44 protein-coding genes and 1 tRNA gene are annotated in these 50,722 nt (G+C 62.2%); 28 read left to right on the plus strand and 17 right to left on the minus strand.

The genetic code is table 11. The features are described from left to right. Nucleotides 1-19 precede the first annotated feature (19 nt). Nucleotides 20-3,196 (plus strand): efflux RND transporter permease subunit, encoded by a 3,177-nt coding sequence (locus tag WA904_RS04520; protein ID WP_425195933.1) that lies wholly within the window; start codon nt 20-22, stop codon nt 3,194-3,196. Next, on the plus strand, nt 3,174-4,652 hold the full coding sequence (locus WA904_RS04525; RefSeq protein ID WP_425195934.1) for an efflux transporter outer membrane subunit: 1,479 nt from the start codon (nt 3,174-3,176) through the stop codon (nt 4,650-4,652). The genes WA904_RS04520 and WA904_RS04525 overlap by 23 nt, the downstream gene beginning before the upstream one ends. A 110-nt stretch (nt 4,653-4,762) precedes the next feature. Here WA904_RS04525 and WA904_RS04530 read toward each other — a convergent pair whose 3' ends face one another. The 5 genes from WA904_RS04530 to WA904_RS04550 are packed head-to-tail and all read right to left on the minus strand — an operon-like array spanning nt 4,763 to nt 10,308. Continuing rightward, a complete protein-coding gene (locus WA904_RS04530) occupies nt 4,763-5,782 on the minus strand; it encodes a YeiH family protein (RefSeq protein WP_425195935.1) in 1,020 nt (339 codons plus the stop codon). 55 nt (nt 5,783-5,837) lie between these two features. Next, nucleotides 5,838-7,031 (minus strand): cystathionine beta-lyase, encoded by a 1,194-nt coding sequence (gene metC, locus WA904_RS04535; RefSeq protein WP_425195936.1) that lies wholly within the window; start codon nt 7,029-7,031, stop codon nt 5,838-5,840. 28 nt (nt 7,032-7,059) lie between these two features. After that, nucleotides 7,060-8,052: a Bug family tripartite tricarboxylate transporter substrate binding protein gene (locus WA904_RS04540; RefSeq protein WP_425195937.1), complete on the minus strand. Its 993-nt coding sequence runs from the start codon at nt 8,050-8,052 to the stop codon at nt 7,060-7,062. 40 nt (nt 8,053-8,092) lie between these two features. After that, on the minus strand, nt 8,093-9,679 hold the full coding sequence (locus tag WA904_RS04545; protein ID WP_425195938.1) for a rhodanese-like domain-containing protein: 1,587 nt from the start codon (nt 9,677-9,679) through the stop codon (nt 8,093-8,095). Nucleotides 9,680-9,720: 41 nt separating this feature from the next. After that, on the minus strand, nt 9,721-10,308 hold the full coding sequence (locus WA904_RS04550; RefSeq protein ID WP_425195939.1) for a hypothetical protein: 588 nt from the start codon (nt 10,306-10,308) through the stop codon (nt 9,721-9,723). 105 nt (nt 10,309-10,413) lie between these two features. Here WA904_RS04550 and WA904_RS04555 point away from each other — a divergent pair, with 105 nt between their 5' ends. The 3 genes from WA904_RS04555 to WA904_RS04565 all read left to right on the plus strand — a co-directional run bounded on the left by WA904_RS04555 (nt 10,414) and on the right by WA904_RS04565 (nt 13,971). Beyond that, complete coding sequence (locus tag WA904_RS04555; RefSeq protein ID WP_425195940.1) at nt 10,414-11,298, plus strand: LysR substrate-binding domain-containing protein; 885 nt, start codon at nt 10,414-10,416, stop codon at nt 11,296-11,298. A 169-nt stretch (nt 11,299-11,467) separates the two neighbouring features. After that, the gene (locus WA904_RS04560; RefSeq protein WP_425195941.1) at nt 11,468-12,781 is read left to right on the plus strand and encodes an MFS transporter; all 1,314 of its coding nucleotides are present in this window, start codon (nt 11,468-11,470) and stop codon (nt 12,779-12,781) included. 41 nt (nt 12,782-12,822) lie between these two features. Continuing rightward, complete coding sequence (locus tag WA904_RS04565) at nt 12,823-13,971, plus strand: lanthionine synthetase C family protein (RefSeq protein WP_425195942.1); 1,149 nt, start codon at nt 12,823-12,825, stop codon at nt 13,969-13,971. Here the strand turns inward: WA904_RS04565 and murI are convergent. Both murI and WA904_RS04575 read right to left on the minus strand, forming a co-directional pair. Then, nucleotides 13,968-14,732, minus strand: coding sequence for a glutamate racemase (gene murI, locus WA904_RS04570; protein WP_425195943.1), 765 nt, complete (start codon nt 14,730-14,732; stop codon nt 13,968-13,970). The two genes, WA904_RS04565 and murI, sit on opposite strands and share 4 nt — an antisense overlap. 99 nt (nt 14,733-14,831) lie before the next feature. Beyond that, complete coding sequence (locus tag WA904_RS04575; RefSeq protein ID WP_425195944.1) at nt 14,832-16,385, minus strand: fumarate hydratase; 1,554 nt, start codon at nt 16,383-16,385, stop codon at nt 14,832-14,834. 162 nt (nt 16,386-16,547) lie between these two features. Between WA904_RS04575 and fumC the strand changes: the two genes are divergently transcribed. Further along, nucleotides 16,548-17,948: a class II fumarate hydratase gene (gene fumC / locus WA904_RS04580; protein WP_425195945.1), complete on the plus strand. Its 1,401-nt coding sequence runs from the start codon at nt 16,548-16,550 to the stop codon at nt 17,946-17,948. Between the two features lie 13 nt (nt 17,949-17,961). Then, nucleotides 17,962-19,146, plus strand: coding sequence for a Na+/H+ antiporter NhaA (nhaA, locus tag WA904_RS04585; protein ID WP_425195946.1), 1,185 nt, complete (start codon nt 17,962-17,964; stop codon nt 19,144-19,146). A 7-nt stretch (nt 19,147-19,153) separates the two neighbouring features. On the opposite strand, the gene WA904_RS04590 is transcribed toward nhaA, so the two are convergent. Beyond that, nucleotides 19,154-19,762: a YqhA family protein gene (locus WA904_RS04590; RefSeq protein ID WP_425195947.1), complete on the minus strand. Its 609-nt coding sequence runs from the start codon at nt 19,760-19,762 to the stop codon at nt 19,154-19,156. Nucleotides 19,763-19,917: 155 nt separating this feature from the next. Here WA904_RS04590 and acs point away from each other — a divergent pair, with 155 nt between their 5' ends. Beyond that, nucleotides 19,918-21,915 carry an acetate--CoA ligase gene (gene acs / locus WA904_RS04595; protein ID WP_425195948.1) on the plus strand — a complete coding sequence of 666 codons (1,998 nt, stop codon included), beginning with the start codon at nt 19,918-19,920 and terminating at the stop codon, nt 21,913-21,915. A gap of 78 nt (nt 21,916-21,993) precedes the next feature. Here the strand turns inward: acs and WA904_RS04600 are convergent, their stop codons facing one another. Next, nucleotides 21,994-22,308 (minus strand): c-type cytochrome, encoded by a 315-nt coding sequence (locus WA904_RS04600; RefSeq protein WP_425195949.1) that lies wholly within the window; start codon nt 22,306-22,308, stop codon nt 21,994-21,996. A gap of 116 nt (nt 22,309-22,424) precedes the next feature. On the opposite strand from WA904_RS04600, the gene WA904_RS04605 reads away from it, so the two are divergent. Then, nucleotides 22,425-22,664, plus strand: coding sequence for a TIGR04438 family Trp-rich protein (locus WA904_RS04605; RefSeq protein WP_425195950.1), 240 nt, complete (start codon nt 22,425-22,427; stop codon nt 22,662-22,664). A gap of 206 nt (nt 22,665-22,870) precedes the next feature. Here the strand turns inward: WA904_RS04605 and ilvD are convergent, their stop codons facing one another. Further along, on the minus strand, nt 22,871-24,580 hold the full coding sequence (ilvD, locus tag WA904_RS04610) for a dihydroxy-acid dehydratase (RefSeq protein WP_425195951.1): 1,710 nt from the start codon (nt 24,578-24,580) through the stop codon (nt 22,871-22,873). A gap of 100 nt (nt 24,581-24,680) precedes the next feature. Between ilvD and WA904_RS04615 the strand changes: the two genes are divergently transcribed. The 7 genes from WA904_RS04615 to WA904_RS04645 all read left to right on the plus strand — a co-directional run bounded on the left by WA904_RS04615 (nt 24,681) and on the right by WA904_RS04645 (nt 32,329). After that, the gene (locus WA904_RS04615) at nt 24,681-25,595 is read left to right on the plus strand and encodes a LysR substrate-binding domain-containing protein (RefSeq protein WP_425195952.1); all 915 of its coding nucleotides are present in this window, start codon (nt 24,681-24,683) and stop codon (nt 25,593-25,595) included. A gap of 45 nt (nt 25,596-25,640) precedes the next feature. After that, nucleotides 25,641-26,447, plus strand: a complete 807-nt coding sequence (gene lgt / locus WA904_RS04620) for a prolipoprotein diacylglyceryl transferase (protein ID WP_425195953.1) — start codon at nt 25,641-25,643, stop codon at nt 26,445-26,447. 329 nt (nt 26,448-26,776) lie between these two features. Beyond that, nucleotides 26,777-27,445 (plus strand): GntR family transcriptional regulator, encoded by a 669-nt coding sequence (locus tag WA904_RS04625; protein WP_425195954.1) that lies wholly within the window; start codon nt 26,777-26,779, stop codon nt 27,443-27,445. Next, entirely contained in the window at nt 27,442-28,932 is a 1,491-nt protein-coding gene (locus tag WA904_RS04630; RefSeq protein ID WP_425195955.1) for a malonyl-CoA decarboxylase, read from the plus strand. The genes WA904_RS04625 and WA904_RS04630 overlap by 4 nt, the downstream gene beginning before the upstream one ends. Nucleotides 28,933-28,974: 42 nt before the next feature. Beyond that, nucleotides 28,975-29,973, plus strand: coding sequence for a Bug family tripartite tricarboxylate transporter substrate binding protein (locus WA904_RS04635; RefSeq protein ID WP_425195956.1), 999 nt, complete (start codon nt 28,975-28,977; stop codon nt 29,971-29,973). A 16-nt stretch (nt 29,974-29,989) separates the two neighbouring features. Next, complete coding sequence (locus WA904_RS04640) at nt 29,990-30,784, plus strand: enoyl-CoA hydratase/isomerase family protein (RefSeq protein WP_425195957.1); 795 nt, start codon at nt 29,990-29,992, stop codon at nt 30,782-30,784. 27 nt (nt 30,785-30,811) lie between these two features. Beyond that, nucleotides 30,812-32,329 carry a malonate--CoA ligase gene (locus WA904_RS04645; protein ID WP_425195958.1) on the plus strand — a complete coding sequence of 506 codons (1,518 nt, stop codon included), beginning with the start codon at nt 30,812-30,814 and terminating at the stop codon, nt 32,327-32,329. Between the two features lie 12 nt (nt 32,330-32,341). Here WA904_RS04645 and WA904_RS04650 read toward each other — a convergent pair whose 3' ends face one another. Continuing rightward, nucleotides 32,342-33,265 (minus strand): DMT family transporter, encoded by a 924-nt coding sequence (locus WA904_RS04650; protein ID WP_425195959.1) that lies wholly within the window; start codon nt 33,263-33,265, stop codon nt 32,342-32,344. A gap of 139 nt (nt 33,266-33,404) precedes the next feature. Between WA904_RS04650 and WA904_RS04655 the strand changes: the two genes are divergently transcribed. From WA904_RS04655 to WA904_RS04710, 12 genes are all read left to right on the plus strand, one after another. Then, nucleotides 33,405-33,839, plus strand: coding sequence for a gamma-glutamylcyclotransferase family protein (locus WA904_RS04655; RefSeq protein WP_425195960.1), 435 nt, complete (start codon nt 33,405-33,407; stop codon nt 33,837-33,839). 340 nt (nt 33,840-34,179) lie between these two features. Next, nucleotides 34,180-35,499 carry an isocitrate lyase gene (gene aceA / locus WA904_RS04660; RefSeq protein ID WP_425195961.1) on the plus strand — a complete coding sequence of 440 codons (1,320 nt, stop codon included), beginning with the start codon at nt 34,180-34,182 and terminating at the stop codon, nt 35,497-35,499. Between the two features lie 143 nt (nt 35,500-35,642). Further along, nucleotides 35,643-35,828 carry a hypothetical protein gene (locus WA904_RS04665; protein ID WP_077595742.1) on the plus strand — a complete coding sequence of 62 codons (186 nt, stop codon included), beginning with the start codon at nt 35,643-35,645 and terminating at the stop codon, nt 35,826-35,828. Between the two features lie 230 nt (nt 35,829-36,058). After that, nucleotides 36,059-37,966: a threonine--tRNA ligase gene (gene thrS, locus WA904_RS04670; RefSeq protein WP_425195962.1), complete on the plus strand. Its 1,908-nt coding sequence runs from the start codon at nt 36,059-36,061 to the stop codon at nt 37,964-37,966. 87 nt (nt 37,967-38,053) lie between these two features. Further along, a complete protein-coding gene (gene infC, locus WA904_RS04675; protein ID WP_425195973.1) occupies nt 38,054-38,671 on the plus strand; it encodes a translation initiation factor IF-3 in 618 nt (205 codons plus the stop codon). Nucleotides 38,672-38,901: 230 nt separating this feature from the next. Beyond that, nucleotides 38,902-39,105, plus strand: coding sequence for a 50S ribosomal protein L35 (gene rpmI, locus WA904_RS04680; RefSeq protein WP_077595745.1), 204 nt, complete (start codon nt 38,902-38,904; stop codon nt 39,103-39,105). A 25-nt stretch (nt 39,106-39,130) separates the two neighbouring features. Further along, the gene (rplT, locus tag WA904_RS04685) at nt 39,131-39,490 is read left to right on the plus strand and encodes a 50S ribosomal protein L20 (protein WP_077595746.1); all 360 of its coding nucleotides are present in this window, start codon (nt 39,131-39,133) and stop codon (nt 39,488-39,490) included. A gap of 143 nt (nt 39,491-39,633) precedes the next feature. Then, complete coding sequence (gene pheS / locus WA904_RS04690; protein WP_425195963.1) at nt 39,634-40,686, plus strand: phenylalanine--tRNA ligase subunit alpha; 1,053 nt, start codon at nt 39,634-39,636, stop codon at nt 40,684-40,686. A gap of 20 nt (nt 40,687-40,706) precedes the next feature. Further along, nucleotides 40,707-43,133 carry a phenylalanine--tRNA ligase subunit beta gene (pheT, locus tag WA904_RS04695; protein ID WP_425195964.1) on the plus strand — a complete coding sequence of 809 codons (2,427 nt, stop codon included), beginning with the start codon at nt 40,707-40,709 and terminating at the stop codon, nt 43,131-43,133. A 20-nt stretch (nt 43,134-43,153) separates the two neighbouring features. Further along, the gene (locus WA904_RS04700) at nt 43,154-43,501 is read left to right on the plus strand and encodes an integration host factor subunit alpha (RefSeq protein WP_425195965.1); all 348 of its coding nucleotides are present in this window, start codon (nt 43,154-43,156) and stop codon (nt 43,499-43,501) included. A 230-nt stretch (nt 43,502-43,731) separates the two neighbouring features. Then, entirely contained in the window at nt 43,732-44,229 is a 498-nt protein-coding gene (locus WA904_RS04705) for a MerR family transcriptional regulator (RefSeq protein WP_425195966.1), read from the plus strand. Nucleotides 44,230-44,266: 37 nt separating this feature from the next. Further along, nucleotides 44,267-44,343, plus strand: a tRNA-Pro gene (locus WA904_RS04710). Between the two features lie 64 nt (nt 44,344-44,407). Here WA904_RS04710 and WA904_RS04715 read toward each other — a convergent pair. The 6 genes from WA904_RS04715 to WA904_RS04740 all read right to left on the minus strand — a co-directional run bounded on the left by WA904_RS04715 (nt 44,408) and on the right by WA904_RS04740 (nt 50,469). Then, nucleotides 44,408-45,391 carry a recombination-associated protein RdgC gene (locus WA904_RS04715; RefSeq protein WP_425195967.1) on the minus strand — a complete coding sequence of 328 codons (984 nt, stop codon included), beginning with the start codon at nt 45,389-45,391 and terminating at the stop codon, nt 44,408-44,410. A gap of 158 nt (nt 45,392-45,549) precedes the next feature. Further along, complete coding sequence (locus WA904_RS04720) at nt 45,550-46,095, minus strand: NUDIX hydrolase (RefSeq protein ID WP_425195968.1); 546 nt, start codon at nt 46,093-46,095, stop codon at nt 45,550-45,552. A gap of 64 nt (nt 46,096-46,159) precedes the next feature. Next, entirely contained in the window at nt 46,160-47,212 is a 1,053-nt protein-coding gene (locus WA904_RS04725) for a TRAP transporter substrate-binding protein (RefSeq protein ID WP_425195969.1), read from the minus strand. A gap of 105 nt (nt 47,213-47,317) precedes the next feature. Beyond that, on the minus strand, nt 47,318-48,013 hold the full coding sequence (locus WA904_RS04730) for a fumarylacetoacetate hydrolase family protein (RefSeq protein WP_425195970.1): 696 nt from the start codon (nt 48,011-48,013) through the stop codon (nt 47,318-47,320). Then, complete coding sequence (gene gtdA / locus WA904_RS04735; RefSeq protein ID WP_425195971.1) at nt 48,010-49,080, minus strand: gentisate 1,2-dioxygenase; 1,071 nt, start codon at nt 49,078-49,080, stop codon at nt 48,010-48,012. Before gtdA ends, WA904_RS04730 begins: the two co-directional genes overlap by 4 nt. A gap of 24 nt (nt 49,081-49,104) precedes the next feature. After that, nucleotides 49,105-50,469 carry an FAD-dependent oxidoreductase gene (locus tag WA904_RS04740; protein WP_425195972.1) on the minus strand — a complete coding sequence of 455 codons (1,365 nt, stop codon included), beginning with the start codon at nt 50,467-50,469 and terminating at the stop codon, nt 49,105-49,107. Between the last annotated feature and the right edge of the window lie 253 nt (nt 50,470-50,722).

Consider the following 50,722-nt stretch of genomic DNA (forward strand, 5'->3'; position numbering starts at 1 on the left):
GAAATAAGGAGCGCACCGCATGGCCAAGTTTTTCATTGATCGGCCGATTTTTGCCTGGGTGATTGCGCTCTTCATCATCGTGATGGGCAGTGTGGCCATCACCCAGTTGCCGATTTCGCAGTACCCGCCGGTGGCACCCCCCGCCATCGTCATCAACGTGGCCTATCCCGGCGCGTCGGCCCAGACGCTGGAAGATAGCGTGCTCTCCGTGATCGAGCGCGAGATGAACGGCTCGCCCGGCCTGATCTACATGGAGTCGGTGGCGCAGGCCAACGGTACCGGCACCATCACCATCAGTTTCGAGCCGGGCACCAACGCCGACCTGGCGCAGGTGGATGTGCAGAACCGCCTTTCACGCGCCTCGCCGCGGCTGCCGCAGGCGGTGACGCAGCAAGGTGTCCGGGTTGACAAGTCGCGCTCGAACTTCCTGCTGTTCACCATGCTGTCCTCAAGCAACCCGGCTATAGACCCCATAGGACTGGGCGACTACGCGTCCCGCACCGTGGTGCCTGAATTGCAGCGCTTGCCCGGCATCGGCCAGGCACAGCTGTTCGGCTCCGAACGGGCCATGCGCGTCTGGATCGATCCGGCGAAGCTGGCCGGCTTCAGCCTGTCGTCCAGCGAGGTCACCGCCGCCATTCGCGCCCAGAACGCGCAGGTGTCGTCGGGCACGATTGGTGACCTGCCGAACGTTGCGGGCCAGGGCACGGCGGCCACGGTGGTGGTGAATGGCCAGCTCGCCAATGTTGAGCAGTTCGGCAATATTGTCCTGCGCGCCAACACCGACGGTTCCGCCGTGCGGCTCAAGGACGTGGCGCGTATCGAACTTGGCGGCCAGGCCTATGCAACTTCGGCGCGGCTCAACGGCCAGCCGGCGGTCGGTATCGGTGTGCAGCTGTCGCCTAGCGGCAATGCACTGGCTTCGGCCAAGGCGGTGCGCCGGAAGATGGCGGAGCTCGAGCGTTATTTCCCGCAGGGTGTGAGCTGGACGATTCCCTACGACAGCTCGCGTTTTGTACAGATATCCATCTCGCAGGTGGCTGTGACGCTGTTCGAGGCCGTCGCGCTGGTGTTTCTCGTGATGTTCCTGTTCCTGCAGAACTGGCGCTACACCGTCATTCCGACCGTCGTGGTGCCAATTGCGCTGCTGGGTACCTTCGGGACGTTGCTGGCGCTCGGTTTTTCGATCAACGTGCTCACCATGTTCGGCATGGTGCTGGTCATCGGCATTGTGGTGGACGACGCCATCGTGGTCGTTGAAAACGTCGAGCGCATCATGAGCGAGGAGGGGCTGCCGCCACTCGAAGCGACACGCAAGGCGATGAAGCAGATTTCGGGCGCCATCATCGGCGTGACCGTGGTGCTGATCTCGGTGTTTGTCCCGCTGGCTTTTTTCGCCGGTTCGACCGGCAACATCTACCGCCAGTTCTCGGCAGTGATGGTGGCGTCCATCGGTTTTTCCGCCTTCATGGCGCTGTCCCTCACTCCGGCCCTGTGCGCCACACTGCTCAAGCCGGTGGAAGCGGGCCACCATCACGAAAAGCGCGGTTTCTTCGGCTGGTTCAACCGCAGTTTTTCGCGCACCGCCAAAGGATATGAAAGCATTGTTGCCCGCGTGCTCAGGCGCGCGGCGCGTTACCTGATCATCTATGTGGCCATCATCGCCGCCGTTGCGGTGGTCTACACCCGTTTGCCCACTTCCTTTCTGCCCGGCGAAGACCAGGGCAACATACTGGTCAATGTGCAGTTGCCGCCCGGCGCCACGCAGGAACGCACCCTGGCGGTCATGCAGCAGGTTGAGGGCTACATCCTCAAGCAGCCCGAAGTGCAGAGCATGGTCGGCGTGCTGGGCTTCAGCTTTTCCGGCCAAGGCCAGAATGCGGCGCTGGCTTTCGTGACGCTCAAGGACTGGTCCGAACGGGAAGGCAAAGGGCAATCCGCCGAAGCCGTGGCCGGCCGGGCCTTTGGTGCGCTGTCCGGTATCCGCGACGCCTTCATCTTTCCGCTCAGCCCGCCGCCGATTCCCGAACTGGGGACGGCCAGCGGCTTTACCTTCCGCCTGCAGGACCGGGGCGGTGCCGGCCACGAGGCGCTGGTCAATGCGCGCAACCAGCTGCTGGGCATGGCGGGCAAGAGCCCGGTGCTCGCGCAGGTGCGGCCGGATGGCCTGGAGGATGGTCCGCAACTGCAGATCGACATTGACCGCGACAAGGCCAATGCGCTGGGTGTGTCTTTCGATGCGATCAACACCACGCTGTCCACGGCGCTGGGCTCCAGCTACGTGAACGACTTCCCCAACCAGGGGCGTCTGCAGCGCGTGGTGGTGCAGGCCGACGCGCCGGCGCGCATGCAGCCCGATGACCTGCTGCAGCTCAATGCAAGCAACAGCCTGGGACGGCCGGTGCCGCTGTCGGCCTTTGCGAGTACACGCTGGGTGACGGGCGCGCAGCAGACCATCCGCTACAACGGTTATCCCGCCATGCGCATTTCGGGTTCGGCAGCGCCGGGCTACAGCTCGGGCGCCGCGATGGCCGAAATGGAAAAGCTGGCAGCGCAGCTGCCCGCCGGTTTTGGCTTCGAGTGGACCGGCCAGTCGCGCGAGGAAAAACTTGCCGGCTCGCAGGCGCTGGTTCTTTACGGCTTTGCCATCCTGGCGGTGTTCCTGTGCCTCGCAGCTCTTTATGAGAGCTGGACCATTCCAATGGCCGTGATCATGGTGGTGCCGCTAGGTGTGCTGGGTGTGCTGCTGGCCACGCTGCTGCGCGCATATTCGAACGACGTGTATTTCCAGGTGGGACTGATCACCATCATCGGCCTGTCGGCAAAAAACGCGATCCTGATCATCGAGTTTGCGAAAGACCTGGAGGCCCAGGGCAAGAGTGCGATCGAATCGGCGCTGGCCGCAGCCCACCTGCGTTTCCGCCCCATCGTGATGACCTCGCTGGCCTTCATGATGGGTGTGCTGCCGCTCGCGCTGGCCACCGGCGCCGGCTCGGCCAGCCAGCGCGCCATCGGCACCGGCGTGATCGGCGGCATGGTCACCGGGACCGCGCTGGCCGTGATTTTTGTGCCTGTGTTTTTTGTGGTGGTGCGCAGCCTGTTCAAGGGCAGCGAGCGGCAAAGAAAAATGTATTCCGACCATGCCAGGGCGGCAGGTTTTGACGGAGACGGAAATGAAGCGAAAACCCATGAGTAAGGCCCGGCTGCTGCGGCTCCTGGCGCTGGGCGCGGCAGCGCTGGCGGCAGGCTGCTCCATGGCACCCAAATATGAACGGCCGGAAGCGCCCGTCGCCACCGACTGGCCGGGCCTGCGCCTGGCGCGCTCGCTGGCAGTTGCCCCGGCAACACCGTCGGCAGCGGTGCAAACCACGGCAGCGGCCGACATCGAGTGGCAAAGTTTTTTCAGCGATCCCAAGCTGCGGCAACTGATCGAGGCGGCGCTGCGCAATAACCGCGACCTGCGCATCGCGGTGCTCAACATCGAGCAGGCCAGGGCGCAGTTCCGGATCCAGCGCGCCGACCAGTTTCCCACCGTGGGCCTGGCGGCCACCGGCTCGCGCCAACCCAATGCCAACGGCAATGGCAGCATCTCCAGTGTCTACACCGCCGGCCTGGCGATGACGTCCTACGAGATCGACTTTTTTGGCCGGGTGGCCAGCCTCAAGGACGCCGCACTGGCGCAATACCTGGCCACCGAGGAAGGGCGCAAGACCACGCAGATCAGCCTGATTGCGGCGGTGGCCACCACTTACCTGAGCCTGCTCGCCGACGAAGAGCTCCTGACGATCACGCAGCAGACCCTGGCCACGCGTGAAGAGTCTTTCAAGCTGAGCCAGCTGCGTTTTGACAACGGGGCCACCTCCGAGCTGGACCTGCGCCAGGCCGAGTCGCTGACAGAAGCTGCGCGCGTGAGCCTGGCGCAACTGCAACGTCAGCGCGCACTTGATGAAAACCTGCTGACCCTCTTGCTGGGCCAGCCGTTGACCGGTGAACTGGCAGCCGCGTTGCCGGCGGGGCAGGCGCTGGCCGATGCGCCGCTGATGGTGGATGTGCCCGCTGGCCTGCCCTCGGACCTGCTCATCAAGCGCCCGGACATCCGCCAGGCCGAGCAGCAACTGCTGGCTGCGAACGCCAACATCGGCGCGGCGCGCGCTGCGTTTTTTCCACGCATCTCGCTGACGGCGTCGGCCGGCAGTGTCAGCAACCACCTGTCGGGCCTGTTCGAAAGCGGCACCTACGGCTGGACCCTGGCGCCGCAGCTGTTTTTGCCGCTGTTCGATGCCGGCCGCAACCGGGCGGGGCTCGACTCGGCCAATGCCGGGCGCGACATTGCCGTGGCGCAGTACGAAAAAGCGATTCAAACCGCGTTCCGCGAAGTGGCCGATGCCCTCGCGGGCCGTGCCACGCTCGGAGAGCAACTGCGTGCACAGCAGGCCCAGGCCAATGCCGAAGCCACCCGCTTCAAGCTGTCGGACCTGCGCTACCAGAACGGCATTGCCAGCCAGCTCGATTTGCTCGACGCACAGCGCTCGCTGTTCACCGCGCGCCAGGCCGTGGTGCAAACCCGGCTGCTGCAGCTGCAGAACCAGATCACGCTGTACAAAACCCTGGGTGGCGGCTGGAAAGAGCCTGCCGCGACGGCCACGCCCTGAAGCACGGCGGCGTGCCATCAGTGTTGGTGCTATTATAAATATAGCTGAGTGCGCCCGTTGGTAAAGGGGTTGCGGCCGATTTCCTTTAAAATTTCGGGCAACAAGCCTGGCTAGCGCGCAAAGACGCACAGGTAGAGCACAAAGGCGGCGGCCAGCCACAGTGTTTCGGCCAGCATCAGCGCCATCGGGCGCCAGCCCAGTTTCACCAGGTCTTCGAACGAGGTCTTGATGCCCAGCGCTGAAATGGCAACCACCAGGCAGACGCGGGACACCTGGCCCAGGCTTTCCGTGAACCCGGGCCGGATGGCTCCCAGGCTGTTGAGCAGCACGAGAACCATGAAAGCGATGAGAAAAAAGGGCAGCAGCGGCGCCTGCCGGCTGGCGCTTGCAGACGCGCTGCTGCTGCGCTGCCGCCAGTACCAGGCCAGCACGGCGACCACGGGCACCAGCAGCATGACGCGAAAGAGTTTGACGATCACGGCGACGTCGCCCGCTTCATGCGAAATCATCAGGCCGGCACCGACAACCTGCGCCACGTCATGGATGGTGCCGCCCAGGAAGATGCCGGCGCCGGTGTCACTGAGCCGCAGAAATTTGACCAGCAGCGGATAGACAAGCATTGCCAGGGTGGACAACCCGGTTACGCCGACCACGGTCAGCAGTGTGTGGCGCTCGGTCTCCTTGCTCTTTGGCATGACGGCGGATACCGCCAGTGCGGCCGATGCGCCGCAAATGGACACGGCTGCGCCGCAAAGCAGGCCGAAGTCGGTCTTCAGGCCCAGGCGCCGCGCCAGCCAGGCGCCCAGCGCGATGGTGCTGACCATGCCCAGCGCCGCCGTGGCCAGCGGGCCGATGCCGAGTTGCCCGATTTGTGCCAGCGTGATGCGCGCGCCCAGCAACGCCACACCGATGCGCAGCAGGGTTTTGGCGCAGAACTCGATGCCAGGCCGGCAGCGTGCATCCTCGTGCAGAAAGTGAAAAGCCAGCCCGAACAGCAGGGCGTAAAGCAGTTGCGGCCCGCCATAGTGTTCGGAAAGGAAGGTTGCGCCCAGCATGATGAGCAGGGGCAGTGCCAGGCCGGGCCATAGGCTGCGGGTGTGGCGTATCCAGGGGCGCGCATGGCTGAGCATGGTTGTGAAAACCTTGAAGGGAAAAGAAGAGGGGAAGGAAGGAAAAGGAAGAAGCTCAGGCGGCCAGCGCGGCAAACCCCTGCGCCAGATCGGCCAGCAGGTCCGCCGGATCTTCCAGGCCGACGTGCAGCCGGATCATCTGGCCCCGGGCCGACCAGTCGGCCACGCTGCGGGCACGGCGCATGTCGGCCAGCGTGACCAGGCTTTCATAACCGCCCCAGGAGGCGCCTATGCCGAACAGCTGCAGGCGGTCGATCAGCCGCTCGGCAGCGTCCTGGTTGAAGCCGGGTTGCAGCTCAAAGGAAACCAGGCCATTGCTTCCCTTGCAGTCTCTTTGCCACAGGGCGTGGCCCGGGTGATCGGGGAGGGCGGGGCAAAACACAGTCGCCACCTCATTGCGCAATTGAAGCCAGTGCGCCACCTGCAGGCCATGGCTCTCGTGCATGGCCAGGCGTGCGGCCAGGCTGCGTGCGCCGCGCAGCACGAGGTAGGCGTCGTCGGGACTGACTGTCATGCCGAAGGCGTCGCTGCGTTCGGCCAGCGCCGGCCAGGCTTCTTTGGTGGTGACGACGGTGCCCATCATCACGTCGGAATGGCCGGACAGGTATTTGGTGGCGGCCATGATGGAGACGTCGGCGCCCAGCGCCAGCGGACGGTACTGGCAGCCGGAGCCCCAGGTGTTGTCGGCCACCAGCAGCAGGCCACGCGCACGGGCCAGTTTGGCCAGGCGCGGCAGGTCGCACATTTCATAGATCAGCGAGCCCGGGCATTCCGCATAAATCAGGCGCGTGCCGGCCTCGATTTTTTCTTCTACGTCGCTGCCATCGGCGGCAAAAAAAGTGCAGCGGATGTTGTAGGGCGCCAGAAACGAATCAGCCAGCTTGCGGGCCGGCTCGTACACGCTGTCCGACATCAGCACATGGTCACCTGGCTTCAGGTAGGACAGCAGGGTCATGGCAATGGCGGCCAGGCCAGTGGGGAACAGCCGCGTGCGGTACCCGCCCTCGAGTTCGCTGACCAGGTCTTCGAGCGCGAAGCTGGTCGGGTTGCCGCGCGCTCCGTAAGTGAACAGACGTTCATCGCCGCGCCTTTCACGCATCTCGCGCTGCTGCGCCACGCTGTCAAACAACACGGTGCTGGCACGCACGACGGGCGGATTGACCGGGCTTCCCCCGTCGAAGGCAGGGTGTTTGCCGGCGTGGACCAGCCGGGTCAATGGCGCAGCGGGTGGAGGCGATGGAGTGGTCATGGTGAGAGCGCTGCGGCGGGGTGGCGCATCAGTCGAGCTTGGCGCCCGAGAGCTTGACCACGCGGGACCAGCGGGCGATGTCTTCCTTGAGCTGGGCGGCAAAGGCGGTGGAGGTATTCCCCACCACTTCACTGCCGCCGTCGGTGATCAGCTTGTTGACTTCCGGCGTCTTCAGCGAACGCACGATGCTGTCATGCAGGTAGGCGACGCGCTCGGGCGGCGTGCCGGCGGGTGCAAAAAATCCGTACCAGTCTTCAAAGGTCGAGTTGCGGTAGCCGAGCTCTTCCAGCGTCGGGACTTTCGCAAACACACCGATGCGGCGCGGGCTGGTGACGGCCAGGGCACGCATCTTGCCGTTCTGGATGAAGCTGGACACCGAGGAAGTGGAGGTGATCAGCAGGTCCACCTGGCCGCCGAGCAGGTCCGTGATGGCGGGCGCGGCGCCTTTGTAGGGCACGTGGGTCATGTTCAGCGCGCTGTCTTTCTCCAGCACCACACCGACCAGATGCGAGAGGGTACCGTTGCCCGGCGTGGCGTAGGTGACGCGGCCCGGTTGGCTCTTGATGCTCGCTGCCAGGTCGGCAAAACTTTTCAGTGCGGAGTTGCCGGCCACGACCAGCACCAGGGGTGCTGCGTTGATCTGGGTGATGGGTATGAAATTCCTGAGCGGATCAAAACCCGGTGACGCATACAACGTGGGGTTGACCGCCATTAGCGAGACCTGTCCGGTCAGTACGGTATAGCCGTCCGGCTTGGCGTCGGCCACCGCCTTGGCGCCAATGTTGCCGCCGGCGCCGCCGCGGTTGTCCACCACGGCGCTCTGGCCCGTGATTTCGGACAGGCGGCTGGTCACCAGGCGCGTGGTGCCGTCATTGCCGCCACCGGCCGGAAAGGGCGAAACGAACTTGATGGTCTGGTTGGGGAAACCGCCGACCTGCGGCATCGGCTGGGCCGAAGCGCCGGGCAGGGCAAACACAGCCCAGCAGAATGAGGCAACAGTGAATTTCAACTTGGCAAACATGGCAACTCCTGGATGAAAAAAAAAGGACGGACGGGCGTGACTAGGGGCTCAAGGGGGACGGCCGGGGCGAAGGCGGCAGGCGGTAGGCGCCCAACTCGCGTTCGTCCAGCTGCGCAATCAGGTTGACTTCCCAGGCCAGGTACTGGCGCGCGGCTTCCTTGTTGCCGTCATGCCGGTCATGCACAAAGAACAGGAAGTCAATGCAGTCCTTGTTCGCGGGCAGCTCGCCCTGGCCCTGCAGCGCCAAGCCGGCGTTGTGCCAGGTGGAAGGGTTTCCTTCCAGCAGGCTGGCCGACAGGCCCAGTTCATGCAGGTCGATGGCGGCGCAGGCGGCCACGGCCGGATCGTCGGCGATCAACACAACCGGGCGGCGTTCGCCCGCGAGCAGGCTGGCCAGGTGTGGCCGGATGGACCAGTGTGCACCCGCGATATGGCCCTGGCGAAATTGCATGCTGGGGCGCAGGTCCAGCGCGACCACGGAGTCGCTGGCCAGGCCGAACGCGAGGACGCTGGCGTTGACGGCAGGCAGTGCAGGCAGGGCCACCGGTTGCGGTTCAGGCAAGGCCAGGCCGCTGTCCAGGCCCCGGTCCAGCACGCTGGCATCGTGGCCCATCTGGCGCAGCCAGCTGGCGACGGTGAGCGCGCGGATGCCGTCGGAATCGAACAGCACCAGCCGGGCCTGGCGCACACCCACGTATTGGTCGTTGGCCTGGATCAGCTGGCCGCCTGGCGTGTGCTGGGCGCCCGGCAGGCTGCCGCGGGCATATTCCTCGGGCGTGCGGACATCGCACAGGAAGAGTGTGCGCTGCGCATCGCTGACCCACTCGCGCACGGTTGCCGCGTTGACCACCGGCACCTCGAAACGCCGGGCCAGCGCCTGCGCTGCGGCGCGCATGCCGGCCGGTTCAGCCGGCTCGCCATAACGGCGCTGGCTGCCGTGTTCGAGTTCCAGGTCGGCCAGGTACCAGCCCTGGGTGCCGTTTTCCAGGGCGAAGACCGGGTTGGGCAAGCCGAGGTTGATCAGCGTCTGCGCGCCCAGGATGCTGCGCGTGCGCCCTGCGCAATTGACCACGATGCGGGTTTGCTCGCCGGGCACCAGCGCGCGGATGCGCAGGGCCAGCTCGCCATTCGGACAACTGGTCGCTGTCGGAATGTTCATCTTCTGGAACTCCGAAAACGGCCTGCCATCCAGCACGACAAGGTCTTCCCGCTTGGCCAGCATGGCTGCCAGTTCGGTCGCACTGACGCGGGGCGTGTGGTAGACCTGTTCGACCAGTTCGCCAAAGGTCTTGGACGGCACGTTGACGCCCGCAAACAGCGGGAAACCGGCAGCTTGCCAGCCGGCCGTGCCGTCCTTCAGCACAAACACGTCGGTGTAACCCAGCGCGGCCAGCCGGCGCGCGGCGCGGGGTGCCACATCCTGGCCATCGTCATAGACCACCAGCCGGACGTGTTTGCGCGGCGCCAGGCGCAGCACGTCCAGCTCAAGCCGGCTGTAGGGCAGGGTGATGCCGTAAAACAAATGCGCCTGGCCGTACTGGCCGTGTTCACGCACATCAAACAGCGCAATTTCCTGGCCGTCATGCAGCCACGATTTCAGCGTGGCCGCTTCTACAAAACGCGTCATGGGAATCCGAAGAGGGGTGGGATGAAGATCAGGCGAAGGCATCAGCGGCGCGTCTGGACGCCGATGGACATGGTTTCGCAGGTGCCTTTTTCCGTGTCGTAGCCGGTGCGCGTGTTCAGGGTTTCCAGAGCGCGGCCATACATGTGCAGGTGGCGGATGACCTGTCCGGCGGGAATCTCGACCGAGTGGATGTCGTCCGGCATCAACGCGATGCCTGTGCCCGGCTCCACCACCACGGCAGCGATTTCCTTGAGCTGCGCCTTGCCCGGCACCGAACCGTCGTCCAGGCGCTCGTACACGCGGTTGAGTTCGGAGCCTTCCACCGCGCTGATGCAGGCCCAGGTGGTGTGGTTGTGCGGCACGATGCGCTTGCCGGGTCGCATCACGTTCAGGTAGAGCGCAAAGCTCTGGTCGGTGTCTTCGGTGATCAGGTAGCGGGCCTGCAGCTCGCCGCCCTCCGGCGCGGCGAAATCGGCGGCACTCCACAACTCCTTCTGTGCAGCCAGCTGGTTCACGACCGCCAGGATGTCGGCCAGTGACCGGCGCGTGAGATCGCCACTTTCAGCTATTTTTTTAATGCGTCTGATGCTGTCGCCTACGGCGTGGCTGCGTGCTGCTGGGATGTCCATGAGATGTTTTCCTGAGTAAAGTCACTGGTATCAGAGCCAATGTAATCAGGCCTGCTTTTTCAAACAACATGGAAACAGAGATAAATACATTAGGATTTGTTATGTATGAATACACTTGATCTTGAGCTGCTGCGGTCCCTGGTGGCCATTCAGGAGCAGGAGAGTTTTGCCGGCGCGGCGGTGCACTTGGGCAAAACGCAATCGGCGGTGACGCAGCAGATGCAGCGCCTGGAAGACCAGATCGGCCACCCGCTGTTCAGCAAGCAGGGGCGCCACAAGCGCCTGACGCCGCACGGCCTGAAGCTGCTGGACTACGCGCGCCACCTGCTGTCCATCAACGACGAGGCCATGCGCAGCCTGCGGCAGGGCAACCTTGAAGGCGTGCTGCGCATAGGCGCGCCACACGATGTGGCCGACACCATGCTGCCGCCCCTGCTGGCGCAGGTGGCGCGTGCCTCACCCTTGCTGCAGCTCGACATTCACGTCGGGCGCAGCCCTTTCCTGATGGAGTCGCTCAAGCGCGGCGAGATCGACATGACCATCTCCAACCGCAATGAATCTGCGCTTGAGGGGGTGGTCCTGCGCACCTCGCCCACGGTATGGTTGTGCTCGGCCAGCTATGTGTTCGACCGGACCAAGCCGGTTCCGCTGGTGCTGGCCGACGGACCCAGCCTGTTTCGCCGGCTGGCGCAGGAAGCCCTCGACGGGGCGGGTATCCCCTGGTCACCCAACTACACCTCATCCAGCCTGATTGGCATCAAGGCGGCATTGCGTGCGGGACTGGGCGTGACGGCGCGCGGCGTCGAGCTGGTGGGTGCCGACCTGCGTGTGCTTGGTGAAAACGACGGCTTGCCGCGCCTGCCCGATGTGGCCTACCACCTGTTCATCCGCAGGAACGTGATCAATCCGCTGACGCGCCAGGTGTTCGACATGCTCAAGGCCAACCTGGGCCTGATTCGCAGCGCCTCGCCACCCGAGGTTCCCGCTTGAGCCCGGCCGTTTTCCAGAAACAGGCATTGCCGCCGGAGATTGAAGGTGTTTTATGGCTTGAGCCCTTATGGATCGGGCGCAGGCAGCTATTAAAAATATAGCTATTTTCTTCGCTCCCATCCTTCCCAGGGCCATGGACTATGCTTGGCTCCTCTTCAGGAGCTCAGCCATGGCCCTTTTCTCCCAGGATGCCCTCAACCCCGGTGTGCGCAAGTGTGAAGTGTTCGGCTGGGCCATGTACGACTTTGCCAATTCGGGCTACACCACCGTTGTGATCACCGCGGTGTTTGCCGCTTATTTCGTGGGCGGCATTGCCCAGAAGGCGGAATGGGCCACGTTTGCATGGACGGCGGCGCTCAGTGTGTCCTATGCGATTGTCATGCTCACCATGCCGAGCATCGGTGCCTATGCCGACCTGCGCGCGGCCAAGAAACGGCTGCTGATGCTGGCCACCATGGGGTGCGTGGTTACGACTGCCGCGCTGGCTCTTGCCGGCCCGGGCAGTCTGGCTTTCGCGGTGCTGCTGATCATTCTTTCGAACACCTTCTTTGCGTATGGCGAATCCCTGACGGCCGCCTTCCTGCCGGAGCTCGCGCGCCCCGCCGCGCTGGGCAAAGTCAGCGGCTGGGGCTGGAGTTTTGGCTATTTCGGCGGCATGCTGGCCTTGGGCATCTGCTTGGGTTACGTGCTCTGGGCCCAGGCCCGCGGTATTCCGGCCGACCAGTTTGTGCCGGTCACCATGCTGATCACCGCGGTGATTTACGGGCTGGCGTCGCTGGTGACCTTTCGTCTTTTGAAGGAAAGGGCTCAACCCAACCTGGCGGCCTTGCAGCAGGGAGGCCTGAAAGCTTCTCTTGCCCAGCTGCACCAGACCTTTCGCCAGGCCAGGCGTTACAAGGACTTCATGTGGCTGCTGGCCTGCGCCGTGTTCTACCAGGGCGGCGTGGCCGTGGCGATTGCGCTGGCTGCCATTTATGCTGAGCAGGTGATCGGCTTTGAGCCGCAGGAAACCATGGTGCTGATTTTTGTCCTCAACTTAGCGGCCGCCGGCGGTGCGTTTGCCTTTGGTTATTTCCAGGACCGCATCGGCCACAAGCTGGCACTGGGCATCACGCTGGTCGGCTGGGTCGCCACCTGTGTGATCGCCGCCATCACCACGACCAAGGGCGGGTTTTGGTATGCGGCTGCCATTGCCGGGGTGTGCATGGGTTCCAGCCAGTCGGCCGGCCGTGCCATGGCCGGCATGTTCTCACCCAGGCGGCAACTTGCCGAGTTTTACGGCCTATGGACTTTCGCGGTTCGCCTGGCCAGCATCATCGGGCCGCTGAGTTATGGCGCCATCACCTGGATGACCGGCGGTGACCAGCGTACCGCCATCCTGTCCACAGCCGTGCTGTTTGCAGTGGGTTTGGTGTTGCTGGTTCCCGTGAATGTGCAGCGGGGGCGGGAAGCTGCGCTGGCAGCTGACGCGCAGGCCGGCTGATGCCGCTTTGGCAGCACGAGCGGCATGAGCCACTGCGCGCGGTGCGATGGGACGAGCAGCGGGCTCGCGACCTGATCGAGCGCATCGCCAGCGCCACCGAGTCCCACGCCGGACCCTGGCCCAACCACCCGCTGGACGGCGCCGACCCGGCACCGCGCCACGAGCTGTATGGCGGCGCTTGCGGCGTGATCTGGGCGTTGCATCACCTGCAGCAGCGGGGAGCCGTGAAGCTGGCCAATGCGCTTCATTCCGCGCAGGTGCTGCGGCTGCTGGAGCCCAACCGTACTGTGATGGGCCACGGCCGGGGGGCTTTCGGCGCTTACCTGATGGGCGACACCAGCCTGCGCATGCTGGCGTTCGCCATCGAGCCTGATGAAACGCAGGCCGCCGCGATCGCGGAACTCGTCGAGGCAACCGTCGATCACCCGGCGCGCGAACTGATGTGGGGCTCACCCGGCACGATGCTGGCGGCGCTGTTCATGCGGCGCCGCACCGGCGAAGCGCGCTGGACAAGCCTGTTCCGCCAGACCGCGGAGAAACTCGCCTCGCAGCTCCTGTGGTCGCAGGAGGAGGGCTGCCACTATTGGGACCAGGACCTGTACGGGCAGACCTCGACCTACCTGGATGGCGTGCATGGCTTCGCGGCTACCGCCTCCGTGCTGCTGCAAGGCCGCGACTTATGGGCCCCGGAGCAATCCCGCGCCTGGGAGGAACGCGTCGCCGCCACCATGAGCCGCGCGGCCGAATGGGAAGACGGCCTTGCCAACTGGCGCAACCAGCTGATGCGCCCGCGCGGCGGCCCCAAGCTGATGCAGTACTGCCATGGCGCACCAGGCTACGTGATCTGCCTGGCCGGCTTTCCCGGCCCCGCGCTTGACGACACCTTGCTCGCAGCTGGAGAGGCGATCTGGCAGGCCGGGCCATTGTGCAAGGGCTCGAATCTGTGCCACGGCACGGGCGGCAACGGATATGCCTTTCTCAAGCTGCACCGGCGCTTTGGTGGGACGCGTTGGCTGGAGCGGGCGCGCGCCTTCGCCATGCATTCGATCGTGCAGGCCGAGGACGCGCTGGCCGAGCACGGCCAGTGGCGCTTTTCCTTGTGGACCGGCGACCTCGGCCTGGCGATCTACCTACTGGATTGCATCGAGGAGCGGGATCGCTTCCCCACGCTCGACTGCTTCTTCGACTAAAGGCCCAGCCAGCGGCGTGCGGCCGTTTCCAGTATCTGTTGAGAGCCCGTGGTGAGCAGCGTGACGCTGCCTTCGCCTTCAGCTTTGAGCAGTCCCGCTGCTTCCAGCAGGCGGCGCGTCTGCCGCGCCACCGGCTCGCCCGTTTCGATCATTTTCACCTTCTCACCGGTGTGGATCGCCAGATGGTCCTGTGCAAACGGGTAATGCGTGCAGCCCAGCACCAGGGTGTCGATCTGGCCCTCTTCGCTGCCAAAACTGCCAAGGGCCTGCATGTACCGGGCACACAGTTGCTTGATCTGCTCCGCATCGTCGTTCTGTATGGCGTCCGCCAGGCCATCGCAAGGTACAAGAATGAACTCAGCCTGGTCTTTCAGTGAGTCATGCAGTGTACGGACTTTGGCACTGGTCAAGGTGCCCCGGGTGCCGATCACGCCAATGCGGCGCGTCTTGCTGAGTGCGACTGCGGGCTTGAGTGCGGGCTCAACCCCTACCAGCGGCAGGTCAGGATATTGCGCCCGTACCAGATGGACGGCGGCAGCGGTTGCCGTGTTGCAGGCAATCACCAGAGCCTTGACCTGATGCTCGCGTAGCAGGCGATCCACCACAACACGCGTGCGTTCGATCACGTAGTCATTACCCCGCTCGCCATACGGCGCGAAGCCCGCGTCGGCCAGATAAACAAAATCCTCGGCTGGAAGGTGGGCGCGCAGCGCTTTGAGAATGCTCAGGCCGCCGACGCCGCTGTCGAATACGCCTATCAAGACTGGCCCCCACGGTCGCTCACTGCGTGTAGCTCCGGGGCCGCTGCGCCTGCGGACTGGCAAAGCCAGATCCGCGGCACCGGCTTGATTGAAGAGCGTTCAGCCTGCAGCAACCGCAATGCCCTTGAATTCGCCCGTGGCGATCTTCTTCTGCCACTCGGCCGGGCCGGTGATGTGGGCGCTGGTGCCACCCGCATCCACCGCCACGGTGACCGGCATGTCCACCACGTCGAACTCGTAGATGGCTTCCATGCCGAGGTCGGCGAAACCAACGACTGTTGCGTGCTTGATGGCCTTGCTGACCAGGTAGGCGGCGCCGCCCACCGCCATCAGATAAGCACTCTGGTGTTTCTTGATGGCTTCGATGGCAACCGGGCCGCGCTCGGCCTTGCCGATCATGGAGATCAGACCGGTTTGCGCCAGCATCATTTCGGTGAAACCATCCATGCGGGTGGCGGTGGTGGGTCCGGCGGGGCCGACGGCCTCGCCGGCCACAGGATCCACCGGGCCCACGTAATAGATCACGCGGTTGGTGAAGTCCACCGGCAGCTTTTCGCCTTTGGCCAGCATGTCGGCAATGCGCTTGTGCGCGGCGTCGCGGCCGGTCAGCATCTTGCCGTTGAGCAGCAACGTGTCACCGGGTTTCCAGCTCGCGACTTCGGCCTTGGTCAGGGTATCGAGGTTGACCTTCTTGCTTTTCACGTAGTCCGGTGTCCAGTTCACGTTGGGCCAGAGGTCCAGCGAAGGCGGGTCGAGGTAAACCGGGCCGCTGCCGTCGAGCACAAAGTGCGCGTGGCGTGTGGCGGCGCAGTTCGGAATCATCGCCACCGGTTTGCTGGCCGCGTGTGTGGGGTACATCTTGATCTTGATGTCCAGCACCGTGGTGAGGCCGCCCAGGCCCTGTGCGCCTATGCCCAGGGCGTTGACCTTGTCGAACAGTTCCAGGCGCAGCTCTTCGGTTTTGGTGAGCTTGGCGCCGGACGAGGACTTCGCCTGCAGTTCGTACATGTCCAGGTCGTCCATCAGGCTTTCCTTGGCCATCAGCACGGCTTTCTCCGCCGTGCCGCCAATGCCTATGCCCAGCATGCCGGGCGGGCACCAGCCGGCGCCCATGGTCGGCACGGTCTTGAGCACCCAGTCCACCACCGAGTCGCTGGGGTTGAGCATGACCATCTTGCTCTTGTTTTCCGAGCCGCCGCCCTTGGCCGCCACCGTCACGTCGACGGTGTTGCCGGGAACGATCTCGGTGAAGATCACTGCCGGTGTGTTGTCCTTGGTGTTCTTTCGGTCGAACTGCGGGTCGGCCACGACGCTGGCGCGCAGGGTGTTGTCGGGGTGGTTGTAGCCGCGCCGCACACCTTCATTGATGGCGTCTTCCAGGCTGCCGGTGAACCCTTCAAGCCGGACATTCATGCCGACTTTCAGGAACACGTTGACGATGCCGGTATCCTGGCAGATCGGGCGGTGGCCGGTGGCGCTCATCTTGCTGTTGGTCAGGATCTGTGCAATCGCGTCCTTGGCTGCCGGGCTTTGCTCGCGCTCATAGGCGCGTGCCAGGTGGGCGATGTAGTCGGCCGGGTGGTAGTAGCTGATGAACTGCAGGGCGGCGGCAACGGATTCGATGAGGTCGGCTTGTCGGATGGTCGTGGTCATGGGGTGATGCGTCGTGGGTACTTTGAAAAGGGTCTTCCCGTCAAAGACGGATGGCCCGGATTTTTTGGGCAACAATACGTCTTCAATGAGAATGACTTTCATTTGCCTGGCCGTCTTTCCCGACCGCCAAAAGCCCCCTATTTTGACAGGTAAGCACACACCATGAAGACACGCAGCGAACGAGACACCTTTGGCCCGATTGACGTGCCCGCCGACCGCCTCTGGGGCGCGCAGACGCAGCGCTCGCTGCAAAACTTCGACATATCCGGCGAACAGCAGCCGCGCGAAATCATCCGGGCGCTGGCGCAGGTCAAGCGGGCTTCGGCCGCCGTGAATCACGCGCTGGGTCTGCAGGACGAAAAGAAGACACAAGCCATCATCGCGGCGGCCGACGAGGTGATCGCCGGCAAACATGCCGACGAGTTCCCGCTGGTGGTCTGGCAGACCGGCTCCGGCACCCAGACCAACATGAATGTCAATGAGGTGCTGGCCAACCGCGCCAGCGAGATTCTGGGCGGTGAACGCGGTGAAGGCCGGCTGGTGCATCCGAACGACGAGGTCAACCGCAGCCAATCGTCCAACGATGTGTTCCCGACCGCCATGCATGTCGCGGCGGTGGATGCGATCACGCACAAGCTGCTGCCGGCGATGGCGAAACTGCGTGGCACGCTGGCCAAAAAGGCGCAGGACTTCGACAGCATCGTCAAGATTGGCCGCACCCATCTGCAGGACGCCACGCCGCTGACACTGGGCCAGGAGTTCTCCGGTTATGTGGCGCAGCTCGAACACGGCGAAAAACATGTGCGCGCCGCCTTGCCCCATCTGTGCGAGCTGGCGCTGGGCGGCACGGCCGTCGGCACCGGGCTCAACGCACCGGCAGGCTACGCGGAGCAGGCGGCCGCGGAACTCGCGCGCCTGACCGGCCTGCCTTTCGTGACGGCGCCGAACAAGTTTGAAGCGCTGGCTTCGTGCGATGCGCTGGTCCATGCCCACGGCGCGCTCAAGACCCTGGCCGGCAGCATGATGAAAATCGCCAACGACGTGCGCTGGCTGGCCAGCGGGCCGCGCAGCGGCATTGGCGAGCTGTCGATTCCGGAGAACGAACCCGGCTCCTCCATCATGCCCGGCAAGGTCAATCCCACGCAAAGCGAGGCGGTCACCATGCTGTGCTGCCAGGTCTTCGGCAATGATGTGGCCATCAATATTGGCGGGGCGTCCGGCAATTTCGAACTCAATGTATTTCGGCCCATGATTGCCCACAACTTCCTGCAAAGCGTGCGCCTGCTGGCCGATGGCATACGCAGCTTCGACGACCACTGCGCCGTGGGCATTGAGCCGAACCGTGACCGCATCGCCGAACTGGTGGACCATTCGCTGATGCTGGTGACTGCGCTTAACCCGCACATCGGTTACGACAAGGCTGCCTTTATTGCGAAGAAGGCGCACAAGGAAGGCAGCAGCCTGCGCGAGGCGGCGGTGGTGTCTGGCCATGTGACGGCAGAGCAGTTTGATGCCTGGGTGGTACCGGGCCAGATGGTGGGTAGCCGGTCCGGCAAGCCATAGGCCCAAGCCGCGCATGTTCAATTTTTTTCGACATACCGTCAGCCGGTTCATCCATTCCGAGTCGTCAGGCGGCGTGGTACTGGCACTCGCAGCCCTGCTGGCGCTGCTGGTCAGCAACTCCCCGTGGTCTGCGGTTTATCAGGGTTTTCTGGCCTGGCCCGGCGAACTGCGCGTGGGCCATGACTGGCTGGTGCTTTCCAAATCGCTGCTGCATTGGGTCAACGACCTGTGGATGGCGGTTTTCTTCTTCCTGGTCGGGCTGGAGATCAAGCGCGAAATGATCGAGGGCGAGCTGGCGTCGCGCAGCCAGGCCCTGCTTCCCGCCGGCGCAGCGCTTGGCGGGATGCTGGTGCCGGCCTTGATTTATGTGGCGATCAATTGGGGCGACGCCACGGCCTTGCGCGGCTGGGCCATTCCTGCCGCGACCGATATCGCATTTGCGCTGGGAATCCTGATCCTGCTGGGCAGCCGGGTGCCTGCGTCACTGAAGATATTCTTGACGGCAGTCGCCATCATTGATGACCTGGGTGCCATCCTGATCATTGCGTTTTTCTACACGGACGGCCTGTCTCTGACCGCGTTGGTGGCCAGCGGGGCGGGGGTGGGGGTGCTCGCGCTGCTGAACCGGGCCCGGGTCGTGGCCATCGCGCCGTATGCCATCGTCGGGCTGGCCATCTGGGTTTTTGTCTACAAGTCAGGCATCCATGCCACGCTGGCAGGTGTGCTCACCGCCTTGGCCATTCCCCTGTCGGACGGCAAAGGCGGTTCGCCCCTGAAAATGGTTGAACACGTGCTCCATCCCTGGGTGGCTTTTGTGGTGCTGCCTATGTTTGCCTTCACCAATGCCGGGGTAGCGCTGCAGGGAGTGACTGTGGCCACTCTGCTGCAGAGCGTGCCGCTGGGCATCGCCGCCGGTCTGTTGCTGGGCAAGGCGGTGGGCGTGTTCGGCGCTTCCTGGCTGCTGATCCGCTTTGCCGGTGCGCGGCTGCCGGCTCAGTCGGACTGGGGCCAGTTCTTTGGTGTGTGCCTGCTGTGCGGCGTGGGATTCACGATGAGCCTGTTCATAGGCGCGCTCGCTTTTGAAGGGCAGGGGCCGGGCCATGAAACGCAGGTCAAGCTCGGCGTGCTCGGTGGTTCGCTTTTGTCCGGGATTTTGGGGACAGTGCTGCTGCTGCTGCGCCGCGCAGTCCGCCGCTGAACCACCTTCAGTGTTTTTGCGCGGCGATGCCCGACATGATCTTGTCGGTGTAGGCGATGGCAATGGCTGAAAGCAGGAAGGTGATGTGGATGGCTGTCTGCGCAATCAACACCCGGTCGGTGTAGTTGTCGGCATTGATGAAGGTTTTCAGCAGGTGGATGGAGCTGATGCCGATGATGGCGGTGGCCAGCTTGACCTTGAGAACGGAGGCATTGACGTGGCTCAGCCATTCGGGCTGGTCGCGGTGGCCTTCGAGGTTCATGCGGCTCACAAAGGTTTCGTATCCGCCCACAATGACCATGATCAGCAGGTTGGAGATCATGACCACGTCGATCAGTGCCAGCACCACCAGCATGATGACTGTTTCATTGAGAGTGGTGACCGGTGCGGTGGTCTTGTAGCCAATGCTGGTGATCAGGGCCTGCAAGGCGGTCTGACTGCCGAAAACGGCTTCGATCAGGTGCAGCAATTCGAATAAAAAATGGTACACATAGACGCCTTGTGCGGCGATCAGGCCGACGTAAAGCGGCAATTGCAGCCAGCGGCTGGCAAAAATGAAATTCGGGATGGGTCGTAGCGGCGAAACTTTGGCAGAGGTGATTTTGGGTTCTGACATGAGATGAGGGTTTGTACGGACTTTGCGGATTGTAGGCGTGGTCGGGAGGGCTCCCCGCTTGGGGTAATCTGTAAGCTTGGTGCCAGTCAGTCGAATGTAAGTGCTGAATATGACATTAGCACGCATTGCATTCAAACCCGAGGAGACAAGTCATCATGAACGCGCCCTTATCTGCCATCGAATCCACACTGGTTGAAAACCGGGTTTTTTTCCCCAACCCCGAGCTGGTCAGGTCTGCCCGCATTTCCGGCATGGACGCCTACCAGGCGCTGTGCGCCGAAGCCGAGAAAGACTTCGAGGGTTTCTGGGCCCGGCTGGCGCGCGCGAACCTGAGCTGGAAGAAACCCTTCACCCAGACCCTGGACGAGTCGAATGCGCCGTTCTACCAATGGTTTGCCGACGGCGAGCTCAACGCCTCGTACAACTGCCTGGACCGCCACCTCGGCACCGCCACTGAGAACAAGAAAGCGATCATCTTCGAGAGCGACGACGGCAAGGTGACCCATGTCACGTACAAGGAACTGCACGGCAAGGTCTGCCAGTTCGCCAATGCGCTCAAGGCCATGGGCATCAAGAAGGGCGACCGCGTCATCATCTACATGCCGATGACGGTGGAAGGCGTGGTTGCCATGCAGGCCTGCGCACGCATAGGTGCGACCCACTCTGTGGTGTTCGGCGGCTTTTCCGCCAAGAGCCTGCAGGAGCGCATCCAGGACGCCGGCGCGGTCGCGGTCATCACGGCCAACTTCCAGCTGCGCGGCGGCAAGGAACTGCCGCTGAAGGCCATCGTGGACGAAGGCATCGCCATGGGCGGCTGCGAGTCGATAAAGAACGTGATCGTCTACCAGCGCACGGCCACCGCCTGCAACATGGTGGCCGGGCGCGACAGCCTGATGCACGAGGTCACGGCGAAGCAGCCGGCCACCTGCGAGCCGGAATTCGTAGGCGCAGAGCATCCGCTGTTCATCCTCTACACCTCCGGCTCGACCGGCAAACCCAAGGGCGTGCAGCACAGCACGGGTGGTTATCTGCTGTGGGCCAAGCTGACCATGGACTGGACCTTCGACATCCAGCCCTCCGATGTGTTCTGGTGCACGGCCGACATCGGCTGGATCACCGGCCACACCTACGTGGCCTACGGCCCGCTGGCCGCCGGCGCGACGCAGGTGATTTTTGAAGGTATTCCCACTTACCCGAACGCCGGCCGCTTCTGGCAGATGATCGAAAAACACAAGGTCAGCATTTTCTACACCGCGCCGACCGCGATCCGCTCGCTGATCAAGGCGGCCGAAGCCGACGAAAAAATCCATCCCGCGCGCTCCGACCTGAGCAGCCTGCGGATTCTCGGCACGGTGGGCGAACCCATCAACCCCGAAGCCTGGATGTGGTACTACAAAAACGTTGGGGGTGAACGTTGCCCGGTGGTCGACACCTTCTGGCAGACCGAAACTGGCGGCCACATGATCACGCCGCTGCCCGGCGCGACGCCGCTGGTGCCCGGCAGCTGCACCTTGCCGTTGCCCGGCATCATGGCGGCCATCGTCGATGAAGTCGGCAAGGACGTGCCCAATGGGTCCGGCGGCATGCTCGTGGTCAAGCGCCCCTGGCCGTCGATGATCCGCACCATCTGGAACGATCCCGAGCGTTTCAAGAAAAGTTATTTCCCCGAGGAGATGGGTGGCACCCTTTACCTGGCCGGCGACGGTGCGGTGCGCAGCACCGACCGCGGCTACTTCCGCATCACCGGCCGCATCGACGATGTGCTCAACGTCTCCGGCCACCGTATGGGCACCATGGAGATCGAGTCGGCGCTGGTGTCGCATTCGGCGCTGGTGGCCGAGGCCGCGGTGGTGGGACGGCCCGACGACCTGACGGGCGAGGCGATTGTGGCCTTCGTGGTGCTCAAGCGCTCGCGGCCGACGGGCGACGAGGCCAAGGCGATTGCCAAGGAGCTGCGGGACTGGGTCGGCAAGGAGATCGGCCCGATCGCCAAACCCAAGGACATCCGTTTCGGCGACAACCTGCCGAAAACCCGCAGCGGGAAAATCATGCGCCGCCTGCTGCGCGGCATCGCCAAGGGCGAGGCCATCACCCAGGACACCTCGACCCTGGAAAACCCCGCCATCCTCGATCAACTTTCCGAAAACCTGTAAGCGGTGGCGCCAGGCGTGCCACCGACATAAAAAAAGCCCGCTGAACCAGCGGGCTTTTTTTTGTACCGGAGGGTCGGTTTATTTTTGCGTCAGTACCCAAGCCGCCAGTTTTTTGGCCTCGTCGGCATTGACCTGCGCGTTGGCCGGCATGGGCACAGGACCCCACACGCCGGCGCCGCCTTTCATGATCTTCGCAGCCAGTTTGTCAACTGCGTCTTTCTGACCTGCATATTTGGCCGCCACGTCCTTGTAGGCAGGGCCGACCAGCTTGGTAGCTACGGCATGGCAGGCCATGCAGTTTTTGGCCGTTGCCAGTTGCAGGTCTGCCAGCGCCGGAGTGGAAACGGCAAACCCGGCAGCCAGCGAAGCAATCACTAAACAGAGACGTTTCATCGTTAACCTCGTGGGAAGGAGTTATGGATTCGGTTACAGTCAATCAACGTTATTGTAATGGGGTGGGTTGACCTTGGTTTTGTAAAGGCAAGCCACCTGATTTTCAGGAGTCGGCCATGTTTTTTCTGTTGTTGGGCATTCTCGGCATCGCCCTGAAGTACTTGGCGGTCGATCCGGTGGCGGGCTGGCCGTGGTGGGTGGTTCTGGCGCCCTTTGGCCTGGCCGTGCTCTGGTGGTGGTGGGCCGACAAGTCCGGCTACACCGAAAAGAAAGCCATGGAAAAAATGGAAAAGCGCAAGCAGTCGCGCATCGAGCGGCAGCGCGATGCGATGGGGATGCTCAAAAGAAGGAAATAGAGCCCCCACGCTTGTCACTGCGTGTACTGCGCTGCCCCCCGAGGGGGCGCTGCGCCTGCGGGTCGGCGGAGCCGGACCCGCGGCCCCTGCTTGAAGGAGACCGCCGCTCGCTGCGCTCCGGGAGTTTGTGGCTCACTCGACAGAAGAAAAGCCCCTGCAGTTGCCTGCAGGGGCTTTTTTTAATGGACAAGTGCGTTGCCGCGATCTCAATAGTCGTCGAGCACGGCACCCTTGCTAGCGCTGGAGGCGTTGAAGGCAAACTTGGCCTGCACGCCGCGCATGTAGCGTGGCAGGGGCGCTTTCCAGCCTTCCTTGCGTTTGGCCAGTTCAGCGTCGCTGATGTTCAGTTGCAGCAGCAATTGTTTGGCATCGATGGTGATCGAGTCGCCTTCGTGGATGAAGGCAATGTTGCCGCCCGCCGCGGCTTCCGGTGCAACGTGGCCCACCACCATGCCCCAGGTGCCGCCTGAAAAGCGGCCGTCGGTGATCAGGCCCACGCTTTCTCCCAGGCCTGCGCCAATCAGCGCGCCGGTCGGTGCCAGCATTTCCGGCATGCCAGGACCGCCCTTGGGGCCCAGGTAACGAAGCACCATGACGTCGCCGGCCTTGATCTTGCCGGCCAGGATGGCCGCGAGCGCTGACTGTTCGTCGTCGAAAACACGGGCCGGGCCGGTCATGACCGGGTTTTTCAGGCCGGTGATCTTGGCGACGCAGCCTTCGGGCGAGAGGTTGCCCTTGAGGATGGCGAGATGGCCTTGGGCATACATCGGCTTGTCTATAGCGCGAATCACATCCTGGTCGGCACGCGGTGCATCGGGCACGTCCTTGAGTACCTCGGCAATGGGCTGGCCGGTGATGGTCAGGCAGTCGCCGTGCAGCAGGCCGGCTTTGAGCAGCATTTTCATGACCTGCGGAATACCGCCGGCCTGATGCAGGTCCACCGCCAGATATTTTCCGCTGGGCTTGAGGTCGCACAGCACGGGCGTTTTGACGCGCACGCGCTCGAAATCGTCGATGGTCCAGTCCACGCCGGCCGCATGGGCGATCGCCAGGAAGTGCAGCACCGCGTTGGTGGAGCCGCCGGTCGCCATGATCACGGCGACGGCGTTTTCGATCGACTTTTTGGTCACGATGTCGCGCGGCTTGATGTTCTTCTTGATGGCCTCGATCAGCACCTTGGCCGACTCTTTCGCCGAGTTGGCTTTTTCGTCGTGAGGATTGGCCATGGTCGAAGAGTAGGGCAGGGAGATGCCCAGCGCCTCGAAGGCGGACGACATGGTGTTGGCGGTGTACATGCCGCCGCAGCTGCCGGTGCCGGGAATCGCGCGACGCTCGATCTGCAGCAGGTCCTCGTCGCTCATGCGGCCGGCCGAATGTTCACCCACGGCTTCGAACACGCTGACGATGTTCAGGTCCTTGCCCTTGTAGTGGCCCGGAAGAATGGTGCCGCCGTACACATAGATGGCCGGCACGTTGGCGCGCAGCATGCCCATCAGGCCGCCGGGCATGTTTTTGTCGCAGCCGCCGACCACCAGCACGCCGTCCATCCACTGGCCCTGCACGCAGGTCTCGATGCAATCCGAGATGACTTCGCGGCTGACCAGCGAATATTTCATGCCTTCGGTGCCCATGGCCATGCCATCGGAAATCGTCGGGGTGCCGAAGACCTGCGCGTTGCCGCCGGCCTCCTCGATGCCGGCAATCGCCGCATCGGCAAGTTTTTGCAGGCCGCTGTTGCAGGGCGTGATGGTGCTGTGACCGTTGGCGACGCCGACCATGGGTTTCTTGAAGTCCCCGGCCTCGTAACCCATCGCGTAGTACATCGAACGGTTCGGTGCGCGCGAGGTGCCTTCGGTGATGTTTTTGCTGCGGCGGTTGATGGCATCACCGACGCTGTCCTTGTCTTGCTGGGTCATGGGTATCTCTTGTGTGGGATGTGGGACAAAACGCAGAGTATGCGCCGCCTCTTTGAGTGCTTCCAATATATTTTTGATGCTGTATTAATATGCGTGGCATATGAGTATTCCGACCATAGAGCTTCGGCTCTGGCGCCAGTTTGTGGCTGTTGCCGAAGAGCTGCATTTCGGCCGGGCCGCAACGCGGCTGCACATGACCCAGCCGCCCCTGACGCAGGCCATTGCGCATCTTGAAAAGCTGCTGGCGGTGCGGCTGTTCGAGCGCACCAAGCGCAGCGTGCACATGACGGCCGCGGCCCTGGCGCTGTTGCCCGCGGTCCATGAGCTGCTGGCCCGGTCGCAGGCCTTGCCCGGGCAGGCGAGGGCGGCGGCGGCCGGCGAAGTCGGACGGCTTCGCCTGGCTTTTGTCTCCACCGCGGGGTTTTCTCTGCTGCCTGAATGGGTCCGGGCATTTCGCGAGCAGTATCCGCAAGTCCAGCTCGAATTGCTGGAGGCCACCGGCGACATGCAACTGCAGGCCTTTGAGCGCCACGACATCGATGCCGGGATCATGCTGCATTCGCCGGGATTTGCACCGGCCGGCCTGGAGCGGCGCCTGATCGCCGAAGAGCCCTTGTTGCTGGCCCTGGCCGACCATCACGCGCTGGCGGTAAAACCCTCGCTGACACTTGACGACGTGCTGGCCCAGCCATTGGTGATTTTTCCGCGCCGCATCCTGCCTTCGCTCTACGACGCCATCTTCGCGATGTACCACGCGGCCGCGCGTTCGCCGCAGGTGGCGCAGGAAGCGATCCAGATGCAGACCATCGTCAACCTGGTTTCGGCCGGCCTGGGAGTGGCATGGGTGCCCGAAAGCGTCAGGCAATTCCAGCGGCCGGGCGTGGCCTACCGCAGTGTGTCGGGCAAAAAAGGCCGCCGGGTGCCGGTCTGTGAAACCAGCCTGGTCTGGCCGGCGGGAGTTGCCAGCCCCTGTGTACAGCGTTTCCTGGAATTTGCAACAGCCCCGCGCGGCTGACCGGCCCGGCGCGGCGGGATACGCTGCGCTGGCACAATAAGCCGCATGCTGATCCACCCCACCATCGATCCCGTCGCCCTGCAGCTTGGCCCGCTGGCCATCCACTGGTACGGTCTGACCTATCTCGCGGCGTTCGGCCTGTTCCTGTACCTCGGGCTACGCCGCCTGCGGCATGAACCCTATGCGTCGATGACCGGTGCCGCGGCCTGGAGTCGCAGGGACATCGAGGACATCCTGTTCCTGGGCGTGATGGGTGTGGTGGTGGGCGGGCGTCTCGGCTACTGCCTGTTTTACAAGCCCGGTTATTACCTCGCGCATCCGCTGGAGATTTTTTATGTCTGGCAGGGCGGCATGAGTTTTCATGGTGGCCTGCTGGGCGTGCTGGTGTCGCAGGTGTGGTTTGCCCGCACCCGGAAAAAACCGTGGCTGCAGGTGATGGACCTGGTGGCGCCCTGCGTGCCGACCGGGTTGGCGGCGGGGCGGGTCGGCAACTTCATCAACGGCGAGTTGTGGGGCCGTTTCAGCAGCCCCGATCTGCCCTGGGGCATGGTTTTCAGGCAGAGCGGTTCCATGCTGCCGCGTCATCCCTCACAGGTCTACCAGTTTTTGCTGGAAGGGTTGCTGCTCTTCATCCTGTTGTGGCTGTATGCGCGCAAACCGCGCAAGACCGGGCAGGTGTCCGCGGCTTTTCTGGTGGGGTACGGTGTGTTCCGTTTTATCGCCGAATTTTTCCGCGAGCCGGATGATTTCCTCGGCGTGCTGGCACTTGGTATGAGTATGGGCCAGTGGCTGTGCCTGCCGATGATCGCGGCCGGTGTCTGGCTCTGGTTGTGGGCTGGGAAGAGGGCGTAAAAGAACTGCTCGGCAGAAAGCGGCTGGGCAGTCTTCCGGGTGTTCAACAGCATGAGAAGCGCTGGCCCGGCCGCCTCGCATCCCGCAGGCGCTTTCCTTCATGAAGGAAGGCCGGCACCCGGAATGCGGGTTTGTCCTTGTGGTTTTCATCTTGAAAATGCCTTGCGCTCCAGCATTTGCTTCTTCATAATTATATGTAATTACATGAAATTACGAATGATGATGCCTCTGAAGGCAATCGATTGAAAGCGGGCTGAACCCGCTTTCATCAAGCTCAAGATTCGCCAGAACGCTTCCGAAACAAATACCAGGAAACCGTCAGATCCACCATGCGTCTTGTCCAGAATTCATTGCACCAGGAAGTTGCCGCTACCTTGCGTGAGCAGATTTTTGCCGGCATGTATGCGCCCGGCAGTTTTCTGGACGAACTGGTGCTGTGCGAGCGCCTGCAGATTTCGCGCACACCCTTGCGCGAGGCGCTCAAGGTGTTGACGGCGGAGGGCCTGCTGCGCCACGAACCGCGGCGCGGCTGCTTCATCAATGAAGTGACGGAAAAGGACCTCGACGAGATTTTCCCCGTGATTGCGCTGCTCGAGGGGCGCTGCGCGTTTGAGGCCGCCCGCAATGCCACCGATGCCGACCTCGCGGCGCTCACCACACTGCACGAGCGGCTGGCCGGCCATGCGAAAGCCGGCCGCATCAACGACTACTACGACACCAATTTCGCGATTCACGAAGCCATCATCACGCTGGCCGACAACCGCTGGCTGGCCACGGCGATTGCCGACCTGCGCAAGATCCTCAAGCTCGCACGGGCCCAGCAGTTGCACGCGCCCGGCCGTCTGGCGCAGAGCCTGTCGGAGCACATGGCGGTGTTTGCCGCGCTCAAGGCCCGCGACAGCGAAGGTGCCGATGCTGCCATGCGTACCCACCTGACACGCCAGCGTGAGGCTTTGCGTGAACTGGCCCGCAACCAGCGCACAAGGGTGGCCTCATGAATGCCGCAGACTGGCTCAACCGCAGCGTGTCCCGCTTTTCCGGGGACAAAAAAAATGCATCAAAAGTGCCTGAAACCGCCGCCGCTACTGCGCCAGCAGCTACTAAAAAAATAGCGCCTGGTGCTTCTTCCGAAGCCTTGCCGGCTGTGCGCTCCACGCGTGAACGATTGAAGGCCACGTTGCGGCATAAGGAAGAAGCCCTGTCGCCGCGTGTCCTGCGCCGGACGCTGCAGGAGCTGAAGGCGATTGTCGATCCGCAGGTCAGCGAGGTCGAAGGTGGCCGCCGCGCCAAAGGGGTGGCGGGCTGGTATGCCGGCGCGGCCCTGAACGAGCGGCGCGACATGTGGCTGCTGATGAGCGAGCAGTTTGTGGCCGATGCGCACAAGGTCAAGCTGGCGCAAGCCCAGTTTGCCGCCGCGGTCGGTACACCCGATGAGGCCGTGGCCGAGGTGCGTTACCGCCGCGCCACGGTCTCTCCGCGCAGGCGGCTGTTGCAGCGCTTCAGCGCGTTTCCGGAAGGCATCCGCTTCCTGGTGGACCTGCGCGCCGACATGCTGCCTTACCTCAAGGCGGACAAGCGCCTGCAGGCGCTCGATGTCGAGATGGAGTACATGTTCTCGACCTGGTTCGATGTAGGCTTTCTCGACTTGCGCCGCATCAGCTGGGATTCACCGGCGTCGCTGATCGAAAAGCTGATCAAGTACGAAGCCGTGCATGACATCAAGAGCTGGGCCGACGTGAAGAACCGGCTCGACAGCGACCGCCGGTGTTACGGGTTTTTCCACCCGCGCATGCCCGATGAGCCGCTGATTTTTGTCGAAGTGGCGCTGATGGACGAGATGGCAGCCGGCATCACGCCGCTGCTGGACGAGTCGGCCGCGCCTGCGGACCTGGCCAGGGCCACGACCGCTATTTTCTATTCCATCAGCAACACGCAGGCCGGCCTGCGCGGCGTGAGTTTCGGTGATTCGCTGATCAAGCGCGTGGTGGAGACCCTGTGCGCGGAATTTCCCCGGCTCAAGCACTTTGCCACCTTGTCGCCGATTCCGGGCTTTCGCCAGTGGCTGGGAAAAAACGCCGGCGCCATGCTGGAAGCGCTGGATGAAAAAGAACGCACGCTTCTGGGCCGTGCCGTCGGGTTCGAGCCGCCCACGGCGCAGCATTTCCTTACGGCAGCCGACACGGCATCCACGCTGGACGAGAAATCGCCTGTGCGCCGCATGCTGCTGCATTGCGCGGCGCATTACCTGGGGAAGGCGCTGGAAGACAGCAAGCCGCTGGATCCGGTCGCGCGCTTCCATCTGGGCAATGGCGCCCGCGTCGAGCGGCTGAACTGGATGGGTGATCCTTCGCCGAAAGGTCTCAAGCAGTCCTGCGGCCTGATGGTCAATTACCTTTATGACGTCAAGCGGCTGGACAAACACAGGGCACTGCTGTCTCAGGGGAAAATCCCCGTATCCGGCGGCATCGAGGGTTTGTATATTTAAAAGCTATGCAGTTTTTTGGTTTAACAACGACAGGAGAGAGACATGACATCGAGCTTTGACATCAACGCGTCCCGACGCGATGTGCTGCGTACCGCAGCCGCCGGCCTGGCCGCGTTTTCCATGGGCAGCTACGCACAATCGGGCTGGCCAGCCAAGCCGGTGACCATGATTGTTCCCTTTCCTGCAGGCGGTGGTACCGATGCGTTTGCGCGTCCCATGTCGGCGCAGTTTGCTCGCCTGACCGGCAAGCAACTGGTGATCGACAACCGCGGCGGTGCCGGCGGAACCCTGGGCGCCGGACTTGCGGCCAGGGCGCCAGCGGACGGATACAACCTGTTCATGGGGGCCGTGCACCACACCATTGCACCCAGCATGTACCCCAAGCTGGACTACGACATCGAGAAAGACCTGGTGCCGCTGATTCTGGTGGCCAGCGTGCCGCAGGTCGTCGTGGTCAACCCGCAAAAACTTCCGGTGGCGAACTTCAAGGAGTTCCTCGACTACGCCCGCAAAAATCCGGCCAAACTGAATTACGGTTCGGCTGGCGCCGGTACCTCCCACCACCTTGCCGGCGAACTGTTCAAGCAGCAGACCAAAACGTTCATCACCCACATCCCCTACCGCGGTGCCGGCCCGGCCCTGCAGGGCCTGATTGCCGGCGACGTTGAAATGATGTTCGACGGCCTGGGTTCATCGGCCAGCCACATTGCCGGCGGCCGCATCAAGGCGCTGATGGTGTCGGGCAACAAGCGCAATCCGGCCATTCCCGACGTGCCGAGTGCCGCGGAGATGGGTTTGCCGGAGTACAACGTGACGACCTGGTACGGCGTCTGGGGCCCCAAGGGCATGCCTGCCGACGCCCAGGCCCGTGCGATCGAGGAAATCCGCAAGGCCTGCACCACCGACGAAGCCAAGGCCGTCTGGGCACGGCAGGGCGCCGAATTCACCGGTCTGGCCGGGCCGCAGTTCGGCAGCTTCATCAGCGCAGAGGTCAAAAAATGGGCGCAAGTGGTGAAGGCCTCCGGCGCCAAGCTGGACTGACCTTTCCAGGGTGTACATGACAGGACAGGTTCAGCTGGCCACGGACGGCCCCATCGCCATGGTCACCCTGTCCCATCCGGGCAAGCTCAATGCGATGTCGCGCGCCATGTGGCTCGCGCTGCGCGAGGTATTCACCGGCCTGCAGCAGCGCAGCGACGTGGGTTGCGTGCTGCTGCGCGGTGAGGGCGCCAGCTTCTGTGCGGGTGGCGACATTTCCGAGTACCCCGGTTTCCGGTTTGAGGAAGCGGCCTTGCGGCACTTTCACGAAAACGAGGTCTGGGGCGGCCTGCAGGCCATGCTGGACTGCGACATCCCCGTCGTTGCGCAGATCGAGGGCGCCTGCATGGGGGCCGGCATGGAAATCGCCAGTTGCTGTGACTTGCGTCTGGCCGGCGTCTCGGCGAAGTTTGGTGCGCCGATTGCGAAGCTCGGTTTCCCGATGGCGCCGCGTGAAGCCGCGCTGGTGATGCGTGCCGCAGGTGAGCTGACCGCGCGCGAGATGTTGCTGGCGGCCGCGGTATTAGATGCGGCCACGCTGCTGCAGCGCGGCTTCCTGAATGCCATGTTTCCTGACGGCGAGGTGGCTCCGCAAGCTTCATTGGCGGCCGGCCGTATTGCCCGGCTGGCACCTGCGGCGGCACGCCTGAATAAACAGACTTTCCGGGCTCTGGCCCAGGAAGGTCGGGCGCAATCAGCTACTGATTTAATAGCAAATGTCTATGCCTACGCCGACTCTGCCGAACACCGCGAAGGTGTGACGGCTTTTGTTGAAAAACGCCCGCCGCAGTTCCAGTCCGCGGGTGATCTCTGACTTCATGATTTTCCAGGTAACCACGCGATGAAAAACAACAACCTGTTTGCCGCCCTGCGCGCAGCCTTTCCGGAAGACCTTGACACGGTGGCGGTGGAAACCGACACAGGCCTGAATTACTCGTGGCGCGACCTGGACCGGTCCACCGCGATGATGGCCAACCTCTTGAAGTCGCTGGACCTGCCGGAGGGGGCCCGCATCGCCGTGCAGGTTGAAAAATCGGTGGAGGCGATGATGCTCTACCTGGCCACGCTGCGGGCCGGCTACGTGTTCCTGCCGTTCAACACCGCCTACCAAAGCGCCGAGATCGAGTATTTCATCGGTAACGCCGAGCCCTCGGTGGTGGTCTGCAGCCGCAAGAACTTCGGCTGGGTCAGCAAGATCGCCTTCAAGGCCGGCACGCAGAACGTTTTCACGCTGGATGACGACCGCACCGGTTCACTACTGGAGCGTGCCGCGCATTGCAGCGACCGGCACGAGGTGGCCCAGCGCGGCGCGGATGACCTGGCGGCCATTCTCTACACCAGCGGCACCACGGGCCGCAGCAAGGGCGCCATGCTCTCGCACGGCAACATGCTGAGCAATGCACTGGTGCTCAAGGACTACTGGGCGTGGACGCCGGGCGACGTGCTGATCCATGCGTTGCCCATCTTCCACGTGCACGGCCTGTTCGTGGCGATCCACGGCGCGCTGATCAATGGGAGCAAGATGATCTGGTTGGCGAAGTTCGACCCGAAGCTGGTGGTGCAGAAGTTGCCCGAGGCCACGGTGTTCATGGGCGTGCCCACGCTGTATGTGCGCCTGCTGGCCGAGCCCGGCCTGAACCGTGAAGCCTGCAGCCACATGCGGCTGTTCGTCGCGGGCTCGGCGCCGCTCTTGATTGAAACCTTCACCGAATGGCAGGAGCGCACCGGCCACACCATCCTCGAGCGTTATGGCATGAGCGAGACCGCCATGCTGACCTCCAACCCCTACAAAGGCGAGCGGCGCGGCGGCACTGTCGGGTTTGCCTTGCCCGGGGTGAGCCTGCGCGTGCAGGACGATGCCGGCCAGCCCCTGCCCACGGGCGAGATCGGCGGCATCCAGGTCAAGGGGCCGAACATCTTCAAGGGTTACTGGCGCATGCCCGAGAAGACGAAGGAGGAGTTCACCGCCGATGGTTATTTCAAGACCGGCGATGTCGGCAAGATCGACGGGCGCGGCTACATCACCATCGTCGGGCGCAGCAAGGACCTGATCATCAGCGGTGGCTACAACGTCTACCCCGCCGAGATCGAGGGCTACATCAACGACATGCCGGGTGTCGCCGAAAGTGCGCTGGTGGGTGTGCCTCACCCCGATTTCGGCGAGGTCGGTATTGCTGTTGTGATCCCCCGGCCTGGGGCGGTGCTGGATGCCGAACAGGTCATCGCGCGGCTGAAGGCCCAACTTGCCAATTTCAAGATTCCCAAACGCTGCTTCATCGTCAGCGAGTTGCCGCGCAACACCATGGGCAAGGTTCAGAAAAACGTTTTGCGCGAACAGCATAAAACACTGTTCGCCTGAGGCTGGCCTCGTTCAGGGCAGGCGCGTTTTTTCCGGCAGCGTGGCCAGCGCCACACCGGCCAGCGCCAGTGCAAAGGCGGCCAGCTGTGCTGCGCCTGCGGATTCACCGAGCACCCCCACGCCGACCAGTGCTGCGCTGACGGGCAGCATCACGGTGAATACCCCGGCCTGGCTGGCCGGCACACCTTTCAGGCCGGTCATCCACAACCACACGGTCCAGACGCTGGCTGCGAGCGCATAGAAGAGCAGCAGCAGCCAGTGGCCGGGCGCCACGGCGGCAAAGTCAAAATCCCAGGCCATCCACAAACCCAGCGGCGTCACCAGCGCAAAACCCCAGAGGTTGATCAACGCGGTGATGCGTTTGGGTCCAAGCGCGCCCGTGAGTTTTTTGCCGATGACCGCGTAAGCCGCTTCGCAAAGCACGGCGCCGACCAGCAGCAGGTTGCCCAGCCATGCCCGGCTTGATGCCAAATCGGCCTCCAGCCCTTGCTGTGCGGGCGCTAGAAGCTCTTTTTTTGATAGCGAAACCAGCATGATGCCCAGGACAGCGCAGGCGATGGCCAAGGCAACACGCGGTCGGATGCGCTCGCCGAGAAAGATCCGGCTCAGCATCGCCACCGCCGCCGGGATGGAGGCCATGATGACGCCGGCGGCCACCGCGCTGCTCAGGCTGACGCCGAACAGCATGCAGATGGAGAACAGGAAATTGCCGAGGAAAGACTCGAGGAATACCAGCTGCCGCGTTTGCCGCGTCATCGGCGCTTCATGGGCAGGTTTTTTCAGCCAGTGCAGCATGGCGGCCCCGCCGATGCCAAAGCGCAGCCAGGCCAGCAGGAAGACCGGGAACACCGCGACCAGCGGTTTGGACAGTGCGACATAACTGCCGACCAGGGACATGCTGAGCGCCAGGCAGGCGTAGGCCACAATGCGATTCATTCAACCGGGTTTTCCTGTTTTCTGGTGAGGGACTGAAAGGCCTTTGCAGTTGCTGTCGCGCCGCCGGCGCGTCCTTGCTGCTGTGTCTTTCAGGTGCTCCCGGAGTTTTTCCGAGTGCCCGAAATCATGCCTTACTTTCATGTCTGAGCCGATGCCGCCTGTTGTTCCCCGCCATGTCTTTGTGTACGGCACCCTGCGCCGGGGCGATGTGCGCGACATCACGCATATGTATCCCTCGCCGCAGTTTGTCGGCTTGGCCAGTGTGGCTGGCACGCTCTATGACCTGGGGCCGTATCCAGGCGTGGTGCTGGGCGGTTCGGGCCGCGTGACCGGCGAGGTTTACGCCATCAGTGCCGAGCTGGAACGCCAGCTCGACGTTATCGAAGAAGTCTGGCCGCGGCAAACCGGGGAGTACAGCAAGCAGCAGGTGAGGGTGCAGGTTCGTCCTTCCGGGACGGCGTTCGAACCACTTGAGCTGGACTGCCTCGTTTATGAAATCAATCCTGCGCGCACGGCGGGCAGGCTCGTGATCGCCAGCGGCGACTGGCGTGTAAGCCGCCCCGCGCCCTGCTGAAGAAAACGGCCGCACCTGCAGCCATGGTTGCGGCGGTGCGGTGTACGGCCCGATGCGCCCGCACCGCCATCTCATAATCCGATAATCTGTTTCCGCATCATGAAATATAAAAATGCTGCGATGCGGAAAAATTTCTCAATATAGGAAATTGTTTTTTGTATTGTGAAAAACTAACAATAAAGTATTGATTTCATTGAAGATAATTTTTGTCTTATATAAGACATAAGAGCTTCACAAGGTCTTGTAGAAGACTTAAAGTTGACTCCAGAGCAAACGGTAAAGCCACCAAGACAGGGGCGCACTGTTTGGCCCGCTTTTTTTTAACCTCTGGAGTGACCTCATGCCACAGACCCTCACCGAACAACTGAGCCGCGAACAGCAGATTTCTGCTCTCGAAAAAGACTGGGCCACCAACTCGCGCTGGAAAGGCATCAAGCGCGGCTACAGCGCCGCCGACGTCGTGCGTCTGCGCGGTTCCTTCCCGATTGAGCACACGCTGGCGCGTCGCGGTGCCGAAAAGCTCTGGGATCTCCTGCACAACGAGCCTTACGTGAATTGCCTGGGCGCGCTCACGGGCGGCCAGGCCATGCAGCAGGTCAAGGCTGGCGTCAAGGCCATCTACCTCTCGGGCTGGCAGGTTGCTGCCGACAACAACAGCTACTCGGCCATGTACCCTGACCAGTCGTTGTACCCGGTGGACTCGGTGCCCAAGGTGGTTGAGACCATCAACAACACCTTCCGCCGCGCCGACGAGATCCAGCATTCCAAGGGCATCGATGCTGGCGACAAGGAGTACATCGATTACTTCGCGCCCATCGTGGCCGATGCCGAAGCCGGTTTCGGTGGCGTGCTCAATGCCTTCGAGCTGATGAAGGCCATGATCAAGTCGGGCGCAGGTGGTGTGCATTGGGAAGACCAGCTGGCTTCCGTCAAGAAATGCGGCCACATGGGCGGCAAGGTGCTGCTGCCAACCCGCGAGTCCTGCCAGAAGCTGATCGCTGCCCGCATGGCGGCCGACGTTTGCGGCGTGCCCACACTGGTGATTGCCCGTACCGACGCGGAAGCCGCTGACTTGCTGACCTCCGACTACGACGAGATTGACAAGCCTTTCCTGACCGGCGAGCGCACGGCCGAAGGCTTCTACAAGACCCGCAAAGGCCTGGACCAAGCCGTGGCCCGTGCAAACGCCTATGCCCACTATGCGGACCTGGTGTGGTGCGAAACCGGCACGCCCGACCTCGACTTCGCCAGGAAGTTTGCCGACGCCGTGCACAAGGTTCACCCCGGCAAGATGCTGGCTTACAACTGCTCGCCGTCGTTCAACTGGAAGAAAAACCTCGACGATGCCACCATCGCCAAGTTCCAGCGCGAGCTGGGCGCCATGGGGTACAAGTACCAGTTCATCACGCTCGCCGGCATCCACTCCATGTGGTACAACATGTACGACCTGTCGCAGGACTACGTCAAGCGCGGCATGACGGCGTACATCGAGAAGGTGCAGGAGCCCGAGTTCGCAGCACGCGATCGCGGCTACACCTTTGTGTCGCACCAGCAGGAAGTGGGCACCGGCTACTTCGACGAAGTCACCACCGCCATCCAGGGTGGCAAGTCCAGCGTGACCGCACTGACCGGCTCGACCGAAGAAGAGCAATTCCACTGAGCTGAGTCTCGAAGGTGACCGCCTCTTGGGGGTGATCCAAAGCCCGGTTGTAGCCTTGCTGCTTCGACCGGGCTTTTTTCTTGGGCATTCGGCTTTTTTCGCGTAGAGTGCAGCTGATTGGGGTTCACCAGCGGGGAAAACACATGTCAGAAGCCACCATGGGATTCAAGCGCACGCCATGTCCGGACTGCAATGGCACGGGTGAACTGCGCATCGACAGCGAAAATATCAACGAGAATTTCGAGGTTGAAAAGCAGACGGTCATCACCGAGTGTCCGCGCTGCCTGGGACTCACCTTTTTGCCGCCCGGCTCACCTGAGCCGGCCTGAACCCGAAGCTGCCGTAAAATAGCGCCATGCAATCAATCAAGCTGGAAACAGGAAGGATCGCGCGGGTTATGACACCGCGAACTACGACCACGCCTCCAGTTTGGAGCCATCTCGGGCGCTAGCCGCATCCCCAGGTGATTTATAGCTACTGAATTAATAGCATACCTCCAGCCTAACCCAGTCAAAGCGCGGCATTTACCGCGCTTTTTTATTTTTCGAGCCAGACCATCATGATCAAAATTACGCTGCCAGACGCTTCGATCCGTGAATTTCCCCAGCCTGTGACGGTGGCCGAGGTTGCTGCGTCTATTGGTGCCGGCCTGGCCAAGGCCGCGCTAGGCGGCAAGGTGGCAGGCAAAGTGGTGGATACCAGCTACCTCGTTTCCGCCGACAGCCCGCTTTCCATCATCACGGCCAAGGACCCGGAAGGCCTGGACATGATCCGCCACTCGACGGCCCATCTGTTGGCTTATGCGGTCAAGGAGCTGTTTCCCGACGCGCAGGTGACGATTGGCCCGGTGATCGAGAACGGCTTTTTCTACGATTTTTCCTACAAACGTCCTTTTACGCCGGAAGACCTGGCCGCTATTGAAAAGAAGATGAGCGAGCTGGCGGCGAAGGACGAGCCAGTGACACGCCGGGTTTTACCGCGCGACGAGGCAGTGGCCCACTTCAAGGAGATCGGTGAGCACTACAAGGCGGAGATCATTGCCAGCATTCCGGCCAATGAAGATGTGTCGTTGTACCGCGAGGGCAAGTTCGAGGACCTGTGCCGTGGCCCGCACGTGCCGAGTACCGGCAAGCTGAAGTTCTTCAAGCTCATGAAGCTGGCTGGCGCCTACTGGCGCGGCGACCACAACAACGAGATGCTGCAGCGTGTCTATGGCACGGCGTGGGCCACGAAAGACGAGCTGCAGCAGTACCTGACCATGCTGGAAGAAGCGGAGAAGCGCGACCACCGAAAGCTGGGCCGCGAGCTCGACCTGTTCCACATTGACGACCATGCGCCCGGGCTGGTGTTCTGGCATCCCAAGGGCTGGACGGTGTGGCAGGGCGTCGAGCAGTACATGCGCAAGGTCTACCAGGACAACGGCTACCAGGAGGTCAAGGGGCCGCAGATCATCGACAAGACGCTCTGGGAAAAAACCGGCCACTGGGACAAGTACCGCGACAACATGTTCACGACCGAATCGGAAAAACGCGAATACGCGCTCAAGCCGATGAATTGCCCCGGCCATATCCTGATCTTCAAGCAGGGCATCAAAAGCTACCGCGATTTGCCGCTGCGTTACGGCGAGTTCGGCCAATGCCACCGCAACGAACCCTCGGGTGGCCTGCACGGCATCATGCGGGTGCGCGGCTTCACCCAGGACGACGGCCACATTTTTTGTACTGAAGAGCAGATCCTCAAGGAATGCGTCGACTACACAACCCTGCTGCAGAAGGTCTACACCGACTTCGGCTTCAAGAACATCATCTACAAGGTGGCGACACGGCCGGAAGCGCGCATCGGCTCCGACGAAAGCTGGGACAAGGCCGAGCACGCGCTGATGGAAAGCCTGCGTGCCTCCGGATGCGAGTTCGAGATTGCGCCGGGCGACGGCGCGTTTTATGGCCCCAAAATCGAATACACGCTGAAAGACGCGATTGGCCGCCAGTGGCAGTGCGGCACCATGCAGGTCGATTTTTCGATGCCGGAGCGGCTGGATGCCGAATATGTCGGGGAGGATGGCGCCCGTCACCGCCCTGTCATGCTGCACCGGGCCATCGTCGGCAGCCTGGAGCGATTCATCGGGATCCTGATCGAGGAACACGCCGGCGCACTGCCCACCTGGCTGGCGCCGGTGCAGGTTTCGGTGCTCAATATCACCGATGCGCAAGCCGATTATTGTCGTGAAATAGCTAAAACGCTTCAAAATCAAGGGCTTAGGGTCAATCTGGACCTGCGCAACGAGAAAATTACGTATAAAATACGGGAGCACTCAATGCAAAAGCTGCCTTACATCCTGGTCGTGGGCGACAAGGAGAAGGAAGCTGGCGCGGTTGCCGTGCGCGCCCGGGGTAACAAAGACCTTGGCGTCATGTCGCTTGAAGCCTTCGTCCAGACGATTGCCTCTGACATTACCCAAAAAGCCTGATTGTTGACTTCCTTGTGAGTCAAATTGGCTATTCGTCCTTGCTGGGCGGGCGCAAGCGGCTATAGCTTTTATAGCAATTTTTAAAGGATCAGAACCATCGCTACTGAATTTCGTGACCGCCGTCACCGTGAAGAACGCAAGCACCGCTTGAACCGTGAAATCATGGCCCCTGAAGTACGCCTGACAGGGCCGGACAATGAGCCTTTGGGCGTTGTCAGCATCATGGAGGCCCTGCGCCTTGCGGGTGAGGCGGACGTTGATCTTGTTGAAATCTCCCCCACGGCGGTTCCGCCGGTGTGCCGGTTGATGGATTACGGCAAGTTCAAGTACGCCGAGCAGAAAAAAGCGGCCGAAGCGAAGTCCAAGCAGAAGGTCATCGAGGTCAAGGAAATCAAGTTCCGGCCTGGTACCGACGATGGTGACTACAACATCAAATTGCGCAACATCAAGCGCTTTTTGGAAGAAGGCGACAAGTGCAAGATCACCTTGCGTTTTCGCGGCCGCGAGATCACGCACCAGGAGCTGGGCCTGGCCCTGCTGGCGCGTATCCGCGACGAGTTGGCTGATTTGATTGTGGTGGAGCAGTTTCCCAAGCTCGAAGGCCGGCAGATGGTCATGATGATCGCGCCGGGCAAGAAGAAGGTGGCTGCCAAGCCTGCCGCAGCGCCGGCAGAAGCCGCGCCAGTGGCACCGACAAGCGCCTGAGGCGGTTGTCGAAAACGGAGTTCAGCCTGACGGTGTAGCCACCGGCAGGCTTTTCAGGGGATGCGAAAGCATTCCCGGAAGGCAGGTCAAACTGCTTTCCAAAGGTGGTGACGTCAGAGTTGCCGCCGCAGGTGGCAAGGTAAAACTTACTGCTTACAAGTGGCTCGAGGCCATCAAGTCTGCGGAAGGTTCGCAGCGCCTCACGAGCACAAATGAAAAGGAGCATTTCAATGCCCAAAATGAAGACCAAGAGCAGCGCGAAGAAACGTTTTCGCGTTCGTCCGGGTGGTACCGTCAAGCGCGGTCAAGCCTTCAAACGTCACATCCTGACCAAGAAGACCACCAAAAACAAACGCCATCTGCGTGGCGCAGTTGCTGTTCATGAGACCAATATGGGTCACATGGCACAGATGCTGCCCGGCATGGGCATTTAATTAACGACGAACAAGGAGTACTCACATGCCTCGCGTCAAACGTGGTGTAACGGCTCGCGCCCGCCACAAAAAAGTTCTTGCCCTTGCAAAAGGTTTCCGCGGCCGCCGCGGCAATGTCTATCGCATCGCCAAAGAAGCGGTGATGAAGGCCGGGCAATATGCCTACCGTGACCGCCGTACCAAGAAGCGCGTGTTCCGCCAGTTGTGGATTGCGCGTATCAACGCCGCCAGCCGCTCATTCGGCATGACATACAGCCAGTTCGCCAACGGCCTGAAAAAAGCCGGCATCGAGATCGACCGCAAGGTCCTTTCCGACATGGCGATTCACGACAGCGCTGCTTTTGGCGCCATCGTGGAGCAGGTCAAGGCCAAGCTTGCTGCCTGATTTTTGAGGGGCAATCAGCTATTGAATTGATAGCTGATTGCGCACAAAAGACGAGGGCTGGAGCTTGAAAAGGCTCTGGCCCTTTTTCTTTGCCCAAGCTGCAGGCGAGGTGGCCGGGCGGTTTCGCAATTTACAAGAAATTTATGAACGAACTTGATGCTCTGGTGGATTCGGCGACAACCAGTTTCGCCCAGGCTGTCACACCCGCTGACCTGGAAAACGCCAAGGCCCAGTTTCTCGGCAAGTCCGGCCGCATCACCGAACTGATGAAGGGCCTGGCAACGCTGCCTGTTGAAGAGAAAAAAATGCGCGGCGCTGCCATCAACCTGGCCAAGCAAGCCATTGAAGCGGCGCTAACCGCGTGCCGTCAAGCACTGGCGGACGCCGAACTGCAGGTGCAGCTCAAGGCCGAAGCGCTGGACGTTTCACTGCCGGGCCGTCAGCGGCCATCCGGCGGCCTGCACCCGGTCTCCCTGACGCTGGAGCGCATCGAGGCCATCTTTGGCTCCATGGGCTTCGACGTGGCCGAAGGCCCGGAGATCGAGACCGACTGGTTCAACTTCACCGCACTGAACACGCCGGAAGACCATCCCGCCCGCTCCATGCACGATACCTTCTATGTTGAAGGCGGCACGGAAAACGCGCCCAACCTGCTGCGCACCCACACCAGCCCGATGCAGATCCGTTATGCGGTTCAGCACGTCAAGAAGCACAAAGCGTTAATAGCTGCTGGTGGCGTGATGCCCGAGATCCGTGTGATCGCGCCTGGCCGCACTTACAGGGTGGACAGTGATGCCACGCACTCGCCGATGTTCCACCAGTGCGAGGGACTGTGGGTAGGCCAGAACGTCAGCTTCAAGGACCTCAAGGTAGTTTTCACTGATTTCTGCCGCACCTTTTTCGAAAGCGACGACCTGGTGCTGCGCTTTCGCCCCAGTTTTTTTCCCTTCACCGAGCCGAGTGCCGAAATCGATATCCAGTTCCAGACCGGCCCGCTGGCCGGCCGCTGGCTGGAAGTGGCGGGCTCTGGCCAGGTGCATCCAAACGTGGTGCGCAACATGGGGCTGGACCCCGAGCATTACATCGGCTTTGCCTTCGGCATGGGCCCGGACCGCTTGACCATGCTGCGTTATGGCGTCAACGACTTGCGGCTGTTTTTTGACGGCGACCTGCGTTTCCTCTCGCAATTCCAGTAATTCATCGGACCCCACAAAAAATGCAATTCCCCGAATCCTGGTTGCGCGAATTCTGCAATCCGCCGCTGAGTACCGAACAGCTCGCTGAAACCCTGACGATGGCCGGGCTGGAAGTGGAAGAGCTCAAACCGGTGGCTCCACCTTTCAGCAGGATCGTGGTCGGAGAAATCCGTGAGGCAGCGCAGCACCCGGATGCCGACCGTCTGCGTGTCTGCCAGGTTGACGTGGGGCAAGGCGCCCTGCTCAACATCGTCTGCGGCGCGCCCAATGCGCGAGTCGGCATCAAGGTGCCGTGCGCGCTGGTGGGTGCCGAGCTGCCTCCCGGTGAAGATGGCAAACCTTTCCTGATCAAGGTCGGCAAGCTTCGCGGTGTGGAAAGCCAGGGCATGTTGTGCTCGGCGCGCGAACTCAAGCTCTCCGAAGACCACGGTGGACTGCTTGAGCTGGCATCGGATGCAGTGGTGGGCCAGGACATCCGCGAACACCTGAAGCTCGACGACACGCTGTTCACGCTCAAGCTCACACCCAACCTCGCGCATTGCCTGAGTGTGTACGGTATTGCCCGCGAAGTGGCCGCGCTGACCGGTGTACCACTGGCCACGCCATCGTTTCCGCCGGTCGCTGTTGCCAGTGCAGACAAGCTCGCGGTCAAAATCAGTGCGCCTGATTTGTGCGGCCGCTTTTCCGGCCGCATTGTGCGCAACGTCAATACCCAGGCCGCCACACCGCCCTGGATGGTGGACCGTCTTGCACGTTGCGGCCAGCGCAGTGTCACCGCACTGGTGGACATTTCGAACTATGTGATGTTCGAACTCGGCCGGCCGTCGCATATTTTTGATCTCGACAAGATTCACGGTGGGCTCGAGGTACGCTGGGGCAAGGCGGGTGAACAGCTCAAGTTACTCAATGGCAGTATGGTGACGGTCGATGAAAAAGTAGGCGTGATTGCCGATGACAGTCAGGTCGAATCGCTGGCCGGCATCATGGGTGGTGATGCGACTGCCGTGTCCGACGAGACGAAAAATGTCTATGTCGAGGCTGCTTTCTGGTGGCCCAAGGCGATTGCCGGACGCTCACGCCGCTACAACTTCTCCACCGACGCAGGCCACCGTTTTGAACGCGGCGTCGATCCCGGCCTGACGGTTGAGCACATTGAGCGCATCACACAACTGATCATCGACATCTGCGGTACGCCCGACACGGTGTGCGGTCCGATGGACGACCTGCAGGCCAGCCTGCCGGTAAACGCTCCGGTGACGCTGCGTGTGGCGCGCGCCGCCAAGGTCATCGGCATGCCTTTGACCCAGGCGCAGTGTTCCGGCGCCCTCCGTCGCCTGGGATTGCCCGTCAAGGAAGGTGAGAGCTCGCTGACGGTGACGCCGCCCAGCTATCGCTTTGACCTGCAGATCGAGGAGGACCTGATCGAGGAAGTGGTGCGCATGGTGGGTTACCAGCAATTGCCCACCACACCGCCGCTGGCACCCATTACCTCACGGATACGCCCCGAAGCCAGGCGCAGTCCCTTTGCCGTGCGCCGCGCGCTGGCTGCACTGGGCTACCAGGAAACCATCAATTTCAGTTTTGTCGAAGAGCGCTGGGAGCACGAGCTCGCCGGTAACCCGAATCCCATCAAGCTTCTCAACCCGATTGCCAGCCAGATGAGCGTGATGCGCTCGTCCCTGCTTGGTTCGCTGCTGCAGGTGCTCAAATTCAACCTCGACCGCAAGGCCAGCCGGGTTAACGTGTTTGAACTCGGGCGGGTTTTCCTGCGCGATGCACGCAGCCAGAACACCGACACCACTGTCGCCGGTTTTGACCAGCCGATGCGGGTGGCGGGCCTCGCCTACGGGCCGCGCGAAGCCTTGCAATGGAGTACGTCCGACAAGGGTGTGGATTTCTTCGACGTCAAGGGTGATGTGCAGGCCTTGCTGGCGCCGCGGCATGCGGTGTTTGCGCTAGCGGCTCATCCAGCCATGCATCCGGGCCGTTGCGCCAGCGTTGTCATTGACGGCGTGGCGGTCGGCTTTGTTGGTGAGCTGCACCCGCAGTGGCGCCAGGGCTACGAGCTGGCGCAAGCGCCCATTGTTTTCGAACTGGCCCTCGATGCCGTGCTGCAGCGTCCCGTACCCGGCTTTCAGCCGGTGAGCAAGCTCCAGCCGGTCGAGCGTGACATCGCGGTGATTGTTGCCGAAGCGGTGACCCATGCGGCGCTGATGGCGGCGATCGAGGGGGCGGATACGCGCGGCCTCCTCAAATCGGCCACGCTGTTCGATATCTACCGGCCGCAGCAGGCCAATGCAGCGATGCAGCTGGGCGAAAAAAGCCTGGCCGTGCGCTTGGTGCTTGGCAGCGACGACGCTACACTGACCGACGAGCAGATTGAGCAGGCGATCAAGGCCGTGCTTGAAAAACTCGGTAGCAGCCTGCAGGCGCGTTTGCGTACCTGAGGCCTGAGACCACAAGAACAATGAACAGCGAGGAGCGTGCCGTGGAATTTTCCGTTGAAAGTCTTGAGAGCCCAGCACTGACCAAAGCCCATCTCGCGGAGCTTCTGTTCGAACAGATCGGCCTGAACAAGCGCGAATCCAAGGACATGATTGACGCCTTCTTCGACCTGATTTCCGACAGTCTGGTTGACGGCAACGATGTGAAGATTTCCGGTTTCGGCAATTTCCAGATTCGCACCAAAGCGCCGCGCCCAGGGCGAAACCCGCGCACCGGTGAGTCCATTCCCATCCAGGCGCGCCGTGTGGTGACTTTTCACGCCAGTCATAAACTCAAAGAGCAAATCCAGGGGCTGACGGGGCCAGCGTGAAGCACAGGGCGAGGGGCGTCTGCTCAAGGGTGCACCAGTTTGGCGCTTCTACCCGCCGCTCACGGGCCGGTTGGCCGGGTTTCTGCGACCCCGAATGCCAAACTCTGCTGTTGGGTTGCCATACTGCTTGTGACCTAAACAACACATCTCACTTAGTTGTTTGTAACTATTTGCACTAAGTTTGGACTTAGAGTAGATTTGTAGCTTCACCTCATAGCGCATTGATTTAATTGGAGAAAACTCTCCCACCCATTCCCGCCAAGCGCTACTTCACGATCGGTGAAGTCAGCGATTTATGCGGCGTCAAACCTCATGTGCTCCGTTATTGGGAGCAAGAGTTCACACAGCTGCGCCCGATGAAAAGGCGCGGCAACCGCCGCTACTACCAGCACCACGAAGTGCTGATGATCCGGCGGATACGCGATTTGCTGTACGACCAGGGTTTTACCATCAGCGGCGCACGCAACAAGCTGCAGGAGATTGTGCAGACCGAACGTGACAAGCGCCGCAATGGCGAGGTCATGCTCGAAGGTGTCGATGTGGTGGAAGCCGGCGATTCCCTCATGGGCGACTCCATCCTTGACGATTTTGGCGACTCGGTGGATTTTGAAGACAGCGCGCCTGACTTGGTGGCTCCCCTGCCTGACGGCAACGCCGCCCAGCAACGGCTGCAGCTCCTGCGCCGTGAATTGTTTGAAATTCGTGATTTGCTCAGTGCCACTTACTAAGATTGCCCGGATAGGCACGTTATAATTCGACCTTCGACGGTGTGTGGCGCAGCCTGGTAGCGCACTTGCATGGGGTGCAAGGGGTCGAAGGTTCGAATCCTTTCACACCGACCAATTATTTCAGTACTGACTGAGCAAAAAGATCCGCTTGATGCGGATCTTTTTTTGCAGATCCCTTTTACGCGTCGGCGAGTTCGGTGGCCGGTTTTCTGGTTTCCGGCGAGGGAGATATTCCATCGGCCGAGAGTTCTCCACCCAGCGCTTCCAGAAGATCCGGAATCAGGGCCGAGAGCTCTCCCGTGACGATGGCAGCGTCGGCATCGAAGCCGTCGTCGTCCTTGCCCTTGTCCTGCACGCCGTCGAGCACAACATCAAGCAGTTTGAGTTTCCTTACCTGTGCTGCATCGGTGAGCACAAAAGACACCCGGTCGTTCCAGGTCATGGCCAATTGCGTGGGTACCTTGCCGGCCGCAATATGTTCCGCAACTTCGTCGATTTCCAGCGTATGGCGTGAATAACGGACTGTCGATTTCTGGTCGTCGGGCATCTTGAGTTCGCAGTCACGGTCGACGGTGAAGCCGACCGGTGCCTCACGGCTGGCCAGCCAGTGCGCCATGGCCGTTGCAGCCGACATCGTGGTCTGTACAGGTCTCGCCAGGAGTCCTGGACCAGATTCCGGCATCTCGCTCAACACCTCCACCAGCTGGCTCAACACCTTGTCGGCACCCGTCAGGCTGCCGGAATCCACCACCAGGAACTTGTTGACCGGATCTATCCACAAGGTCGTCGAGGATCGTTTGGTGAAGGCGCGCGGCAGCAGGTCCAGGATCACTTCCTCCTTGAACTCCTTCTTGATCTTCGCCCCCACACGCTCATGACCGGTTTCCTGCTTGTATTGCTCGATGCGCTGCTCGACAGCGTCTTTGACAGCCGAGGCGGGCAGTGGCCGGCGTTCGGTACATAGCCGCAGGATGAGCTGCTTGCCAACACTCTCGGCCAGCACCGTGCTTTTATTGCCGCGTGGTGCTACCCAGCCGCTGGATTCCGCTTGTGTTGCGCCGCAGGGCAGGAATCGTTTCTCCTGAAGAGCCTCTTCCAGTGCATCCAGCGGGGGCAGGGTGAAGTCGTCGGCGATGCGGAAAAAGGAAGCGGCTTTGAACATGAAATCCAGAGAGGTGAGGTGTCGAAAAGGAGGGCGGCGAAGCTGCCGGTCGAGGATGCATTGCGGGCACGCCTGTCTGCAGAAATTCTAAGTGACATGCAGGCCTAATGCCGCACTTGCTTACCTTGTGGCCAGGGCTTACGCATTTGCCCGTGCACTCATGCGATGTCGATCACATGAATGCCGTAAGCGCCTTTACGGTGATCAGAAAAATAGCAGACCAGGGTTTCTTTCACGGTTTTGAAGGCCAGCTCGTCCCAGGGAATTTCGGCCTCGGTAAATAGCCGGGCTTCTATCGTTTCATGCCCGGGATTGAATTTGTCGCTGAGCAGGCGGGCGCGGTAGTAGAGGTGAACCTGGCCGACTCGCTCGACGTTCATCACGCTGAACAGGTCTTCCATTTCAAACTGCGCACCGGCTTCCTCGTCGGTCTCGCGCGCAGCCCCCTGCGAAGTGGTTTCATCGAGCTCCATGAAACCCGCGGGTAGCGTCCATTTTCCCCAGCGCGGCTCAATGTTGCGCTTGCACAGCAATACCCTGTCCCCCCAATGCGGCACCGTCCCGACCACATTGAGCGGGTTTTCGTAGTGGATGGTGCCGCAGGCCGGACAGACCGCGCGTTCCCGCGTGTCGCCGTCATCCGGCAACCGGTAGAGCACGGCGGTGCCGCAGTTTTTGCAATGTTTGATGGGGCTGCGGTGCATTGCATGCAGTGTAAATTGAAAGCAAAAAGGCTCCCTCGGGAGCCTTTTTGCTTCGTGCCTGTGCTCAGGCTTTGGTGGTTTTGGTATGTTTTTCGATCAGGCTGCGTGCGGTGTCCAGCAGTTTCTTGCCGTCAAAGCCGCGCTTGTTCATGTCCTCGACCCATTCGACTTCCACGGTACGCGATTTACGGCGGAATTCCTGCGCTTCGGCCGGGCTGACGGTGTAGATCGTGTTGCCGCGGTCGCTGGCGGTTTTACGGCCCGGGACGTCGTTGCCCTGCTGGACTTTGCCCAGCCACGCGGATGTGGCCATGCCGGAGTTGTTGTCGATGACCTTCTTCAGGTCGGGCGCCAGCGAGTTGTATTTGGCCTTGTTCATGGCCATGACGAAGGTTGTGGTGTACAGGCTTCCGCCCGCCGGGTCGAACTCGGCATGGAACTTGGTGAGTTCGTTGACCTTGACCGAAGGCACGACTTCCCAGGGAATCACGCAGCCGTTGATGGTGCCTTTGCTCAACGCATCGGTGATGGCGGGCAGGGGCATACCGACGGGTGTGGCGCCGAGGATGCCCATCAGCTTGGTGACCTGGCGGGTGGGTGCGCGCATTTTGAGACCGCGCATGTCGGCGATGGACCTGACCGGCTTGTCCACGGTGTGGATCACGCCGGGGCCATGCACGTGAAGCGCAAGAACCTGGGTGTCCTTGAATTCGTCCGGGGCCATGGTCTGCACGTATTCCCAGTAGGCCTTCGAAGTGGCTTCGGCATTGGACATCATGAACGGCAACTCAAATGCCTCGATGCGGGGGAATCGGCCCGCCGTGTTGCCTGGCAGGGTCCACACCACGTCCACGACACCGTCCTTGGCCTGGTCATACAGCTGCATGGGCGTGCCGCCCAGCTGCATGGCCGGATAGGCCTCGAACTTGATGCGGCCGCCCGATTCCTTTTCGACTTTTTCCATCCAGGGCTTGTGCATGCCCAGCCACACATTCGATGCCGGAGACATGAAGGTGTGGAATTTCAGGGTGACAGCCTGCTGGGCCAGGCTGGCGAGGGCGGGCGCGCCCAGCGCAGCGGCTGCGCCGGTTTTGAGAAGGGTACGTCGCTGAATCATGTGTGGTCTCCGGTGTGTATGGTTAGAAAGTAATGCACGATGAACTGTTTGGGAACCGGTAATAGCCCTGATGAAAGGGCGTTAACACAGGAACTCCGGCATGTTTCAAGTCACTTTCACCGTCAGGGTACCCAGGCCCTTGACTTCGCTGACCATGATGTCGCCCGATACCACGGCGGCCACGCCTTCCGGTGTGCCTGTGTAAATCAGATCGCCCGGCTGCAGTTCCCAAGCGGCCGACAGATGCTCGATGGTCTCGGCAATGTTCCAGATGAGCTTGGAGACATGGCTGCGCTGGCGGTCCTTGCCATTGACCTGCAGGTACAGCTCGGCATTCGCCACATCCCCGGCCTGTGCTGCCGGGGTGATGGGGCCGATAGGTGCAGAGTGGTCATAGGCCTTGCCGATGCACCACGGGCGGCCCTGCTTTTTCATTTCTCCCTGCAAGTCGCGGCGTGTCATGTCCAGGCCCACGGCGTAACCGTAGATGTGTTTGTGGGCATCGGCGGCCTTGATGTCCTTGCCGCCCTTGCCAATGGCCACCACGAGCTCGATTTCATGGTGCAGGTTTTTGGTCAGGCTGGGATAGGGGATGGTGCCGGTCTGGCCGGCTTCCACCACCACCACCGCATCAGCGGGCTTCAGGAAGAAAAAAGGCGGCTCGCGGCCGGTGAACCCCATTTCCTTGGCATGTTCCTCGTAATTGCGCCCGACGCAATAGACACGGTGGACCGGAAAGCGCTCGCTTGTGCCGACAACCGGCACGGAAACTGTTGCGGGTGGGGGGAAAACAAAACTCATGACAACCTCTCTTCTCTGTGTATGCCCAGTGCCTGGTGCACGGGGCGGTCTGAAAAACTGAACAACACACAGCCCTGCGCAGAGCGCAGGCTGGCCGTGTGCCACGACGGAATCACAAAATGGTCACGCGGGCCGAACTTGAAGGTCTGCTGCTGGCCGGCCTCCCCGACCAGCACGCTGCCATGGCCTTCGACGACGCTGAACACCACGCCGTCGGTTTGCCGCCAGGGCCGGCCGTCAAAGCCGGGTGGCAGGCGCTGCATGAAGGTGCCCATGGTCGGCATCGGCCAGCCGCCGGTTGCCGGGTTCACGTAACGCAGCTTGACACCATCCCAGGCGTCGACAGGCGCCTGCTGCTCAAGTGTATGCAGTGCTTCGCGCGTACGCTCGTAGGGGTAGCTGAAGATCGGCGACGTCTGGCCAAACGGCGCGTCGTAACGCACCGGCAACATGTTGGCCCCGTAACGCTGGTAACTGGTGCCTTCAGCCCGAGTGACCGACTGCGAGCGTTCGGTGTGGTTCTCGGCGAAGCCGGCGTCGAAAAAACGCAGCATGGGAATGTCCAGGCCATCGAGCCAGACCACCGGTTCGCCGCCTTCCAGCGCGCTTTGGTTACCATGGTCGTGCCAGGTCCAGCTGGGCGTGATGATGAAGTCGCCGGGCGTCATGGTGGTGCGCTCGCCATCGACCGCGGTGTAGGCCCCGCGTCCTTCCACCACAAACCGCAGTGCGCTTTGGGTATGGCGGTGGCTGGGTGCGATTTCCCCCGGCAGGATCAGCTGCAGGCCCGCATAAAGCGACTGCGTGATGCAGGACTGGCCCGGCAGTGCGGGGTTTTCCAGGATGAGTACGCGGCGCACCGCTTCTTCGGCGGTGATCAGCTCGCCGGCCTGCATCAGGTAGGGGTGCACCCTGTCCCACGCCCAGAAAGCCGGCATGCAGGCCGTGGCAGGCTGCTGGGGCACCAGTGCGTGCAGCACCTCCCACAAGGGGGTCATGTGCTGCGCGCGGATGGCTTCGTAAAAGTCCTTGCGCACACCTTCTGGTGGTGGTGGGGTCATGTCCATGGGCCGTATTTCCGGTGGTGAGCTTCAGCGGTCGAGATAGACACCGCCCTTGCGCAGGTGTTGCTGCAGGCGGGTGGTGTCGATGGCGGAAAAGGCGGCGCCTTCATCGAGCAGCGCGGCGGCCGTGCCAGCCGCCTGACCCATCACAAAACAGCCTCCGCTGGCGCGTGCAGCCGACTGGCCCTCATGCGTCATGGAGGCGCAGCGTCCCGCCACCAGCAGGTTGTGCACTTCCGGGGTGACCAGCATGCGCCAGGGCAGGTCGTTATACGCCCGCCGGTCATCGCGCGGAAATCCCCAGCTGATGGCGCCATCCACATGCATTTCCATGGGCCAGGCGTTGATGCCGATCACGTCATCGAAGCGGGCCGAGGACAGGATGTCTTCGCCACTGAGCGCGTAAGCGCCGCAGATGCGGCGGGTTTCACGGATGCCGACCTGGGGCGCAATATCCACGATGGCTGAGGTTTCAAACCCCGGAACCTCGTCCTTGAGAAAGCGGAAGTACTCGGTGATCTGCCGGCGGCCTTCCAGTTCGCCTTCGCTGAGCTGGCGGGCGTCGGTGGCGTCCATGGCATTGCCGGCTGCGTTGCGGATTTGCGTGACGTTGGCGCGCCACTCGGCGGGATTTTTCTGCGGACGCAGGATGGCACCCTTGCGCGGGAATTTATAGCGTCCCGGATGACGGGCTTCGCTTTGTTCCATCAGGTCGTTGATGGCCTTGAACTCGCCGACAGCCGCCAGCGCCGGCCCGGCATCGACATGGCCGACACGGAACATGGTGGACGGGAACAGGGCACTGCCGTGTCCGTCCCCCAGCTCAAAAGGCACGCCGGCAAAATGGGCCACGTCGGCATCGCCTGAGCAATCGATGAAGCGCCGGGCCCGGATGGCCTGGCGTCCGGACTTGGTTTCCACCACCAGGGCTTCGATCGCCTGGCCGTTCATCACCACCGCGGCCGCCCAGGCGTGAAAAAGAATCTGCACACCGGCAGCCAGCAACAGCTGGTCAGCGGCACATTTGTAAGCTGACACATCGTAGGAGCGAACCCGGATGCGTCCCTGCATGCCGTCCTGTGGCTGGTTCAACCCGCCAAGTGCGTCAATGCGCGCCAGCAGGTCATCCACCACACCGTGCACCAGCTGCTGCATCTCACCATCCTTGCGGCCGTAGAGGCCCGCAAAATTGGTGACGCCGCCGGCTGTGCCCATGCCGCCCAGAAAACCGTAGTGTTCGACCAGCAGGGTGCGCGCGCCATGCTCCGCAGCACTGACGCTGGCCGCCAGTCCAGCCGGCCCGCCACCGATCACGACCACATCAAATTCGCCGTAGATGGGCAGAGAGCGCGCAGGCTCGTTAACAGTGTTTAAGTTAGGGGAAGCGGGCATGGCAAGTCGGTCAACTACATGCGAATGAGCGAAAGTGAGATATCCCCTTCAAGCAGGGGCCGCGGGTCCGGCTTCGCCGGCCCGCAGGCGCAGCGGCCCCCGAGGGGCTGGAGCCTACGGCTCCACAGCTGCTTGAGCAGCTTTGGACAGGCGACAGAGGCGAAGCGTCTCGCGAGCCGCGGCCTGCAAGGCCTCGGGCGCTTGAGCAACCGTGGGGGCTTCATTCCAACGGCACAATAGCCAGATGACTCTA

The organism is Polaromonas sp. (genome assembly GCF_049790275.1).
Taxonomy (GTDB): Bacteria; Pseudomonadota; Gammaproteobacteria; order Burkholderiales; family Burkholderiaceae_C; genus Polaromonas.

Coding starts and splice junctions, on each gene's coding strand:
- WA904_RS04520 (WP_425195933.1), top strand. CDS start 20: ATGGCCAAGTTTTTCATTGATCGGCCGATTTTTGCCTGGGTGATTGCG.
- WA904_RS04525 (WP_425195934.1), top strand. CDS start 3,174: ATGAAGCGAAAACCCATGAGTAAGGCCCGGCTGCTGCGGCTCCTGGCG.
- WA904_RS04530 (WP_425195935.1), bottom strand. CDS start 5,782: ATGCTCAGCCATGCGCGCCCCTGGATACGCCACACCCGCAGCCTATGG.
- metC (WP_425195936.1), bottom strand. CDS start 7,031: ATGACCACTCCATCGCCTCCACCCGCTGCGCCATTGACCCGGCTGGTC.
- WA904_RS04540 (WP_425195937.1), bottom strand. CDS start 8,052: ATGTTTGCCAAGTTGAAATTCACTGTTGCCTCATTCTGCTGGGCTGTG.
- WA904_RS04545 (WP_425195938.1), bottom strand. CDS start 9,679: ATGACGCGTTTTGTAGAAGCGGCCACGCTGAAATCGTGGCTGCATGAC.
- WA904_RS04550 (WP_425195939.1), bottom strand. CDS start 10,308: ATGGACATCCCAGCAGCACGCAGCCACGCCGTAGGCGACAGCATCAGA.
- WA904_RS04555 (WP_425195940.1), top strand. CDS start 10,414: ATGAATACACTTGATCTTGAGCTGCTGCGGTCCCTGGTGGCCATTCAG.
- WA904_RS04560 (WP_425195941.1), top strand. CDS start 11,468: ATGGCCCTTTTCTCCCAGGATGCCCTCAACCCCGGTGTGCGCAAGTGT.
- WA904_RS04575 (WP_425195944.1), bottom strand. CDS start 16,385: ATGACCACGACCATCCGACAAGCCGACCTCATCGAATCCGTTGCCGCC.
- fumC (WP_425195945.1), top strand. CDS start 16,548: ATGAAGACACGCAGCGAACGAGACACCTTTGGCCCGATTGACGTGCCC.
- nhaA (WP_425195946.1), top strand. CDS start 17,962: ATGTTCAATTTTTTTCGACATACCGTCAGCCGGTTCATCCATTCCGAG.
- WA904_RS04590 (WP_425195947.1), bottom strand. CDS start 19,762: ATGTCAGAACCCAAAATCACCTCTGCCAAAGTTTCGCCGCTACGACCC.
- acs (WP_425195948.1), top strand. CDS start 19,918: ATGAACGCGCCCTTATCTGCCATCGAATCCACACTGGTTGAAAACCGG.
- WA904_RS04600 (WP_425195949.1), bottom strand. CDS start 22,308: ATGAAACGTCTCTGTTTAGTGATTGCTTCGCTGGCTGCCGGGTTTGCC.
- WA904_RS04605 (WP_425195950.1), top strand. CDS start 22,425: ATGTTTTTTCTGTTGTTGGGCATTCTCGGCATCGCCCTGAAGTACTTG.
- ilvD (WP_425195951.1), bottom strand. CDS start 24,580: ATGACCCAGCAAGACAAGGACAGCGTCGGTGATGCCATCAACCGCCGC.
- WA904_RS04615 (WP_425195952.1), top strand. CDS start 24,681: ATGAGTATTCCGACCATAGAGCTTCGGCTCTGGCGCCAGTTTGTGGCT.
- lgt (WP_425195953.1), top strand. CDS start 25,641: ATGCTGATCCACCCCACCATCGATCCCGTCGCCCTGCAGCTTGGCCCG.
- WA904_RS04625 (WP_425195954.1), top strand. CDS start 26,777: ATGCGTCTTGTCCAGAATTCATTGCACCAGGAAGTTGCCGCTACCTTG.
- WA904_RS04630 (WP_425195955.1), top strand. CDS start 27,442: ATGAATGCCGCAGACTGGCTCAACCGCAGCGTGTCCCGCTTTTCCGGG.
- WA904_RS04635 (WP_425195956.1), top strand. CDS start 28,975: ATGACATCGAGCTTTGACATCAACGCGTCCCGACGCGATGTGCTGCGT.
- WA904_RS04640 (WP_425195957.1), top strand. CDS start 29,990: ATGACAGGACAGGTTCAGCTGGCCACGGACGGCCCCATCGCCATGGTC.
- WA904_RS04645 (WP_425195958.1), top strand. CDS start 30,812: ATGAAAAACAACAACCTGTTTGCCGCCCTGCGCGCAGCCTTTCCGGAA.
- WA904_RS04650 (WP_425195959.1), bottom strand. CDS start 33,265: ATGAATCGCATTGTGGCCTACGCCTGCCTGGCGCTCAGCATGTCCCTG.
- WA904_RS04655 (WP_425195960.1), top strand. CDS start 33,405: ATGTCTGAGCCGATGCCGCCTGTTGTTCCCCGCCATGTCTTTGTGTAC.
- aceA (WP_425195961.1), top strand. CDS start 34,180: ATGCCACAGACCCTCACCGAACAACTGAGCCGCGAACAGCAGATTTCT.
- WA904_RS04665 (WP_077595742.1), top strand. CDS start 35,643: ATGTCAGAAGCCACCATGGGATTCAAGCGCACGCCATGTCCGGACTGC.
- thrS (WP_425195962.1), top strand. CDS start 36,059: ATGATCAAAATTACGCTGCCAGACGCTTCGATCCGTGAATTTCCCCAG.
- rpmI (WP_077595745.1), top strand. CDS start 38,902: ATGCCCAAAATGAAGACCAAGAGCAGCGCGAAGAAACGTTTTCGCGTT.
- rplT (WP_077595746.1), top strand. CDS start 39,131: ATGCCTCGCGTCAAACGTGGTGTAACGGCTCGCGCCCGCCACAAAAAA.
- pheS (WP_425195963.1), top strand. CDS start 39,634: ATGAACGAACTTGATGCTCTGGTGGATTCGGCGACAACCAGTTTCGCC.
- pheT (WP_425195964.1), top strand. CDS start 40,707: ATGCAATTCCCCGAATCCTGGTTGCGCGAATTCTGCAATCCGCCGCTG.
- WA904_RS04700 (WP_425195965.1), top strand. CDS start 43,154: ATGAACAGCGAGGAGCGTGCCGTGGAATTTTCCGTTGAAAGTCTTGAG.
- WA904_RS04715 (WP_425195967.1), bottom strand. CDS start 45,391: ATGTTCAAAGCCGCTTCCTTTTTCCGCATCGCCGACGACTTCACCCTG.
- WA904_RS04720 (WP_425195968.1), bottom strand. CDS start 46,095: ATGCACCGCAGCCCCATCAAACATTGCAAAAACTGCGGCACCGCCGTG.
- WA904_RS04725 (WP_425195969.1), bottom strand. CDS start 47,212: ATGATTCAGCGACGTACCCTTCTCAAAACCGGCGCAGCCGCTGCGCTG.
- WA904_RS04730 (WP_425195970.1), bottom strand. CDS start 48,013: ATGAGTTTTGTTTTCCCCCCACCCGCAACAGTTTCCGTGCCGGTTGTC.
- gtdA (WP_425195971.1), bottom strand. CDS start 49,080: ATGGACATGACCCCACCACCACCAGAAGGTGTGCGCAAGGACTTTTAC.
- WA904_RS04740 (WP_425195972.1), bottom strand. CDS start 50,469: ATGCCCGCTTCCCCTAACTTAAACACTGTTAACGAGCCTGCGCGCTCT.